Below are 53805 nucleotides of genomic sequence, written 5' to 3'. Positions count from 1 at the left end.
CGCCATCGGCGCCGAGCTCGTGGCCAAGGCCGAACCGGACGGCTACACGCTCGGCATGGCCACGGTCAGCACCCATGCGATCAACCCGTGGGTCTACAAGGACCTGGCGTATGATCCGGTGAAGGACTTCGCGCCGGTCTCCCTGTCCGCGACCCTGCCGAACCTGCTGGTGGTCAACCCGTCCTTCCCGGCGAAATCGGTGCCGGAGCTGATCGCGCTGCTGAAGGCCGAGCCGGACCGCTACAGCTACGCCTCCTCCGGCTTTGGCACCTCGATCCACCTCGCCGCCGCCGCCTTCGAACAGCAGATCGGCTCGCGCATGACCCATGTGCCCTACAAGGGCAGCGCCCAGGCGCTGGGCGACGTCGTCGCCGGCCATGTCGACATGATCTTCGACAACATCCCGACCGCGGTGGAGCAGGCCAAGGCCGGCACCGTCCGCCCCCTGGCGGTGACCGGGCTGCAACGGGCCAAGGTGCTGCCGGACGTGCCGACGGTGGCGGAGTTCATCCCGGGCTTCGACATCACCTCCTGGCAGGGCATCCTGGCGCCGGCCGGCACGCCGCCCGCCATCGTCGCGAAGTTGAGCGCCGAGGCGCAGCGGATCATGCGCCTGCCGGAGATCCGGGCGCGGGTCGAGGCCCTGGGCGCCCAGCCGATCGGCAGCACCGCCGAGGAGTTCGCGGCCTACATCAAGACCGAGACGGCGAAGTATAAGCCGATCGTCGAGGCTTCCGGCGCCACGGCGCAGTAACCGTCAGCGCTGTTCCGCCGCGATCCGCAGACCGAGCGCGACCAGCAGGGCGCCGGTGACGCCCTCGATGGCGCGGCGGATCCGCGGCCGGCGCAGCACGTCGCCGGCCTTGGCCACAGCGACGGCATAGGCGGCGAGCCAGGCGAAGGTCATCAGGCTGAACACCAGGCCGAGGGCGAGGAAGGCGGTGAAGGCCGGCTGGCCCGCCGGCACGAATTGCGGCAGCAGGCTGGCGAAGAACACCGCCATCTTCGGGTTGCCGAGATCGCTGACCAGCCCCTGGCGGAACGCCGCACCGCGGCCGAGGCGCCGGGCCGGCCGCGCTGCGGCTGCGGGATCGCCCGCCCTGTCCGCCCGCCACGCTGCGCGCAGGGCATGCAGGCCGAGCCAGACGAGGTAGGCGGCACCGGCATATTTCACCGCCAGGAACAGCGGCTCGGACGCCACCAGCAGGGCGACGATGCCGAGGCTGGTGGCGAAGGCCCAGATCGCCTGGCCGACCGAAACGCCGAGGGCGGTGAAGACACCGCCGGCGCGGCCGCCGAGGAGGGCGTTGCGCACCGTGACCGCGGTGTCGGGGCCGGGCGTGACGATGACCAGCGCCGACACCCCGAGAAACGCCAGGATCGAACTCGCCAGCATCGCCGTTCTCCCGTTCCGCCTGTCTCCAGGGAACGGTACCGGCGCGGCGTGCGGGGAGTCGAGTCGACCTCTCCCCTCACCGTCATTGCGAGGAGGCGAAGCCGACGAAGCAATCCATCGTCCCGCACGAACTGCCCGGTGGATTGCTTCGCTGCGCTCGCAATGACGGTAAAGGGAGGCGCGAAACCGCCTCACCGCCCGCCCGGGCGAACTCCAAAGCTGGCGAGGAAGCCCAGCGTGCCGAGCAGCGCGGCGATGCCGAACACCCAGCTGGCGGCGGGGATGATCGCCTCGGGGGTCAGCGCCACAGCCATGCCGGCCTCGTTGGCGATCAGCCCGGCCACCGCGGCGCCGATGGCGTAGCCGCCGGACTGCAGCGTCGGCAGCAGGGCGGAGGCGGCATCGCGCTCGCCTGGCCGCGCCGCCTCCATCACCGCTTGGCTGAGGAAGGCCCAGGAGATGCCGAAGCCGGCGCCGATCAGCACCTGGCACAGCATCAGCAGCCAGGGCCGGCCCGTCGCCACCGCCGCCATCACCCCGAGCAGGCCGAGGGCGAGCAGGAATGGCCCGAGCCGGATCAGCCGACGCTGCGCCTCCGGCCGGACGATGCCGGCGACCAGAACGGCCGAGCCGCTCCAGGACAGCGCCATCAGGGCGCTGACATAGCCGGCCATGGTCGGGCCATAGCCCCAGAGATGCTGGATGGTGATGTTGAGATAGACCGTGGTCGCGGCCTGGGCCACCGGCATCAGCAGCACCACCCAGAGCCCAGCGCCGACGGTCGACCGGAAGGTGAAGGCGTCGGACGGGAACAGCCGGTCGCGGCTGCGCCGGTCGGCCAGCACCACCGCGGCCAGCACCAGAAGCGCCGCGGCGACGCACAACGCCGCCTGCCAGCTCTGCGGCACGATGCCGGCGATCGAGACCAGCATGATGCCGAGGGCGCAGCCGAACAGGCGCCCGATCGGCACCCCGGCACCGGTCCGCGTGCCCGGGTCGGGCGGCACCACCACGGCGACCAGTGCGGCGAAGACCAGGATCGCCGGCACGTTGACCAGGAAGGCGGCGCGCCAGGACACTGTCTCGGTCAGAACGCCGGAGAGCAGCGGCCCGCCGAAGGCCGCGGCGGCCCAGACGATGGCCTCGGCCCCGAACACCTTGGGGATCAGGCGCGACGGGAACATCTCGGGGATCAGCGCGTAGCAGACCGCAGCGATCACCCCTTCCCCCGCGCCCTGGAACAGGCGGCCGACCAGCACCATCGGCATCGATGTGGCGAAGCCGCAGACCAGCGTGCCGGCCAGGAAGGCCAGCGCCGCCAGCAGCAGCGTCGGACGGGTGCCAAGCCGCTGCTTCAGCATCGCCGAGGCGGCGCCGCCGACGATGGCGGCAACGAGGAAGACGGTGAAGGCCCAGCTGATCAGCCCGACGCCGCCGAGCTCGACCACCGCAGTGGGCAGCGAGGTCGAAACCAGGAAGGCGTTGAGCGCGTAAAGCGCCACACCCAGACACAGGGTGGCGACCGTGGCGGCATAGCGCCGGGTCAGCAGCTCGCCCCACCGCCCGTCGATCGTTTCCTCCATGGCCCGCCCCCTTTTTGCAAGTCACTTCTTGCTATATCCGGTGAATTAGAAAAGCAATCGCTTTGAAAATAGACAGCAGCCCGCACCACTCCGAGCGGAAGACAGGATGGACCGGCGGGACGGTGGACGCCATCAGTCCGGGCCGTTCCCCGCGCCCTTGCACGGGTGAAGAGTCCGGAGCCGTGCCTCCGCCCGGTCGAGGCCGAGCGTGAGCAGCACGGCGATCTCGTCCTCGCGCAGCCCCTGCTCCACGGCGCGCCAGCGCAGCTCGCAGCGCCGCACCACCTCGTCGAGGTCGGCGTCGGACAGGATGTCCCGAATCGGTCGCATGGGCGGTTCCTCGGCAATCGAGACGGTGAGATAGGGCGCCGCCGTGGCGGCGCCCCGTCCGGCTCAGGCCTGCGAGACGATCCGCCCGATCTCGGCGATCACCGCGTTCCGCTGCTCGAACGACGCCGACGGCAGCTCGCAATAGGCGGTGACGATGACCGCCCCCCGTCCCGGCGGCCAGGCGATGGCGACATCGTTGGTGCTTTTCTCCTTGTTGCCGCCGGTTCCGGTCTTGTCGCCGACCAACCAGTCCGCCGGGAACCCGGCCCGCAGCCTGGTGTCACCCGTCTTGTTGGTGATCAGCCAGGCGGCCAGCTGGTCGCGCGAGCGCCTGGACAGCGCATCGCCGAAGAGGAGCTTGCGCAGCGTCTCCAGCACCGCCGCCGGCGTCGTGGTGTCGCGAGGGTCGCCCGGCCCGGCATAGGCGTTCAGCTCCGGCTCGATCCGATCCAGCCGGGAGATGTCGTCGCCGAGGGACCGCAGAAATGCGGTCAGCGCCGACGGCCCGCCGAAGCTGGCGAGCAGGAGGTTGCCGGCGGTGTTGTCGCTGTAGGTCACGGCCGCGTCGCACAGCTCCGCCATCGTGATTCCGGCTCCGCCGACGCGGTGTTCGATCACCGACGGCCCGGTGGCCACGAGATCCTTTCGCGAGAACACGACCCGCCGGTCGAGCTGCTCCTTCTTCTGGTCGACGCGGGCGAGGACGAAGGCCGCCGCCAGCGCCTTGAAGGTGCTGCACAGCAGGAAGCGCTCGTCGGCCCGATATGCAGTGCGCGCCCCGGTGGCGAGATCGAGGACGGCGACGCCCAGGCGGGCGCCCTGTGCGCGTTCGAGTTCGGCGAGCCGGGCCTCGGCGTCCCGGCCGGCCTGCGCCCGCGCCGTCGATGGGAGAGAGGCCAGCGCGGGGACCGCGAGCAGAGAACCGGCCAGCGCCAGCCGGCGCGATACCATGATCGTCAATGCTGTCTCCATGATTCGGGTGGCTGCCGGACGGGCCCTGTCCGGAACGGCGCCGGACTCGCCGGCCGCCGCTCGCCCTCTGAATAGGCGGACGCGATGCCCCTAGCCAAACGAGGAATACTCCGCTTAGACATGAGCCAAGGTTGGCCTCAGGCGGGTGAGCCGATGGATGTCTCGCAGATGCCGCTCAACGCCTTGCGGGCCTTCGAGGCATCCGCCCGACTCGGCAGCTTCACCCGCGCGGGCCTGGAGCTGCGGGTCACGCAGACCGCCATCAGCCATCAGGTCAAGGCGCTGGAGGAGACGCTGGGCGTGACCCTGTTCGAACGCCTGCCGCGGGGCCTCGCCCTGACCGACGAGGGACAGGCGCTGCTGCCGGTGCTGACCGATGCTTTCCGCCGCATGAGCGCCACCCTGAGCCAACTCGAGGAAGGCAATTTCCACGATATCCTGACCGTGGGCGTGGTCGCGACCTTCGCGACCGGCTGGCTGCTGCGGCGGCTGCAGAGCTTCAAGCAGCAGAATCCCTCGGTGGATCTGCGCATCAAGACGAACAACAACCGGGCCGAGTTTCTCGCCGACGGCTTGGACTACTTCATCCGGTTCGGCGACGGCGCCTGGCACGGCACCGATGCGCTGCGCCTGACGACCGCGCCGCTGTCGCCGGTCTGCGCGCCGGCGCTCCGCGAACGTCTTCGCGGCCCGGCGGACCTCGTCAACGAGCAGCTGCTGCGGTCCTACCGGGTCGACGAGTGGAGCATCTGGTTCCGGGCAGCCGGCATCGAGCCGCCGAAGCTCCGCGGCTGGATGTTCGATTCCTCGCTGACCCTGGTGGAGGCGGCGGCGCAGGGCGTCGGGGTGGCGCTGGTCCCGGTCGCCATGTTCGCCGACGAGATCGAGTCGGGACGGATCGTCCAGCCCTTCGACATCGCGGCGCCCGCGGGCAGCTACTGGCTGACGCGCCTGAAATCGCGCACGGAGACGGCGTCGATGCAGGCCTTCAGGCGCTGGATCCTGGCCGAGATCGAATCAGCATAGCCGGGCGATACGGCCCGGGGATTATGGGAGGGGCGCTTCGCGGCGCCCGCCCAGAGTTCCGAAACGGGCTCTCACTCCAACATGCCGAGGGCCTGCTTATAGAGGTCGAGCAGCTCCTCCTGCTCGCGGCGGTCGTCCTGCTCCATCTTCCGCAGGCGGATGATCTGGCGGATGATCTTGACGTCGAAGCCGGTGCCCTTGGCTTCGGCATAGACATCCTTGATGTCGCCCGCGATTCCCGCCTTCTCCTCCTCGAGCCGCTCGATGCGCTCGATGAACGACTTCAGGCGATCCGCGGCGATACCACCGACATCCGACATGGCTGGTCCTTCAAAGGGAATGGTCCGTTCAGGGCGCGGGACCATAAAGCGGCCACGCCGGGGCGGCAAGCGGGCTGTCCCAGCCCAGCGCGGCCGCGGGATTCCGGCTGGCGGCGACCGCTGTTTCCCGGTCTGATTCGGCCATTGTCCCCGTCGTCATGGCGAGCCCCGAAGGGGCGTGGCCATCCAGCGGCACCGGCCCCTGGATCGCCACGTCGCTTCGCTCCTCGCGATGACGGGTTGTGAAAAGCCGACGAAAGGCTCGCCGGCGTCAGTGTTTGTGCGAGGCCGCGAACCCCTTCTGCTGCTCGGCCGACGCCTCCTTCTGGTGCTTGGCCTTCCAGCTCTCGTACGGCTCGCCGTAGATGATCTCACGCGCCTCGGCGTCCGGCAGAGGGATGCCGCGCTGCTCCGCCGCCTCGCGGTACCAGCGCGACAGGCAGTTGCGGCAGAAGCCGGCCAGGTTCATCAGGTCGATGTTCTGCACGTCGGTGCGCTGGCGCAGATGCTCGACCAGGGTGCGGAAGGCGGCGGCCTCCAACTCGGTGCGGGTCTTGGCGTCAATCTCGGTCATAGTGGTGTCCACGGGTTCCGGAACTCAGGATGCGGCGGCACGGGGGTGCTGCGGTACTTCGCCCGACAGCCCCTCCTTGGTCTCCAGGATCAGCCGGTCGACGACGCGGCGGAGCGCCTCGGCCTCGTCGGCGCCCTGGGCCAGCGCCTCATAATATGTGGCGAGCTGGCGGTGGGCCGAGGTGCCGCGGGCCAGGATGTCGCGCGCCTGGATCACCTCGGCCTCGCAGCCCAGTGCCGCTGCATCCTCGGCGATCAGCACCAGCACCTCCTCCAGCAGCTCGGCATAGGGCACGAGCTTGCCCTTGCCCCAGTCGATCAGCCCCTCCTCGAAGCCGTAGCGCATCGCGCGCCAGCGGTTCTCCTCGATCAGCACGCTGCGGTAGCGGCGCCAGGCGATGTTCTGGGCCCGAAGCCGCCACAGCATGCGCAGCAGGCACTGGTAGAGGGCGGCGACGGTCAGCCCGTCCTCGACCCGGGTGCAGACATCGGTGACCCGCATCTCCAGCGTCGGGAAGCGGGCGGAGGGGCGGATGTCCCACCAGATCTTGCTGCCATCCTCGATCACCCCGGCCTGGACCAGCGCGGCCAGCGTCGCCTCGTACTCGCCATAGCTCTGGAACTCCTCCGGCATGCCGGTGCGCGGCAGCTCGGAGAACACGGCGAGGCGGTAGGATTTCAGCTTGGTGTCGGTGCCCTGCCAGAACGGCGAGGAGGTGCTGAGCGACAGCAGATGCGGCAGGAAGTACCGGACCTGCCGCATCAGGTCGATGCGCAGATTCGGGTCCTCGATCCCGGCATGGACATGGGTGCCGCAGATCAGCAGGCGCCGCACCGGCACGCCGAGGTCGCGCGCCAGCTGGTCGTAGCGGCTGCGGTCGGTGTGCTTCTGCGGCCGCCAGGTGCCGAAGGGATGGGTCGAGGCGGCGATCAGGGCCAGGCCGTGCCGCTCCACCTCCTCGATCACCGAGCGGCGCAGGCGGGTCAGCTCGGTCCGCGCCTCGGCGATGCTGCGGCAGACCGGGGTGCCGACCTCGACCTGGCAACGGAAGAACTCGCGGGCGACGGCGCCCTCGTGCCGGTTCTCCAGCGCCTCGACGAGGTCCGGCGGCGGGTCGGCCACCAGGTCGCGGCTGGCCGGGTCGACCAGCAGATACTCCTCCTCGATGCCGAGGGTGAGAGCGGGCTCTGTCATGCGACCGCCTGCAGCGGCTGGTACAGCGTTTGGTCGGCCAGGATCGGGGCGAAGATCCCGGCCATCCGGTCGGCCCAGGCCGCGGCATCCGCCTCGGCCGCGATCAGGTCCTGCCGCATCTCGATCAGCACATGCGGCAGGCCGCGCGGCTCGGCATGGTGATGGATGGTGTAGCCATGCTCGTTGCGGCCGGAATAGGGTTGGTTGTCGCCGACCGTGATCTCCGGGTCGCGGCGCAGCGCCTCCATCAGCGGCAGCGGGATGCGGCCGTCGTCGCGCCATAGCACCCCGACATGCCAGGGCCGGGCGAAGCCACGCATCACCGGCGTGAAGCTGTGCAGCGACAAGAGCGCCGGGGCCGGGCAGCGCGCCTCCATGCGGTCCAGCTGCTCGGCGATCGCTTCGTGATAGGGGTGGAAGAAAGTGTCAGCCCGGGCGGCCTCCTCTTCCCGCGTCAGCTTCGCGTTGCCGGGCACGATAACGCCGTCGCTGATGGCGCAGATCGAGGTCGGGTCGTCGAGCTGCCGGTTCGGATCGAGGATCAGGCGGGAGTAGCGGTGCAGCAGCAGCGGCGCATCCAGCCGCTCGGCCAGGCGGCGGGCGAAGGCGTCGATGCCGATGTCGTAGGCGACGTGGCGGTCGAGCACCCCCGGATCCACCCCGAGGGTGCCGAGGGATTTGGGGAAGGCCCGGCCGGCATGGTCGGCGACCAGCAGGGCGCAGGCCTTGCCGTCGGGGTTCACCAGCTCGAAGGGCGGCGGATCGTCGGGTCCGATGAGAGTCATTTGCCGGCAGCCTAGGGCCGGATCACACGAAATGGAATTGTGAACGATCCCGGTTCCCTGCCGAACCCAGCCTTTCCGACGCTGCCGTCTCGCCGGTCGCCTGGACATCGGGATGGCGTCTACTGATCCTTCTTATCGACCTTTGGCTTGCGGCCGGCGGCGCGGATGTTGACGAAGCGGATCAGGAGATCGAACCAGAACTGTGAGCCCCAGGAGACGGCGACGGCCGTCAAAGCCCATCCCAGGATGGCGGCGCTCCAGGCAGCCCCCCAATCCAACGAGCCCCTCGGCAAGGAGCCGCCGATCGAGAATCCAGGCTGGCTCCAGCCGAAGGGAATCGTCAGTCCCTCCAGCACCTGCAACGATGGATCGGGCAGTTTCTGCCCGGCAGCGATACTCTCGGCACGGGCGATGATCGCCTGCTGATCCGCCGGGGACAGGCGCATGAGCTCATAAGCGATCCTCGGCGTGTCGATATTCAGGGATACGGCCAGGATCATGCCCAAGGCCAGCATCATCCATTGCGCTCGGCGCTTGTACCAACCTGACGCCCGCTCCATGCAGTCGTCGAACCATTCTTCGACCGACCCCCGGAACGCCGCGATATCGCCGCCGGCCTGCTGCCAAAGGATGGTCAGCGCCGGGACGGTCTGCGCGGCGCGCATGACACCCTCGCCAGCGACGATATCCTGGACGGCGGCACCGAACAGCGTCGGCGGGATATAGGACGGACGTCCGGTGGGGGAAAGGCCACGGATCAGCGGATGGCTGTAGAGTCGGTCGACCAGCTTTGTCCGTTCGCGGTCGTCCAGCATGCTTGCCAGGACCGCCTCAAGCGATCTCGCCCGCAACGACAGCAGATTCGCGATCAATTCCTGGATGGCGGAGCAGATCACGCTCAGGATCAGGAAGACCAGGATCAGCCCGAGAAGCGTTGCGATCATGGCCGTCATCCGACACTGGGTTCGCCGAAGACCCACGGCGCGTTGCGGCTGAACCATCCTGGTCGGCGTTCGCTCAGGGCATAGCCGTTCTTCTCGCCGTCCCTGTCCCGGACCTTTCCTTGCCAGATCAGCCCCTTCTGTTTCGCCGCCAAACCGACGAGGGCGCCTGCCACAGCTGCGTCGGTAAGGCCCGTCGAAACCACCAGGCCGGCGATGGTGCGGTAATCGTATTTCGGTGCGGCCAATTCGGCATAGACCTGCCGTTCATCGTCCGTCAGCGACCACGGCATAACGATCTGGTCGCGCCTTACTAGGTCCGACAACACTGTCCAATGGATGAAATCCGCCAGTTGCGACGCCCCCTTCAAGCTCCACAGCGTCCGCAGTGCCAGACGGATATGCGGGGTCTTGATCTGCCGACGGATGACTCCCGGCACGAGCATCGATGCCCGTTCGGCGATCCGCCGTTCCAGGGTCGCCAGCCGGGTTTGGGGGATTTGCGGCCAAGGCGGCAGGCTGATGGGCTCGGCGGCGTCTCCCACCAGCGGGATGATGCAGTATTCCGGCCCGGCGGCGCCGAGGGACGAAAACGCCGGATTGCCAAGCGCGGTTGGGCTCCATGTCTGCATGATCGGATTCTGGGCACCGACGGTGAAGACGTCCCGCAGGAACTTCTGGCAGTTCCGCCGGCCAAGCTGGTAGTCGTGGTCACGGAAGGACTGGTCAGCGAAGCCGCCGAACCCGCCGAGCAGCCCGGTCGCGATGGCATAGCGCTCCACTTTGCCATCATCGCCGCGGCGGGGTGCGATCAACCAGCGGCTATAGACGGTCTCGTCCAGCGCCAACACCAGTTCCCGGAGCTTGAACCGGGCTTGATTCTTCAGAACCGGGAACAGCGACATCGCGACATTGCGCAGCGAGCCGTCGAGCGCTGCCGCCTCGGGGCCGAGGGCCGGCGGCTCGGGGAACGGGTCGATCATCACGACGGCCCGGACCGCCGTGTTCCCTGCGCGCGGATTCGCCGTCGCGTTGTTCGGAAGCAGCCCCTGATGGGCGTATTCAAAGGGTTCGTTGTCGATCAGGCCGCCATCGATCGTCAGGTATCTGAAGTGATAGCCCGGCCCGACATTCCAGGATGCAGGCCAGCTCGGCTTGATGCTCGCCCCCTGCACCCCCTGCAGCGCAGGCCATTGCCGTCCATTGTATGAATCAGCGTCGGAATCGATCTCACGCGAGGCCAGGCCGATCGGGAAAGCCGCGGACGCCAGCGCCGCCTCCGCATAGTCGCGCCAGCCGTTCGGCATGGCCGCGGCACCGGAGGGCAACGTCTTGATGCCGAGGGTGATCGCCGGGTCCGCGGCGCACCAGTTGTTCGGCGCTGTCCCTGCGCCCAACCCGTCCAGGATGTAGTGCAGGCGGTCGCCATGGGACAGCATGCCATGTCCCTGATTGGCCTGGCCCTTGAACGTGACGGTGTAGGGCACGCCGCGCATGTTGGACACCATCAGATACATGTGCAGCGGTGCCCCGATATAAGGCAGGTTGCCGACGGCCGGTGTCCCGGCCGGCAGTCGCAGGGCTCGATCCGCGATGTCGCGGAGGATGGCCGAGTTCAGGATCGATGAGATCGGCTGCGTCTGGTTCTGCAAGTCGCTGATCGACAGCAGGTCCGCGCCCCCGGTCGGCGAGGCGAGGTCGGGCATCACCACCCAGGCATCATGGAGCGCAGGCAGGGTGTAGGCGACCGGCCGCTGGCCCGGACCCGCGGGCGGGCGCAGACCGCCGGCCAGCGCGGCCATGCCCAGCGCGCCAGTGATCGCCCCGGCTGACGCCCCCGCGACGACCTTGATGCAGACGGAGTGATTCGGCACGTCGTCAGGCTGCGTCTTCTTCGCCTGCTCCCAGCGGTCCAGGGCCTGGAACAGGAAGTCGAGGACGCCTGCCGAGTAGGCTCCAGCTGATATCGCCCCTGCCAGGGCCAGACCGATCTCAAATATCGGCTTTGCGGCCTCCCCCTCAGCCATCGCAATTCTCCCCAAATGCAACAGGGGAGATCCGTCGGAAAGCTCCCCGGCCAATAGCAATAAACCAATAAAATTCCCAAATTCCCTGCAATATAACATCATTATTATACGCAATCCATACGGCATCAGGCGTAAGGACCGATCTGTCCGCGTCTCCCTTCCGAGCAATTGCGTCGCACCGCCCAACGTGGATGCACGCTGCGGTTTCGTCTGACATAGTGCTCGCCCTTCCCTGAGCGAGAGGCGTTCCGATGACCAGCCCAGACCTGTCCGCCCTGCCCGTCTTCCCGGATCTCGCCGGCAAGGCTGTTCTGATCACCGGATCCAGCACCGGCATCGGCGCCGCCGCGGCCCGTGCCTTCGGCCAGAACCGCGCCAAGGTGGCGGTCAACTACAATGCCAGCCGCGAGGCGGCCGAGGCCGTCGTCGCCGACATCAAGACCGCCGGCGGCGAGGCGATCCTGGCCCCCGGCGACGTGACCAAGCCCGAGACGGCGCAGCGCTTGGTCGAGCAGACCGTCGCCGCCTTCGGCCGGCTGGACGTGCTGGTCAACAACGCCGGCGCCCTGGTCAAGCGGGTGCCGATCGCGGAGTACAGCGACGACTTCGTCGACGCGGTGCTGGACCTCAATGTCCGCCACGTCGTCCGCTTCATGCGCGAGGGCGTCGCGCAGATGCGCCGGCAGGGCGGCGGCGGGTCGATCATCAATCTCAGCTCGATCGCCGCGCGGCACGGCGGCGGCACCGGCTCGGTGATCTATGCGGCGTCGAAGGGCTTCGTCGCCGTCGCCACCCGCGGCTGGGCCAAGGAGCTGGCGAAGGACAACATCCGGGTCAACGCCATCTCGCCCGGCGTCATCACCACCCCGTTCCACGAGCGCTTCTCGACGCCGGAGCAGCTGGCGGCGATGCAGGCGACGATCCCGATGAACCGCCTGGGCACCGCCGAGGAATGCGCCGCCGCCTTCCTCTATCTCGCCTCCGACGCCGCCAGCGGCTACGTCACCGGCCAGATGGTGGAGATCAACGGCGGGCAGTTCATGCCGTAGGCCCCGCCGCCGCGTCCGCCGCGCCGCCTTCGGGGATCGGTGCGCTCGCTTCCAGGGACGGCTTCTCGCCCGGGCCGTGGACTCGTCCGCGGCCTCGCGAGCATGGGGTCAGCACGCCTTCTCCAATACAAATCGTATGCGAGTGAATAGTAAGGCTGATACATTGGGCTAGTTTCACCTATATAACTACCGAACTATTTAATCGGATATGAATCGAGTATTTCCTGCAAACCCCACCGACCTTTCCCATCCCGCAGGAAAGACGCATGCCCGAAGACATCGACCGCCAGCGCCGCCTCTTCGGCAGCGCGCTGATGACCCTGGCCGCGGCCCCGTTCATCTCGATCGGGCCCGCGGCCGCGCAATCCGGCCCGACGGGCGCGGTTCCGGCAAAGCCCGGCGCTTCCTTCGGCCCGCTGAAACAGATCGACGCCGGCGACCTCAACGTCGGATACGTCGAGGCCGGTCCCACCGACGGCCCGCCGGTCCTGCTGCTGCACGGCTGGCCCTACGACATCCACAGCTTCGCCGAGGTCACGCCGCTGCTGGCGGCCGCCGGATATCGGGTGATCGTGCCATATCTGCGCGGCTACGGAACCACGCGCTTCCTGTCGGATGCGACGGTCCGCAACGGCGAGCCGGCCGCGCTGACCGCCGACGTCATCGCCCTGATGGACGCGCTGAAGATCCCGAAGGCGATCCTCGCCGGCTTCGACTGGGGCGCGCGCACCGCCTGCATCGTCGCGGCGCTGTGGCCGGAGCGCTGCCAGGCACTGGTCTCGGTCAGCGGCTATCTGATCAGCAGCGTCGCCGCCGGCCGGCGCCCGCTGCCGCCGAAGGCCGAGCTCCAGTGGTGGTACCAGTTCTACTTCGCCACCGAGCGTGGCCGCGAGGGCTACAGCCAGAACCGGCGCGACTTCTCGCGGCTCATCTGGGAGATCGCCTCGCCGCAATGGCGCTTCGACGACGCCACCTTCGACCGCAGCGCCGCGGCCTTCGACAACCCGGACCATGTCGACATCGTGGTCCACAACTACCGCTGGCGGCTGGGCCTGGCCGAAGGGGAGGCGCGCTACGACCTTGAGCGCCGGCTGGCCGAGGCGCCGGTGATCGGCGTGCCGACCATCACCCTGGAAGGCGACGCCAACGGCGCGCCGCATCTGGAGCCTGCCGCCTACCGCAGCAAGTTCTCGGGCCGGTACGAGCACCGGACGCTGACCGGCGGCATCGGCCACAACCTGCCTCAGGAGGCCCCGCAGGCCTTCGCCCAGGCGGTGATCGACGCGGACCGGTTCTGACCGGCCTTCACCCCTCCACCCCGCTACACAAAGGACATCCCATGGTCGAGCTCGCCGATCCGACCCACAAGGTCGTCGACAGGACGGTCGAGCTGGTGGTGCCGCGGCGGGGCGGCGGCGACCACTGACTCGAGGCCCCGCGTCACTTCCCTGCCTGGTCCGCCCAGTCGGCGGTGCGGCTCTCCCCGTTCAGGAAGGGCAGCACCGTCTCCACCAGCTGCGGCGCCAGGAAGATGTCGTAATGCGTCAGGCCGGGCAGGATGGCGAGGCGGTTCCGCGACATGTGCTCGCGCTGCCAGCCGGCGTCGCGCAGCCCGCCGCCGAGCAACTGGTAGAACTTCACCACATGCTCCGGCCGGTACATGTCGCTGTCGCCATAGACCAGCATCACCGGCATGGTCAGCTTCGGCACATCCGCCGACCAGTCGTAAGGCTTGCGCATCAGCGCGCCCATGGCTTCGAGCAGCCGCGGGAAGTCGCCCGGATTGGGCGCCACCGCGACGTACGACTTGTACATCGGCGTGTCCTTCATCATCTCGGCCATGCCGGCACCGACCGCGGCTTGCTGCGGCAGCATCTCCGGATAGAAGCCGTCCCGCGCATAGCCGGCCGAGACGAGGGCCAGGCGGCGCACCATCTCCGGATTCTGGACCGCGAGCTGGAACCCGACGCCGCCGCCCATCGAATAGCCCAGCACGTCGACCTTGTCGTATCCGAGCTGGCGCAGGATCGCCGCCATGTCGGCGCCCATCGCCATAAGATCGATTGGCCGGTCGCCCAGCGGTGTGCGGCCGTGGCCCTGCAGGTCGACGGCGATGACCTGCCGCGTCTCCGTCAGCCTCGGCAGCAGCGGCGCGAACATGTCGATCGAGCCGAGGCCGCCATGCAGAAGCAGCAGCGGCTCTCCCTGGCCGCGGACCTCGTAGTAGTAGCCGATGCCGCCGGCCTCGGCATGGCCGCTGCGAAGCGGCGCGGCCGACGCCTGCGCCTGGGCGGCGGCGGGCGCGGCGACGAGAGCCGCGGCCGCGAGAACACCGGAAAGGATCGTCTTCAGCATGTCGGGCTCCATCCCTGGGCCGGCGGCATGCAGCCGCCGTGATGCTATGGCCCAAGGACGCCGCCGCCAGGGCGGCCCCGACATCGCCCTCCAAAAAAGTCAGGGCGTCTCGTAGACGAAGATCCGCGATCGGTCGTCCTCCGGCATCGCGGTCAGGCGCAGGCCGGAGGCGGTGGCCTCGACCAGCACCGGGTTGCGGGTGATGGCGGTGCCGTCCTCAGTCCACAGCAGCACCGGCACCTGGAAGGTCGGCCGGCCGGCGGCGAGGTCGACGATCTCGATCCCGCCCAGGCCGAAGACCGGCGAATCCGGCGTGCGGCGGAACTCGGTGATGCCGGTGCAGATGGCGCGGCCGACCGGCAGATAGGCGCAGTCCTGATAGTCGAGATAGTGCTCGGGGTTCAGCGTGCGGGTCGGCGCGGCGGCCGTGTCGACCTTGCCCTCCGTGTCCAGGCGCCAGGTGTAGAAGCGGCGCGAGCCCCAGCTGACGCCGTGCAGCGTGTTGTGGTCGGTGTCGTGCACCAGCCCGCCGATATGGTCGTCGACGCGGCCGACCGCGACCGCCTCCAGCGTCTGCGGGTCGACCCGGTACAGGATCGACCGGCTGTTCGGCCGGTATTCCGCGACCGGCACCCACAGCCAGCGCCCGTCATAGTCGATGCCGCCCGGGTGGTAGATCGAGCCCTCGCCGAGCGTGATGTGGCCGATCTGCCGGCCCTGGTCGTCGAGCTTGAACAGATGGCCGACGCCCTGGCCGGTGTCGCGGTCATAACCGTCCTGCGGCTGGGCGTAGCGCTTGGTCGGCACGGTGATCTCGACCGAGGAGACGAAGAGCGCGTCGCCGACCCGGGCGAAGCCCTGCGGATGCTCGGTATCGAACGGCACCTTGATGGTCTCGACCAGCCGCCACTGGGTCGAGCGCGACAGCCCCTCGATGCGCCGGGCCAGATCGTCCGGCCCGGCCGAGGCGGCGGTGGCGGCGGTGACGGCGGCCAGGACGATCCCGGCGGCCAGGGCGGCGAAACGATGCATGGCGAATCCCCCGGATGCGGCGCGCGCATCCTGCCGCGGCGGCGTGACGGTTTGATGATAGCACCGGCCCGCGCGGCGCGCCGGTCTCCCCTGCGCGCCGATGCATGGTGCGGCGCCCGGCGCCGCAGATAAGCTCCCGGCCACCATGAGCGACGCCGTCCTGTCCCCCTCCCCCGCCCAGCGCCTGGCGCTGCCCGCCCTGATCCTGGGCGGGCTGGCGATCGGCAGCTCGCCGATCTTCGTGCGCCTGTCGGAGGTGGGGCCGATCGCGACGGCGGTCTGGCGCGTGGCCCTGGCCCTGCCGATCCTGCTGCTGTGGTACCGGGCGGAGCGGGCGCGGGGCCACGCGGCGCGGCCGCGGAACCTGGCCGACTGCCTCACCCTGGCCCTGCCCGGCCTGTTCATCGCCGCCGACCTCGTGGCCTGGCACTGGGCGCTGGCCATCACCTCGGTCGCCAACGCTACGCTGCTGGCCAATCTGGCGCCGATCTTCGTCACCCTCGGCGCCTTCGTCCTGTTCCGCACCCCGATCCGGCCGATTTTCGCCGCCGGCCTGGCCGTGGCGGTCGCCGGCGTGATCGTTTTGAAGGGCGGCGGCTTCGGCGACGGCAGGCTGGCCGGCGACGCCCTGGCCGCGCTCGCCGCCGTGTTCTACGGCGGCTACATCCTGTCGGTCGGCCGGCTGCGCGACCGCTTCTCCGTCGCCACGGTGATGCTGTGGACCAGCGCCGTCGCCGCCGCAGCGACGCTGCCGCTGGCGCTGCTGATGGAGCCGTCGTTCCTGCCGCCGACCCTTTACGGCTGGGCCGTGCTGCTCGGCCTGTCCTGGGTCTCGCAGGTCGCCGGCCAGAGCCTGATCACCTATGCGCTGGCGTGGTTGCCTCCGGCCTTCTCCTCCCTCACCCTGCTGATCCAGCCGGTGGCCGCGGCGGCGCTGGCCTGGATCGTCCTGGCCGAGCCGCTGGGCCCGGCCCAGGGCCTGGGCGGCGCCCTGGTGCTGGCCGGCATCCTGCTGGCCCGGAGAGCCTGATCGCATGGCCGAGACCCGCCTCACCCTCAGCCTGCTGCCGGAGACGCTGGCCGTGGCCCGGCTGCCGGCCGCGGCGCCGCTGCCCGGCTGGGTCGATTGGTCCGACCCCTTCGTCACCGTCAGCCGCACCCGCGACGAGCTGTCGGTGGTGTGCCCGGAGGCCCGGGTGCCCGCGGACGTGCAGGCCGAGCGCGGCTGGCGCGGCGTCAAGGTCGAGGGGCCGCTGGACTTCGCCTTGACCGGCATCCTGGCCCGACTCGCGGCGCCGCTGGCCGAAGCCGGCATCAGCATCTTCGCGATCTCGACCTATGACACTGACTACCTGCTGGTGCGCGCTGGCGACCTGGAGGCCGCGACCGCGGTGCTGCGGCGGCAAAACGAGCTGCGTGTCTGATCCGCAACACCGGCTCCGGAGCTGGGCATTTCCGCCCGGATCGGGGCCACAGCGAAATATTAAGTCCACGTAACATCGGAAGCTCCGCGCACATTCGACGTTGGCGAAGGGCCGCGGATGTGATTTCTTGCCGCCCGTCGGCGCGATCGGATCGGGGGACGGGCCCATCATGCCCGGCCTTGCCACGCCGACACGAGACCCGGGAGTTCAGCCATGCCCAAGAAGCGCCCGTCGTTCCGCCGCACGCGCCAGACCAAGATCGTCGCCACGCTGGGCCCCGCCAGCAGTTCGGCCGAGGCGATCCGCGGGCTGTTCCAGGCCGGCGTCGACGTCTTCCGGCTGAACTTCAGCCACGGCAAGCAGGAGGACCACGCCGCGCGCCTCGCCCTGATCCGCGAGGTGGAGCGGGAGTTCGATCACCCGATCGCGGTGATGGCCGACCTGCAGGGGCCGAAGCTGCGCCTCGGCACCTTCGCCGAGGGCCCGGTGCGGCTGACCGAAGGCCAGAGCTTCCGCCTGTCGCTCAAGGAGCGCCCGGGCGACGCTGCCGGCGTGACCCTGCCGCATCCCGAGATCTTCGCCGCGATCGAGCCCGGGCAGATCCTGCTGCTCGACGACGGCAAGGTGCGCCTCAAGGTGGTCGACTGCGGCCCGGACTTCGCCGACACCGTGGTCGAGGCGGGCTCGCGCCTGTCCGACCGTAAGGGCGTCAACGTGCCGAATGCGGTGCTGCCGCTGTCGCCGCTGACCGACAAGGACCGCGACGACCTGCGCTTCGCCCTCGACATCGACGTCGACTGGGTGGCGCTGTCCTTCGTGCAGCGGCCGGAGGATATCGCCGAGGCGCGCCGGCTGATCGCCGGCCGGGCGCAGGTGATCGTGAAGCTGGAGAAGCCGGCGGCGATCCAGCATCTGGACGAGCTGGTCGAGCTGACCGACGCGGTGATGGTCGCCCGCGGCGATCTCGGCGTCGAGATGCCGGCCGAGGACGTGCCGTCGCTGCAGAAGCGGATCATCCGCGCCTCGCGCCAGGCCGGTAAGCCGGTGATCGTGGCGACGCAGATGCTGGAGAGCATGATCGCGTCCCCGACCCCGACCCGGGCCGAGGCCTCCGACGTCGCCACCGCCGTGTTCGACGGCGCCGATGCGGTGATGCTGTCGGCCGAGACCGCCTCGGGCGAATACCCGGTCGAGGCGGTGACGATGATGGACCGCATCGCCAAGCGAGTGGAGAAGGACCCGATCTACCGCACCATCCTCGACGCGGTGCACTACGACCCGGAGAACACCACGGCCGACGCCATCACCGCCGCGGCACGGCAGGTGGCGCACACCATCGGCGCGGTGGCGATCGCGACCTACACCACCTCGGGCTCGACCACGCTGCGCGCGGCGCGCGAACGGCCGGAGGTGCCGATCCTGTGCCTGACCTCGAACCTGCAGACCGCCCGCCGCATGGGGCTGTGCTGGGGCGTGCACGCGGTGCACACCGAGGATGTCAACAACTTCACCGAGATGGTCGGCAAGGCCTGCCGCCTGGCCCGGCATGACGGCATCGGCGCCCCCGGCCAGCGCCTGGTGGTGACGGCCGGCGTGCCGTTCGGAACCCCGGGCAACACCAATGTGCTGCGTATCGCCTGGATCGAGGACTGATCGCCCGTTGCTGACCGACTCGCCCCTCGCCGCCAACCAGGTCTTCTACGCCGCCCTGGCGCGGGGCGATGCGGCCGCCATGGCAGCATTGTGGTCGCGCCGTCAGCCGATCGCCTGCATCCATCCCGGCTGGCCGGTGCTGGCGGGGCGCGAGGCGGTGATGAAGAGCTGGGAGACGATCCTGCGCGACCCGCCGCGGATCACGGCCGAGGCGGTGCGGGTGCTGGATTACGGCGACACCGCCGTGGTGCTGTGCATCGAGAAGATCGGCGACAACCGGCTGGCGGCCACCAACCTGTTCCACCGCGAGCCCGAAGGCTGGCGTCTGGTGCACCACCAGGCCGGCCCGACGCGCGAGATCACCGCCGCCCCGCCCAGGCCGGCCGGCACGATTCACTGACGGTCTCGTTCAGCGACCCGAAATATTGCCCCGTCATGGCGAGCCCCGAAGGGGCGTGGCCATCCAGTGGTCCTGGCCCCTGGATCGCCCCCTCTGAACTTAAGGGGGCGCTGCGCGCCTCGCGATGACGAGGATCAAGGCCGCTGCTCTTAACCGCTCCCCGGCTCCGGTCCGGTGTACCGGAGGATCCACAGCCCCTGGTTCTTGTCGGTGATGTAGATGAAGCCGCGCCGGTCGACGAGGACATCCTCGGTCTGCACCACCAGCTTGCCCTCCGGCATCGGCCCGTAGCGCCGCGCCGGCTCCGGCGGGATGAAGAAGCCGACCTCGCGCGGCAGCCGGGTGTTCGAGACGTCGTAGATCCGAAGCCCGGCGTTGAAATGGGCGAGGTAGAACAGGTCGCCCTGCTTTTGCACGTCCGGGTGGTGCTGGTGGTGGTTCATGTTGTGCGGCCCACGCCAGCCGCCCCGCGTGGTGAAATCGTCATAAGGCGCCTCCGCCGGCGGGATCGGCTCCGGGAACAGGGACAGCAGGAACGGCTCGCCCGAATTGGAGATGTCGAGGATCGAGGCGTGGTGCGCCGGCCCGCGCTCATAGGTGACGTTCTCGGAATTGGCGAAGGCGATGCCCCGTTCGGGGATTGGCAGCACACCGTGCACGCCGAAGCGGGAATGGAAGGGCGGGCTGAAGGACAGGCCGCCGATCTGCCGCGGCCGGGACACGTCGCTGATGTCGAGGATCACCACGCCGGCCGCGCCGTAGGGCAGATACGCGGTGTCGCCGACGACGGTGGGCGGCCCGTGCAGCGACACGTCCTCGCCCGATCCGGCGCAGAACACGCCGCAGCGGCAATGGCCGCCGGCATGCGGCCCGGTCTCGGCGGCGACGCGGGTCGGGGCCGCCTCCCCGCCCGCCTCATGCTGGCCCGGCACCCACCACCGCCCGGCCTCGCACGGGCGGGCGGGGTCGGAGATGTCGACGATCAGGTAGATGTTGCCGCGATAGCCCGGCATGCCGGCGGCGACATGCATGTAGGACCCGCCGGCATAGAGGTTGCGGTGGGTGCCGGTGCCGCCGGTGCGGTACTGGCCGAGCCGGCGCGGCGCCAGCGGGTCGGCGATATCCCAGATCACGACGCCTTCGTCGAAGGGCGCGTCCGGATCGCCGCCGAAATTGGCGAAGGGCTTCTCCAGCGCCGTGATCATGATGTCGCCGTGCAGGTCGACCTGCAGCGTCCAGGTATTCGCGCCCGGATGCTCGACGAAGCGCGCCACCCTGGGCTGGGCCGGGTCGGTGACGTCGACGATGCTCCAGCCCCGGTGCCAGAAATGGCCGCTGTGGAGATACCAGCGACCCGCCACCTCGCGGATCGCCATCTTGAAGGCGGGCCGGTGGTCGAGGTCGGAGTAGCCGACGATCTCGACATTATGGGCATAGGCGCCGTTGGCGAGGGCCGTTCCGGCGATGCGGGGCTGGGCCCGGCCGGGATCCGGTGCCGCCAGGGCCGCGCCGGCCGCCAGCCCGCCCAGCATCCGCCGTCGCGTCAGTCGTTCATCCGTCATGATCGGGTCCTCACACATCCGCGAGCGGCAGGCCGGGCAGCAGCTTGTCGAGCGTGATCGGGAAATCACGCACCCGCACGCCGGTGGCGTTGTGCACGGCGTTGGCCACCGCCGCCCCGGCGCCGCAGACGCCGAGCTCGCCGATGCCCTTGGAGCCGAGCGGGTTCGCGCGTTCGTCCGGCTGCTCCAGGAACACGACCTCGAGCTCCGGCACGTCGGCATGGACCGGGACGTGGTATTCCGCGAGATCGCGGTTGACGAAGCGGCCGTGCCGCGGGTCGAGATGCGTCTCCTCCATCAGCGCCGCGCCGAGGCCCCAGGTCATGCCGCCGATGACCTGCGACCGCGCGGTCTTGGCGTTGAGCAGGCGGCCGGCGTCGATCACCGCCAGCATGCGGCGCAGCCGGACCTCGCCGGTGTCGATATCGACCGCGACCTCGGCGAATTGCGCGCCGAAGGAGTGCTGGGAGAACGCCTTGTAGTCCGGGTTCGCGGTCATCGGGGTGGACGCACCCTCGGCTTCGAGCCCGTCCCGGGCGATGCGGGCGAGGAGATCCGCCGACGGCGTGCCGTCGCCGGTTCCCGCGGCCTCCGCAATCTTCGCCCGCAAGGCCAGGCAGGCCTGATGGACGGCGGAGCCGGCGCTGGCCGCGCCCCAGGAGCCGCCGGAGCCGGCGGTGCGCGGGAACCGGCTGTCGCCGAGCTCCACCGTCACCGCCGAGAGCGGCACGCCCAGCCGCTCGGCCGCGATCTGGGCCAGGATCGTGTAGGTGCCGGTGCCGATGTCGGTCATGTCCAGCCGCGCCGTCACCCGGGCGCGGGCGTCGATCGCCACCCGGGCGGTCGCGGCGCCGATGTAGTTGGGGCGGATCGCCGCCGCCACGCCCATGCCGATCAGCTTGCGGCCGTCGCGGACCTGCCCCGGCGCGGCGCTGCGGCGCTCCCAGCCGAAGCGGCGCGCCCCCTCGCGCAGGCAGCCGACCAGGTTGCGGCTGGCGAAGGGCACGCCGCGCTCGGGATCCTGGGCGGGCTCGTTGCGGATGCGCAGCTCGATCGGGTCGATCCCGAGCCGCTCCGCCAGCTCGTCCATCGCGCATTCGAAGGCCAGCAGCCCCGGCGCCTCGCCGGGCGAGCGCATCCACTCCCCGCGGCGGAGGTCGACCGGCACCAGCCGGTGCCGGGTCAGCCGGTTCGGGGCGGCGTAGAGCGACCGGGTGACGACCGCCGTCTGCTCGCAGAACTCCTCGATCCGGGCGGTGGCCGAGCAGACGTCGTGGCCGAGCGCGGTCAGCCGCCCATCCCGGTCCGCGCCCAGGCGGACCAGATGCATCATCTCCGCCCGATGCCCGGCATTGCCGAACATCTGCTGTCGGGTCAGGGCGATCTTGACCGGTCGCCGCAGAATCCGCGCGGCCAGGGCGGCCAGCACCGTGTCGGCATGCGCGATCAGCTTCGCGCCGAAGCCGCCGCCGGTGAAGGGGCTGACGATCCGGACGTTCTCCGGCGGGATGCCAAGCGTGTTGGCGATGCCGGCGCGGAAATTCGCCAGGGTCTGGGCCCCGGTCCAGATCGTCACCGCCTCCCCGGACCACACCGCCAGCGTGGCGTGCGGCTCCATCGGGTTGTGGTGCTCGTAAGGCGTCCGGTACAGGGCCTCGACCTTCACCGGAGCGGCGGCGAAAGCGCCCTCGAAATCGCCGACGGCGCTGTCGGTCTGCATCCCGGCATTGGTGCGCTGCGGCGCATAGGCCTCGGCCAAGCGGTGGGCGATCTCATAGGCGCCGGGTTCCTCCTCGATGCGGACCCGGATCAGGCCGGCGGCGGCGCGGGCGGCCTCGAAGCTCTCGGCCACCACCAGCGCCACCGGCTGGTCGTGATAGTGCACCCGGTTGTCCGCCAGCATGGGCCGGGCGCGGGTGAACACCTCCGGCACGGTCGGGGTCACCGGCGGGCCGAAATCGGCCTGGGGCGGGGCGTTGCGATGCGTCATCACATGCAGCACGCCCGGCGCCCGCTCCGCCTCCGCCGTGTCGATCGCGACGATCCGGCCCTTGGCGATGGTCGCGCCCAGGATGACCCCGTAGGCCGGCCGGTCGCTCGGCATGTGCTCATAGGCATAGGTCGCCCGCCCGGTGACCTTGAGGGGACCGTCGATCCGGTCGACCGGCTTCCCGATCACGGCGCCGTTCGCCGCAGCATCCTTCGCCATGCGTCCCTCACGCCCGCTCGACAGCCGCGGCCAAAGTGTGCCGCAGCGTCCGTTGGGCCAGTTGGATCTTGAACTCGTTGCCGGGGCGGCCCTGCGCGTCGGCCAGGGCGGCCGCCGAGGCATCCCGGTAGCTGCGCTCTGCCGCGGCGGCGCCGGCCAGAAGCCGTTCCGCCTCCCCGGCGCGCCAGGGCTTCGGCGCCACCCCGCCGAGGGCGATGCGGGCGTCGCGGATGCGGCCGCCCGCGGCGTCGACGATGGCGGCGACCGAGACCAGGGCGAAGGCGTAGGAGGCGCGGTCCCGCACCTTGCGGTAGATCTGCCGGCCCGCCGGCGGCGGGGGCAGGACCACGGCCGTGATCATCTCGCCGGGGCCGAGCGCGGTCTCGACATCCGGGGTGGTCGCGGGCGGCCGGTGCAGCTCGCCGACCGGGATGCTGCGCGTCCCGCCGTCCGGGCGCACGGTCTCGATCCGGGCGTCGAGCGCGGCGAGGGCCACGGCCATGTCGGAGGGATGGACGGCGATGCAGTCCTCGCCGGCCCCGAGCACCGCGTGCATGCGGTTGAAGCCGCCCAGCGCGGCGCAGCCGGAGCCGGGGCTGCGCTTGTTGCAGGGCACGGAGAGATCCTGGAAATACGGACAGCGGGTGCGCTGCAGCAGGTTGCCGCCGGTCGAGGCCTTGTTGCGGATCTGGCCGGAAGCCCCGGCCAGCAGCGCCTGCGCCAGCACCGGATAGCGCTGCCGCACCGTCCGGTCGGCGCCGAGGTCGCCGTTCCGCACCTGCGCCCCGATCCGCAGGCCCCCTTCCGGCGTCGGCTCGATCCGGTCAAGCGGCAGCCGGCTGATGTCGACGAGATGGGTCGGCCGCTCGACCCCGAGCTTCATCAGGTCGAGCAGGTTGGTGCCGCCGGCGATGAAGCGGGCGCCCGGTCGGGCGGCGACGGCAGCCGCCGCCTCTCGCTCATCTGTCGCGCGCTCATAGGTGAAGGGCTGCATCTCAGGCCTCCGCCACGTCGCGGATCGCTGCGACGATGTTGGGGTAGGCGGCGCAGCGGCAGATGTTGCCGCTCATCCGCTCGCGGATCTCGGCGTCGGTCAAGGGACCGGATGCAGCGACATCGGCGCTGGCGTGGCTGGGCCAGCCGGCCTCGGCCTCGCGCAGCATGCCGATGGCGGAGCAGATCTGCCCCGGCGTGCAGTAGCCGCACTGGAACGCGTCGCGGGCGACGAAGGCCGCCTGGATCGGGTGCAGCGAGTCGCCTTGGGCCAGCCCTTCTATGGTGGTGATCTCGTCGCCCTCATGCATCACCGCGAGGGTCAGGCAGGCGTTGATCCGCCGGCCGTTCACCAGCACCGTGCAGGCGCCGCACTGGCCGTGGTCGCAGCCCTTCTTCGACCCGGTGAGGCCGAGGGTGTTGCGCAGCGCGTCGAGCAGCGTCGTCCGCGTGTCCAGCTCGACCGCCCGCTCCTGCCCGTTGATCGAGAGTCGCACCGCCATGGTCCGGATCGGAGCGGGCTCCGGCGACTGCGCCGCGACGGGCGCGGCGGCGAAGATCAGGCTGGTTGCGGCGCCGGCCTCCAGCACGGAGCGGCGCGTCGGTCCGGTATTGCCATCGAGTTCGGCCATGAGCATCCCCGGTTGCGGGGCGAGACGGCCGAAGCCGATCCTCGCCGACGCCCCGGAAGTGGGGGTGCCGGCGTCGGGCTGCTGTCAGGAAACCGGCCGGACTGTCAGGATTCGGGAAGAATCCGCATCCTGTAGGCCCGAGGCGTGACGCCCCGAAGGCGCCGGAAGGTGGCGGTGAAATGGCTCTGGCTCGAGAAGCCGAGGCGCACGGCGACGGTCCCGAGCGGAACGGCCGTGTCGCGCAGCAGCGCCTCGGCCCGGCGGATGCGCTCCTCCAGCACGAAGGCATAAGGTGCCGTGCCGGTCGCGGCCTTGAAGCGGCGGGCGAAGCTGTCCGCCCCCATGCCGGCGGCCGCGGCCATGCCGGCCAGCGAGATGTCCTCGGCGATGTGGGCGTCGACATAATCCCGGACCCGCGCCAGGACGCGGCGGCCGAGCGGCCCGTGCCGCGGGGTCGGTGGCGGTGTCCGGTCCAGCGCCGCGAGGCGGAGGCCCATGAGGGCCACGAGATGTTCGACATAGGCCGCGTCGGGCCGGCAGCCGAGCGCGATCTCCGCCTGCAGCGATCCCATCAGCGTGGCGATCACCGCATCGCTGCGGTTCACCAGGATCGGCAGGGCGGCCAGGCGCTCCGCGCCATCCCAGACGGGATCGATCCACAAGGCGGAATAGCGGAGATCGGCGTCGCGATAGACGCCGGCCCGCTCGGCCCCGGCCGGGACGAAGGTGAAGACGCCCGGCCGGTCGGAGCCGTCGAAGAGAAGCCTGCCATCGGCCTGGACGCGGGTGCCGGCGGTCCGGCCCGCATCGGTCAGGACCAGCAGGTGCCGGGGCGCGGTCCAGCGCATCTCGACTTCGCGGCAGACCCAGCGCCGGTGGTCGAACAGCACCCGGGAGTCAAGCCACGCGGCCCGGTGCAGCTGGACCGTGGCATCCTCGCAGGCCCGGATCTGCCCGTCGCCGAAGATGGGGCGGATCGACATGGGGCTCGACCTCCGGTTGCGGCACGAACTTTTCCGATGTGGGGACGCCAGCATCCGATTGAACCCGGTCGCGTCGGATCGCCGCGTGGAACGGCCGGGGCGTCCTCTCCCGGCAGCGGGCGGACGTCCAAGTCCCGAGGTCGCCTCAGTGAACGAAACGGCCCAGCAGCCGCTCGCTTCCCCACCATAGGGTGGCGTTGCCGATCAGCGTGACGCCGGCAAGGATGGACCAGCCCCATGGGCCGATCGGCAACCCGCCTGTCCCATAGGCCGCGACCAGCCCGGCCATCACCAGGAAGAACGGGCCGGTGAATCGGCAATGGGTGCGGCCGCATCGGCGCGCATTGGCGACGCAGGCGCCTCCCATCCAGACGAGCATTGCGACCCAGACGACCGCGCGCGGCGCGGGATCCGCCAGGAGCCAGGCGGCCAGCATGCCGCCGACGGGAAGGCCCCAGAGCGCGGCCAGGCTGAGCCAATCGCCGGCCCAGTCCCCGGCGCGCCGATCGGGGCAGTTGCCGCATCCTTCAGCCATCTCCGGCCCCGCAGCAGGACACGCCTCCGGCCCGCGCGGCCTGGACCGGCGGGCAGGACGTGGTGCCGTAGGAGCAGAACACGCAGCAATCCCCCGGCTTCGGCCGAAGCAGGGCGCCGCAGCCTTTGCAGTCATAGAAGAACTGGCAGGCGTCGGTTGGCATGGTCTCGTCGGCCCTGTGGCCGCAGAGCGGGCAGGTGATGGTGGAGGTGAGCCGGATCATGTCGGCCGTACCAGGCTGAGCAGCGGGAGTTCGAGGTGGTTCCAGCCGATCGCCACAGCGACGATGAGAGAGGCGAGGACCAGGACGCTCGGAGGGATCCACGATCGGCGGGTCACGGCGCAGGCGGAGTCGGTCTTGCAGCGGCGCCAGCGGACCCACCAGACCAGCCAGCCCGCGGCGACACCGGTGGCGCTCGCCGCGAGCAGAGGCAGGCGCCAGGGGACAAGCGCCTCCAGCACGGAGAACGCCGCCGTCCCGGCGCCGAGCCAAACCAGGGTCAAGGGGAGGATGCAGCACGAGGACGCCGCGATCGCCCCGAGTCCCGCGGCGGCGCCGAGAGTCGCCAGGACGCCGGCATCCTTGCGTGTCGCCACGGCGTGAGGACTCGCGCTGACGTGAGCAGCAGAGGATTTGTGGTTGCCCATGATCGATTTCCTCGCGAGACAGGCGCATCCTGAACCCCGTAGCTGATACGGACTCAAGCGAGATCGCGATGGCATCGACGAAGGGGCTGACGGTCGGAGCGTTGGCAGTTGCGGCGGGGATCCATCTGGAGACCGTGCGCTACTACGAGCGCATCGGCCTGATGCCGCCGCCGGCCCGGACCGCAAGCGGGTATCGGATTTACGGCGCCGAGCACGTGCGCCGGCTGTCGTTCATCCGAAGGGCGCGGGAGCTCGGCTTCGGCACCGGGGAGGTCAAGGCGCTCCTGTCCCTGGCCGAGCCGGCGCAGGCCTCCTGCGCACAAGTCAGGGCCCTCACCCTGGCCCATCTCGACGCGGTCCGCGCCAAGATCTCGGACCTCCGCCGGCTCGAAGCCATCCTGTCGAACACTGTGGAGAAATGCTCAGGGGACGTGACGCCGTCCTGCCCGGTCCTCGACATGCTGACCCAGGACGGCTAGGTCGGCTCTCCGGCCTGAATCTTCTTCAACTGTTCGAGTTGAGCCCGGGCCGTGGCCATCTGGGGGTCGATCGCCAGCACCCGCTCATAGGCTTCGATCGCGCCCTTGATGTCGCCGAGCGCGATCCGGCACAGGCCGAGGCCCGACAGCGCGCCGAAATGGCGCGGCTCGCGCGCCAGCACCTGGTCGATATCGGCGATCGAGCCGCGGATATCGCCGCGCAGATAGCGCACCGTGGCCCGCCGGTTCCAGCCTTCGGCGTAGGTCGGGTCGCGCTCGATCACCGCGGCGAAGGCGGCCTCGGCCACCGCGTAGTCCTGCGCCTGCATCGCTGTACGGCCGCGCTCCATCAGCGCCGGGACTTCGCTGTCGGCGCCGTCATAGGTGAACCAGAGGCGCCAGATCTCGACCTGCAGCGCCGGCTCTTCCTCCGGCGTCGCCGTCTGCAGCCGGGCGAATAGCGCATCCAGCCGCGCAGCCTTGTCCTGCGCCGTGGCCGGGACGATCCAGGCGAACAGGGCAGCCGACAGCAGCAGGGCGAGGATGCGGCGCATGGATTGGATGTCGGCGCGCCCGGGCTGTCCGGCAAGAGGCGGACCGGATCAGAGCCCGTTTGAGAATGCGCTGGCGTGAGTCGGCTGGTGGCGGTTTCGAGAACCGGAGCGCAGCGGACATGAAGTCCGTGAGCACCGGAAGCGCAGAAACCGCCATCAGACGGCCGCGCCAGTAGCATTATCAAACGGGCTCTCAGAGCGGATAGCCGGCGAGGTACTTGCGCATCAGCGCCGCCTGGCTCTGGGCCGGGGCGTAGTGCGGGTCGAGCGCCAGCACCCGTTCGAAGGCGTCGAGCGCGGCCTGGTGGTTGCCCTGCATGGTCCGGCACAGGCCTAGGCCGAACAGCGCCCCGAAATGCCGCGGCTGCAGCGCGAGGGTGCGCTCGATGTCCCGGATCGCGCCGTCGCAGTCGCCGCGCAGGAACCGCGCCACCGCCCGGCGGTCCCAGCCCTCGGCGAACTCCGGCGCCCGCTCGACCACGCCGGTGAAGGCGGCCTCCGCCACCGCATAGTCGCGCTGCAGCAGGGCGGCATTGCCGCGCCGCAGCAGGTCCGGCACCAGCGGATCGGCACCCTCATAGGTCAGCCACAGGGTCCAGATCTCACGCTCCAGCCGCCGCGCCTCCGCAGCGTCGGCGGCGGTCCGGAGCTGGTCGAGGAGAGCATCGGTGCGAGTCGGCGTGTCCGCCGCCGAGAGGGTCCCGCACGGCGTCGCGAGAATGGCCGCGATCAGGGCCAGGATGCGCAACGCCTTCATAATCAGAAGATTGGGGCCTGCTTCTGCAAAGACAACATGAAAAGCTGCAATAAAAGAGAGACGATTGCGCATACGGCACGACTGGTTTGAATCAGCGCATTATTCGACAACGCGGCCCGAACCGCTATGGTGATCCGAGGCATCGCATGCGGCCCGGCGCGCGGCGTTCCGTCGCGGCACCAAGCTTGAGCGCAGAGGAACAAACCGGCCCTTCCTACCTTCCCCGGCATGACGACACAGCGGAGATCGACATGGCGTCACTGACAGGGCATCCGGACGCAGTCCCCACCCCGGCCGCCGACGGCGCGGAAGGCCTCGCCACCGGCAAGCAGCCGAAGGTGCCCACCGAGGGACGGTTCAAGGGCCCGGCCGCACGGATCGAGGACTACGCCATCATCGGCAACTGCCGCACGGCCGCGCTGGTCGGGCGCGACGGGTCGATCGACTGGCTGTGCCTGCCGCGCTTCGATTCCGAATCCTGCTTCGCCCGGCTGCTCGGCGACGTCGAGAACGGTCATTGGCAGATCGCGCCGGACGATCACCTCACCGCCCGGACCCGCCGCCGCTACCGCGGCAACACGCTGGTGCTGGAGACCGAGTTCGAGACCGACACCGGCACGGTGGCGGTGATCGACTTCATGCCGCTGCCGCACCGCGAGGACGAGATCTCGATCATCCGGCTGGTCGAGGGCCGCGAGGGATCCGTGCCGATGCGGCTGGAGGCGGCGTTCCGCTTCGACTACGGCCGGATCGTGCCTTGGGTGCGGCACCGGCCGGACGGCATCGTCGCCATCGCCGGGCCGAACGGGCTGCGCTTCCGGTCGCCGGTGGCGCTGCACGGCGAAGCGATGAAGACGGTCGGCGACTTCACCGTCGAGGCCGGAGACCGCCTGCCCTTCATCCTGACCTGGTATCCGTCGCACCTGCCGGAGCCGGGGGTGATCGACCCGTTCCGCTCCCTGATCGACACCGAGACCTGGTGGAAGGGCTGGGCGCATCACTGCACTTATGACGGCCCCTATCGCGACGCGGTGCTGCGTTCCGCCCTCACCCTCAAGGCCCTGACCTACGCCCCGACCGGCGGCATCGTCGCCGCGGCCACCACCTCTCTGCCCGAGGAGCTGGGCGGCGAGCGCAACTGGGACTACCGCTACTGCTGGATCCGGGACGCGACCCTGACCCTCTACGCCCTGCTCGGCGCCGGCTTCACCGAGGAGGCGGCGGCCTGGCGCGACTGGCTGCGCCGGGCCGCAGCGGGACGGCCGGAGCAGCTGCAGATCATGTACGGGCTGGCCGGCGAGCGCCGGCTGACCGAGCTGGAGATCCCCTGGCTGGCCGGCTATGAGGGCAGCAAGCCGGTCAGGGTCGGCAACGGCGCCCATGCCCAGCTGCAGCTCGATGTCTATGGCGAGCTCCTGGATGCGATCCATGTCGCCCGCAAGAAGCACCTGACCCACCCGCACGACGCCTGGCGGGTGCAGCGGGTGCTGCTCGGCTATCTCGAGAAGATGTGGGACAAGCCGGATGAAGGGCTGTGGGAGATCCGCGGCCCGCGGCGGCATTTCGTGCACAGCAAGGTGATGGCCTGGGTCGCCTTCGACCGCTCGATCAAGGCGGTCGAGCAGTTCGGGCTGGAGGGGCCGATCCGGGCCTGGCGCGCGCTGCGCGACCGCATCCATGCCGAGGTCTGCGCCAAGGGCTTCTCCGAACATCGCAACAGCTTTGTCCAGTCCTACGGGTCGGAGCTGCTGGACGCGGCGCTGCTGCAGATCCCCATGGTGGGTTTCCTGCCGCCCGACGATCCGCGGGTGATCGGCACGGTCAGGGCGATCGAGCGCGAGCTGACCGTGGACGGGCTGGTCCGGCGCTACGAGACCGAATCCGGGGTCGACGGCCTGGCCGGCGAGGAAGGCACCTTCCTGGTCTGCAGCTTCTGGCTGGCCGATGCGCTGGCCATGATCGGCGCCGCCGACCGGGCGACCGCCCTTTACGAAAGGCTGCTCGGCCTGGCCAACGATGTCGGACTCCTGGCCGAGGAATACGACCCGATCGCGCGGCGCCAGCTCGGCAACTTCCCCCAGGCCTTCAGCCATATCGGGGTGATCAACACCGCGCTGAATCTGGCCGAGTTCCGCGGCCCGTCCGAGGATCGCAGTCATGACGGGCATAACGCCCTTGCGGTCGAAGCGCGGTGAAACCGGCGGAACTCTGCGCCAGCCCGCATTTCTCACACTCCCTATGCCCTGCGCCGACGTCCCAGGCCGGCAGGGCAGGAGCCGCGCGCCGCGCGATGCGGCACATCGGGCAAGCGCGGCGACGCACCCTGCCGGCCTGGGACGTCGGCCCGAAGGGTCGCCTTGCGGCGGCCGCCTGCGGGGGCGGGCCGCTCGACCGTAGTGCCGCTACGCTCTTCGCGTCCCGCCCCCGCATCCGTCTCGCCGCAAGGCGACGCAGGGTATAGGGAGTGTGGGAAATGCGGGCTAAGCTGCGGCATCGCGTTTGAAAGACTCCGTGATGAGCGCCTTGTTGGACGAGACCGAGACCACCGCCGAGCTGATGCGCCGCCTGGGCGCTGCCGCGCGCAGCGCCGCCGCCGCGCTGGCCCTGGCGCCGCGACCGCAGAAGGATGCGGCGCTGACGGCGGCGGCGGCGGCGATCCGCGACGACCGGGCGCTGATCCTGGCGGCCAATGCCGAGGACATGGATCTCGCCCGGCAGAACGGCGTCGCCGGATCCTTCCTCGACCGGCTGGCGCTGGACGAGAAGCGGATCGAGGCGATCGCCCAGGGGCTGGAGGCGGTGGCCGCCCTGCCCGATCCGATCGGCGGCGTGCTGGCCGACTGGACCCAGCCGAACGGGCTGCGCATCCAGCGGGTGCGGGTGCCGCTCGGCGTCATCGGCGTGATCTTCGAGAGCCGGCCCAACGTCACCGCCGACGCCGCCGCGCTGTGCCTGAAATCCGGCAATGCCTGCATCCTGCGCTGCGGTTCGGAGAGCTTCGCCAGCTCCACCGCCATCGCCGCCGCGGTCGGCCACGGGCTGAAGAAGGCCGGCCTGCCGCGCAGCGCGGTGCAGCTGGTGCCGACCCGCGACCGCGCCGCGGTCGGCGAGCTTCTCGGTCTGACCGAATTCGTCGACGTGGTGATCCCGCGCGGCGGCAAGTCGCTGACCGCCCGGGTGGCGTCGGACAGCCGCATTCCGGTGCTGTGGCACCTGAACGGCATCTGCCACACCTATGTGCACGAGGCCGCCGACCCGGAGATGGCGCGGCGTGTCGTCTACAATGCCAAGATGCGCCGCACCGGCGTCTGCGGCGCGACCGAGACGCTGCTGATCGACCGCAGCGTCGCCGGGTCGATGCTGCGGCCGATCCTGGACGATCTGATCGAGGCCGGTTGCGAGATCCGCGGCGACACCGTGGTCCAGGCGATCGACCCGCGGGTGGTCGCCGCCTCCGACGACGACTGGGACACCGAGTATCTCGACGCCATCCTGTCGGTGAAGACGGTCGACGGGCTGGACGCCGCGGTCGAGCACATCAACCTGCACGGCAGCCACCACACCGACAGCATCGTCACCCATGACGAGGCGGCGGCCGAGGCGTTCCTGGCCCGGGTCGACAGCGCCATCGTGCTGGTCAACGCCTCGACCCAGTTCGCCGATGGCGGCGAGTTCGGCATGGGCGCCGAGATCGGCATCGCCACCGGCCGGCTGCACGCCCGCGGCCCGGTCGGCACCGAGCAGCTGACGAGCTACAAGTACCTCGTCCGCGGCACCGGCCAGACGCGACCCTGAGAGCCGGCGGGACCGTTCTCGATTGCAGCATCCGACCACTTTCATGGCCCTGCCATCCACTCTCCCCCTCCCCTTGCGGGAGGGGGTAGGGGAAGGGGTATGTCGCCGCATGAGCCGGCGGGCGGTCGCCTTCAGGCATTCACAGGTTTCGAGCCATCTGCTCGGGCTTCGACAGCCCCCTCCCCCTACCCCCTCCCGCGAGGGGAGGGGGAGGATGGATAATGCAGCCGCAGTTCATTCCACGGGCAGGCTCCCGCCATGCTGACCCCGCCCAATCCCCGGCACGGCCGGATCTGGGACGGCTGCCGCGTCGGGCTGCTCGGCGGGTCGTTCAACCCGGCCCATGCCGGGCATCGGCACATCAGCCTGGAGGCGATGAAGCGGCTGGGCCTGGACGCCGTGTGGTGGCTGGTGTCGCCGCAGAACCCGCTGAAGCCGACCGACGGCATGGCGCCCTTTGCCGACCGGATCGACTCCGCCCATCGGGCCGCCCGCCATCCGCGCATCGTCGTCACCGGGATCGAGGCCGAGCTCGGCACCCGCTTCACCGCCGACACGCTGAAGGCGCTGACCGCCCGGTTCCCGCGGACCGAGTTCGTCTGGCTGATGGGCGCCGACAATCTGGCGCAGATCCGCCATTGGCAGCGCTGGACGAAAATCTTCGAGACCATGCCGGTTGCCGTCTACGACCGTCCTTCCTATTCTCTAAGGGCGTTGTCGGGATTGGCGGCGCAGCGGTTCGCGCGGGCGCGGATCGACCAGGACCACACCCGGGCGCTGGCCGGAACGGCCGCACCGGCCTGGGTGTTTTTCCTGGCGAAGCGTCACCCGGCCTCGGCCACGGCGCTGAGGGCCGCGCGGCAGCTTCGCACCAACCCTGCCGGCGCCGCGGCTCAGCCGCGTCGTGTCCACCGCACAACCTTGAGGTGAACGCCATACGACCGAACACCGTGACGCCCCAGGCCGAAGCCGGGCGTCTTCCGCCGGGCCTCGCCGCCAGCCTCGCCCGGCCGCTGCTCGAGACCACTTTGACGTCGCTCGACGACGACAAGGCCGAAGATGTGGTCGTGATCGACCTCACCGGCCGTTCCTCCATCGCCGACAGCCTGGTCATCGCTTCCGGCCGCTCCTCGCGCCAGGTCGCTGCCATGGCCGAGCATCTGCTGGAAAAGCTGAAGCCGCTGGCCCCCGGACCGCTTCAGGTGGAAGGCCAGGCGCGGGGCGACTGGGTGCTGATCGACGCCGGCGACGTGGTGATCCATCTGTTCCGGCCCGAGGTGCGTGATTTCTACGCGCTCGAGAAGATGTGGGCCGACGACGCCGAGCGGGTGACCCGCATCGCCGGCACGGCCTGAGCCCGCACGGACGGCCCCGCCATGCGGCTGACCATCGCCGCGGTCGGCCGCGCCCGGCCGGGGCCGTTGCGCGACCTGTTCGACGACTATGCCGGCCGGTCCGCCTGGCCGCTGACCCTGCGCGAGGTCGAGGCCCGCAAGGGCCTGTCCGGACCCGCCCTGAAGCGTGAGGAAGCCGCGCTCCTCCTGGCCGCGGTGCCGGCCGGGGCCGCCGTGGTGGCGCTGGACGAGCGCGGCCGCGACCTCGACAGCGAGGGCTTCGCCCGTCTTCTCGGCCGCTGGCGCGACGAGGGCCGCGGCGACCTTGCGTTCCTGATCGGCGGCGCCGACGGCCATGACGATGCGGTGCGCGACCGCGCCGACCTGCTGCTATGCTTCGGCCGCCTCACCTGGCCGCACATGCTGGCCCGGGCAATGCTGGCGGAGCAGATCTATCGCGCCCAGACCATTCTGAGCGGGCACCCGTATCACCGGGCGTGAGGGCGCCGCCCTCACGTGGTCGTCGCCGGCCTACCCCATCGCCGCGAAGTTGCGGTAGGCGCCGATCAGTTCCTCGACCGGGCCGGAGCGGCAGCCTCGCTGCCGGGCCAGGCTGGCCGCGTCCTGTTCGTTCGCCGCGCGGCGGGCGCCGAGTTCCTGCCAGACCGCGGACTGGCTCGCGGGCGCGCCGGGGGCGTTGGCGAGCTGCCCCGCCGCCTCGGCTTCCGCCTGCGACAGCACGGCCGCGAAGCGCTGCTCCTGCAGCGGATCGAGCCGCACCCGGCAGGACCGGGCGGCGGTCTCGGCCCGGACCATGGCGTCGTAGCGCTGCAGCGCGTCGCCGGCATGGCCCGGCTGCGGCGAGACCGGCGCCGGCTCCGGAGTGTAATAGGGCTGCTGCGGCACGCAGGCCCCGAGGGCGAGTGCCGCGACGGCCGCAGCCGATCCGAAGCGCCTGATGCGCATCGCTTTCTCCGTCATCGTTTCAGGTCGGGTCAGCCCTGACCGGCGGACAAACGATCGGCGAGGGCGATCAGATCCATGATCTGTGCATCGCCGCAGCCGCGCTCTGCGACCGCGTCGCGCACCACCCGCTCCTGCAGGGTGCGGCGGGCGGCGATGTCGCCCAGCACCTCCGGGTCGCTGGCAGTCGTGTCCTCCCGCTTCGCCAGCGCCTCGGTCGCCTGGCGCTGGGCCTCGACCATGAGGTCGGCGAGCCGGGCCTCCCGCCCCTCCGCCAGCGGCGCGCCGCAGACATAGCGCGCCGCGTTGGCGCGCAGCACCGCCTGCCAGCGGTCGACCGGGTCGGCCGTGTCGTGGGCGGCGCCAGCCACCGGGCCACCGCCGCAGCCGGCGAGCAACGGGCCGGCCAGGAGCAGGATCGCCAGCAGCCATCGGCCGCTCCCCGGTGCGGTTCGGTCGCGCATGTCAGGTGGACGAACGATCGGCGAGGCCGATCAGATCCATGATCTGCGGATCGCGGCAGCCGCGTTTTGCAACCACATCACGCACCGCCTTCTCCTGCTCGGCCCGGCGGCGGTCGATATCGGCCAGCACCCCCGGATCGCTCGTCGGCGCGTTCGCGCGCTTGGCCAGCGCCGCGACGGCCAGGAGCCGGGCGTCGCTCATGGCGTAGGCGAAGCGGACCTGCCGCTGCGCATCGCGCGGGGCGGCGCCGCAGACATAGCGGGCGACATTGGCGCGCACCAGCTGCTGCCAGTGATCGACCGGATCGGCCGCGTCTGCGGCCGCGCTGGCCATCAACCCGCCGTATCCGGCAAGGACCAACGCCGCCACCGGCCATCGGCCGCGGACGGGCGCCGTTCTATCGCCCATGTCAGTGCCCCCTTGTGTTGGCAGCATCAACCGATACATGAAGGGCGGCTTCCGAGAAAGGACACGTGATGAGCGCAGCAGCCACGACCCCGCCCCGTCCTGTCGTCCTGTGCGTCCTCGACGGCTGGGGCTGGCGCGAGGATGAGGCGGACAACGCCGTGCGCCTGGCCCGCACGCCGAATTTCGACCGGCTGTGGGCGGAGGAGCCGCACGCCTTCCTCGAGGCCAGTGGCGAGGCGGTCGGCCTGCCGGCCGGCCAGATCGGCAATTCCGAGGTCGGGCACATGAATCTCGGCGCCGGCCGGGTGGTGTTCCAGGACCTGCAGATGATCTTCAACGCCATCGCCGACGGCTCGCTGGCCAAGGCCGAGGCGCTGCGGAAGCACATCGCGGCGCTCAAGGCCTCCGGCGGCACCTGCCATCTCATGGGCCTCCTGTCCCCCGGCGGCGTCCACGCCCATCAGGACCACATGGTGGCGCTGGCCCGGATCGTCGCGGGCGCCGGCGTGCCGGTCGCGATCCACGCCTTCACCGACGGCCGCGACACCCCGCCGCAGGCCGGCGCCGACTATCTCCGCCGCTTCCTCAAGGACATCGAGGGTCTGCCGGACACCCGCATCGCCACGGTCGACGGCCGCTACTATGCCATGGACCGCGACAAGCGCTGGGAACGGGTGGAGAAGGCCTATCGCGCCGTCGCTGGGGCCAAGGGCGAGACGGCATCCGATGCCGTCGCGGCGGTCGAGGCCGCCTACCGGGCGGAGACCGGCGACGAGTTCATCCTGCCGACCGTGATCGGCGACTATGCCGGCATGAAGGACGGCGACGGCGTGCTGTGCGCCAATTTCCGGGCCGACCGGGTGCGCGAGATCCTGCAGGCGCTGCTGGACCCGGCCTTCGACGGCTTCGCCCGCACCCCGATCCGCTTCGCCGATGCCTGCGGCATGGTCGAGTATTCCGAGCTGCTGAACGGGCTGATGTCGGCGGTCTTCCCGCCGAAATCGATCGACAGGGGCCTGGGCGAGGTGGTGGCCGCGGCCGGCAAGACGCAGCTGCGCACCGCCGAGACCGAGAAGTACCCGCACGTCACCTTCTTCTTCAACGGCGGCGAGGAGCGGCAGTTTCCCGGTGAGGACCGGATCCTGGTGCCCTCCCCCAAGGTCGCGACCTACGATCTGAAGCCGGAGATGTCGGCGCCGGAGGTGTGCGAGAAGCTGGTGGCGGCGATCGATTCCGGCAAATACGACCTGGTCGTGGTCAATTTCGCCAATCCGGACATGGTCGGCCACAGCGGCGTGCTGGCGGCGGCGATCAAGGCCTGCGAGACGGTCGACACCTGCCTCGGCAAGGTCGAGGCGGCGGTGCGGCGCCAGGGCGGCGCCATGATCGTCACCGCCGACCATGGCAATGCCGAGCTGATGCGCGACCCGCAAACCGGCGGCCCGCACACCGCCCACACGCTGAACAAGGTGCCGGTGATCCTGGTCAACGCGCCCGAATCCGAGACAGGGGGGCCGCGCCGCGGCCTGCATGACGGCAAGCTGGCCGATGTGGCGCCGACCCTGCTGTCGCTGATGGGCCTGCCGCAGCCGGAGCAGATGACCGGGCGCAGCCTGATCGGCGCCCCGGAAACGGCGCCGATGTGACCTACCGCCGCATTTATGAGCCTCTGGTAACTTGATCCCGCCGAAAGCCGGCAGATATCATCGATTGGCGTCCACCCTGGCCGGCCGTCCCCTGATTGCGGAGACGGCCGGCCGGCCGATTGACTCGAGCGCTTGGCGGCCCGGCCGCCAGCGAGGGCAAGCATGAAGAAGCATCTGAACGCCGTCGCGATCGGGGCCCTGGTGGGCCTGGCCTTCGTCGGCGGGCATACCCTGACCTTCCAGGGCTGGGCGCAGGACAAGGCGCCCGAGAGGGCCGCGACCAGCGACGACGCCACCGACACCTACAAGCAGCTCGATCTGTTCGGCGAGGTGTTCGAGCGGGTGCGCGCGGAATATGTCGAGCAGGTCAGCGACAAGCAGCTGATCGAGGCCGCCATCAACGGCATGCTGACCTCGCTGGACCCGCACTCCAACTTCCTGAACACCGACGAGTTCCAGGACATGCAGTCCCAGACCCGCGGCAGCTTCGGCGGCCTCGGGATCGAGGTGACGATGGAGAACGGGGTGGTGAAGGTGGTGTCGCCGATCGACGACACGCCCGCCGCCCGGGCCGGGGTCCAGGCCGGCGACCTGATCATCGCCATCGACGGCAAGCCGATCGTCAACATGAGCCTCAGCGAGGCGGTGGACAAGATGCGCGGCCCGGTGGGCAGCAACATCACCATCACCATCCGCCGCGGCGAGGGCGAGCCCTTCGACGTGACACTGGCGCGCGCCACCATCCCGGTGGAATCGGTGCGCTGGCGGACCGAGGGCGACATCGGCTACATCCGCATCACCAGCTTCACCGAGCGCACCGAGGACGGGCTGAAGCGCGGCGTCGCGGACATCAAGAAGAAGCTCGGCGACAAGCTGCAGGGCTATGTCCTCGACCTGCGCAACGACCCGGGCGGGCTCCTGGACCAGGCGATCGCCGTCGCCGACGCCTTCCTCGACAAGGGCGAGATCGTCTCGACCCGGTCGCGCAAGGCCGACCAGGCGCAGCGCTACAACGCCACCCCGGGCGACCTGGCCGAAGGGCTGCCGGTGGTGGTGCTGATCAATGGCGGCTCCGCCTCGGCGTCCGAGATCGTGGCCGGCGCGCTGCAGGACCATCACCGCGCGGTGCTGATGGGGACGCAGAGCTTCGGCAAGGGCTCGGTGCAGACCATCATCCCGCTGCCGGGCCACGGCGCGATGCGGCTGACCACGGCGCGCTACTACACCCCGTCCGGCAAGTCGATCCAGCAGCTCGGCATCACCCCCGACATCGAGGTGCAGCAGGCCCGGATCGAGGAGATCGCGCAGATGCGCGGCTATCGCGAGGCCGACCTGAAGGGCGCGCTGAACAACGACAACAGGGAGAGCGTGCCGGGCCAGGGCGGCGCCGACCAGAAGGCCCCGACGCCGCCGCCGGGCAGTGGCGCCGATGTCGACAAGCCGGCAACCCCGGGCCAGGACAAGGCGGTGTCGCCGCCCTCCGACGGCGCCGCCGACGCCAACAAGCCGGCGGATGTCGACTACCAGCTGTCGCGGGCGCTCGACCTGCTGCGCGGCCTGGCGCTGTTCCAGAAGGGGCAGGCGGGCTGACGCCCGCCGCCACGGCGATGCCGGCGAAGCCAAAGGACGACCTGCCCTATCGGCCCTGCGTCGGCATCATGCTGCTCGACCGCGACGGCCGCGTCTTCGTGGGGCGCCGCCGCGACACCCCGGACGGGTGGCAGATGCCGCAGGGCGGCATCGACCCCGGCGAGACGGTGCGAGAGGCCGCGCTGCGCGAGCTGAAGGAGGAGATCGGCACCGACCGGGCCGAGTTTCTCGCCGAGGCGCCGGAGACGGTGCGCTACGACCTGCCCGACCACCTGGTCGGCAAGGTCTGGGGCGGACGCTACCGCGGCCAGGAGCAGCGCTGGGTGGCGCTGCGCTTCCTGGGCGAGGACAGCGACATCGACCTCGGGACCGAGCATCCGGAGTTCAACGCCTGGCGCTGGTCGGAGCCGGACCAGGTGCTGGCGGAGATCGTGCCGTTCAAGCGCGACGTCTACGCCGCGGTGCTGGCCGCCTTCGCCCCGCTGCTGAGACGTTCGTGACGATCCTCGCCCTACACCACGTCAACCTGACCTTCCCGGCCGAGCTGGAGGCCGAGACGGTGCGCTTCTATGCCGAGACGCTGGGGCTGGAGCGGCTGCCGAAGCCGCAGGGCCGGCGCAGCCAGGGCGCCTGGCTGCGGGTCGGCGCCGCGGAGATCCACCTGTCGCCGGACGCGCCGGGCCGTGAGGAGCAGATGGCGGCGGACCGCCATCTCTGCCTGACCGTGGCGGATCTGGATGCGGCCGCGGCCCGGCTGCGCGCCGCCGGGGCGCCGATCGAGGACGATCCGCGGCCGCCGACAGGCTATCGCCGCCTGTTCACCCGCGACCCGGCCGGCAACCGGCTGGAGCTGAGCGAACCGCCGACCGCCACCCATACCAACGCTCCGAAATAATAACCCGTCATGGCGAGCCCCGAAGGGGCGTGGCCATCCAGCGGTCCCGCCCCCTGGGTCGCCGCGGCGCTTCGCGCCTCGCGATGACGGGAACTGGGCTGGAGAGTCATTCGCAAGAGCCGCCGGTATCGCTCTCACAGAAAGCTGTACGGGTCGATATCGACCTGCACCCGGACGGTCCCGGGCACCTGCACCCGCGCCACCCACTCCGCCACCAGCGGCTGCACTGTGACCCGACGATCCGCCTTCAGCAGCAGGCGGCGGCGGTGGCGGCCGCGCAGCATCGCCAGCGGCGCGTCGGCCGGGCCCAGCACCAGCAGCCCGTCGCCCTGCGGCGCCGCCCGGCCGAGATCCTGCGCCACCCGGTCGACCGCGCCGCGGTCGGGGCCGGAGACGATCAGCGCCACCAGCTTGCCGTAGGGCGGCAGGCCGCGCGACCGCCGCGCCTCCGCCTCGGAGGCCAGAAAGCCGTCGCGGTCGTCGGCGACCAGGGTCTGCATCACCGGATGGTCGGGCATGAAGCTCTGCAGCAGCACCCGCCCCGGCCTCTCGCCGCGCCCGGCCCGGCCGCCGACCTGGTGCAGCAGCTGCCAGGTCCGCTCCGCCGCGCGCAGGTCGCCGCCGGCGAGGCCGAGATCGGCATCGACCACCCCGACCAGGGTCAGCCCCGGGAAATGGTGGCCCTTGGCCAGGATCTGGGTGCCGATCAAAAGGTTGACCGCGCCGTTCTCGAGGTCCGCGGTCAGGTCGGCGATCGCCTGGGGGCCGCAGAAGGTGTCGGAGGCGACGATCTGCCAGCGCGCCTCCGGCAGGGTGGCGTCGACCTCCTCGGCGATTCGCTCCACCCCCGGGCCGCAGGCGGCGAAGCTGCCCTCGGCGCCGCAGGACGGGCAGGCCTTGGGCAGCGGCGCGCGGTGGCCGCAATGGTGGCATTCCAGGCGCCCGGCCAGGCGGTGCTCGACCAGCCAGGCGGTGCAGTGCGGGCATTCCAGCCGGTGGCCGCAGCTGCGGCACAGGGTCAGGGGGGCGTAGCCGCGGCGGTTCAGGAACAGCATCGCCTGCTCTCCCGCCCGCAGCGTCTCCACCACCGCCTCGCGCAGGGTCGGCGACAGGAAGCGGCCGCGCGGCGGCGATTCGCGGCGCATGTCGATCGCGCTCACCGTCGGCAGCCGTGCCGATCCGTGCCGGTCCGGCAGGTGCAGCGCCGCGTAGCGCCCGGCCTCGACATTGGCCAGCGTCTCGAGCGACGGCGTGGCCGAGACCAGCACCACCGGGAAGCCGCCGAGATGGCCGCGCAGCACCGCCATGTCGCGGGCCTGGTAGACGACGCCGTCCTCCTGCTTGAAGGCGCTCTCATGCTCCTCGTCGACCACGATCAGGCCGAGATCGGGATAGGGCAGGAACAGGGCCGAGCGGGCGCCGACCACCACCCGCGCCTCGCCGAAGGCCACGGCCCGCCAGTTGCGCCGGCGCTGGGTCGAGCTCAGCTCGGAATGCCACTCCGCCGGCCGGGCGCCGAAGCGGGCGGCGAAGCGGTCGAGCCAATGCGCCGACAGCGCGATCTCCGGCAGCAGCACCAGCACCTGGCGCCCGGCCGCCAGCGCTGCGGCCACCGCCTCGAAATACACCTCGGTCTTGCCCGAGCCGGTGACGCCGTCGAGCAGCGTGGTCGAATAGCCGCCGTCGGCGACCGCGTCGATCAGCCTGTCCGCCGCCTCGCGCTGGGTCTCGCCCAGCACCGCCCGCGGCCTGGAGAGATCCGGCTGCGGGATCGGGTCGAAACCGGGCAGCAGCACCACCTCCAGGAGGCCGGCTTCGGCCATTCCCTTGATCACCGCCGTGCCGCAGCCGGCCTCGCGCGCCAGCTCGGCCGGCAGCCGCGGCGGCCCGTCCTCCAGCACCGCCAGCACCCGCCGCCGGGCGGCGCTCAGCTTCGCGCCCTCCGGCGGCGCCTCCGCCCGGCGATAGGCCACGACCGGCTTCGGCGGCTCCAGCGCCCCGGTCGAGGACAGGGTCATGCGCAGCACGGCGCCGGGGGGCGACAGGGTGTAGCGGGCGACCCGGTCGACGAAGCTGCGCGCCACCTCCGGCAGGGGCGGCAGGTCGAACCGGTGCAGCACCGGCTTCAGCTTCGACCGCGCGACCTGGCCGGTGCCCGGCCCCCAGACCACGCCGACTCGCCTGAGGCGGCCGAGAGGCACCTCGACATAGCTGCCGGGCGCAAGATCCATGCCCTCCGGCACCGCATAGTCGTAAGCTTCTGCCAATGGCAGCGGCAGCAGCACCCGCACCGTGGCGATCTCGCCACTCTCGTCTCCGATCGGCGTCGCTGCTGTGGCCTCGGACTCCGCCATCGGCTAGACTTGCCCTCCGGCGCCGAGACCGACGCCGCGCATCGGCCCGAAGCGATTCCCGGCCATTGGAACGAGGCCCATGAAGTTCTTCATCGATACCGCCGACATCACCGAAATCCGCGACCTCGCCGCCACTGGTCTGGTCGATGGCGTGACCACGAATCCCTCGCTCGTCGCCAAGTCCGGGGCGCGCTTCCTCGATCTGATTCCCCAGATCTGCGAGGTGGTCCCGGGCCCGGTCTCGGCCGAGGTCGCCGCCACCGACTTCGAGACCATGCTGGCCGAAGGCCGCAAGCTGGCAAAGATCGCGAAGAACATCGCGGTCAAGGTGCCGCTGACGCCGGCCGGCCTCAAGGTCTGCCGCACCTTGGCGGACGCCGGCACCATGGTCAACGTCACGCTGTGCTTCTCGGCCGGCCAGGCGATCCTGGCAGCCAAGGCCGGCGCGTCCTTCATCTCGCCCTTCGTCGGCCGGCTCGACGACATCGGCGAGAACGGCATGCAGCTGATCGCCGACATCGTCGAGATCTACCGCCAGTATCCGGCGATCAAGACCGAGGTGCTGGTGGCCTCGATCCGCGGTCCGCAGCACGTCATCCAGGCCGCCAAGCTGGGCGCCCATGTCGGCACCATGCCGCCGGCGGCGCTGCGCGCGCTGTTCAACCACCCGCTGACCGACAAGGGCCTGACGGCCTTCGTGGCCGACTGGCAGAAGACCGGCCAGAGCATCCTCGACGAGCACGAACTCTCGGCCCTGAAGCAGCAGAAGTCGGCGGCGTGAGGGCGGCCCGTTGGCACAGGAAGTGAAGCGCCCGGACGCCCCCGCGATCACCGCGGCGGACGTCTCGGCCTGGCTGCTGGCCCATCCGGACTTCCTGGTCCAGCATCCGGACCTGCTGGGCCGGCTGGCCCTGCCGCCGCGCGACCGCGGCGAGGGGGTGATCGACCTGCAGGGCTATCAGACCGAAAGGCTGCGCGGCCAGGTCGATCGGCTGAAGGAGCAGCAGCGCGCCTTCATCAGCGCCAGCCGCGCCAACCACAACACCCAGAACCGGGTGCATGCCGCGATCCTGTTCCTGCTCGACGCCGAGAGCTTCGAGCAGCTGATCCACACGGTGTCGACCGACCTCGCCGTGCTGCTCGACCTCGACGTGGTGACGCTGCTGGTCGAGGCGGCGGATGGCGAGGAATCGCCGCCGCACAGCGCCGAGGTCCGCATCGTCGGGCCGGGCGAGGTCGGCCGCCGCCTGGGCGGGCAGGAGCTGCAGCTCGAATCGGACATCACCGGCGACGAGGCACTGTTCGGTGCCGGGGCCGGGCTGGTGCGCAGCCAGGCGCTGGTCCGCCTCAACGTCTCGCCCGAGACGCCGCCCTGCCTGCTGGCCCTCGGCAGCCGCGACCCGGAGATGTTCCATCCCGGCATGCGGACCGAGCTGGTCGGCTTCCTCGGCCGGGTGCTGGAGCGCTGCATCCGCTCCTGGCTGACCATCCCCGGCCAAGACGGCTAGGACCGGGCCGATGGGCAGGCCGGCGTTTGGAAGCTCCCGCCCCTCCCCCCTCACCCTCCCGCCGCCTTCGGCGTCGGGCCCCTCCCTCTCCCCGAGGAGAGGGGAAGAAGGGCCGTGCTGGTTCACCTCTCCCCCGGGGAGAGGTCGAAATCGCGCAGCGATTTCGGGTGAGGGGGCGGCACCGGCCGCGCCGCCTTCATGACCTCGGAATCCGACACCGCGATGGCCGGCTGGCCGGCGGCGGCGGATCTGCGTGACGCTGCCGGCCGCTGGCGGGTCTGGCTGGAGGACGAGAAGCGGGTGTCGCCGCACACGCTGCGCGCCTATCTCAGCGATGTCGGTCGCTTCGTCGGCTTCCTGGCCGAGCATCTCGGCCGGCCGCCCAGCCTGAACGACCTGGCGGCCGCCGCCCTCGCTGACCTGCGCGCCTACCAGTCGCGCCGGGCCGCGGACGGGGCCGGCGCCGCCACCCGGGCGCGCGGTTTGTCCGGCGTTCGCAACTTCCTGACCCATCTCGACCGCGCCGGGGTGCTGCACAACGCCGCCATCGGCTCTCTCCGCAACCCCAAGCTGCCGAAGCGCCTGCCCCGGCCGCTGGCGGTCAGCGACGCGCTCAATGCCGTCGACACCGTCGAGGGCCTGAGCGACGAGGCCTGGATTGGCCTGCGCGACCGCGCTCTCCTGTTCCTGCTCTATGGCTGCGGCCTGCGCCTGGGTGAGGCGCTGGGGCTGATCCGGCGCGAGGCGCCGAAGGGCGACACGCTGGTGGTCACCGGCAAGGGCCGCAAGCAGCGCATGGTGCCGGTGCTGCCGGCGGTGCGCGAGGCGGTCGAGGCCTATATCGCCGCCTGCCCATACCCTCTCGCCGCCGACGGGCCGCTGTTCCTGGGCGCCCGCGGCGGCCCGCTGAACCCCGGCGTGGCCGAGCGGCAGATGCGCCAGCTGCGCGCCGTGCTGGGCCTGCCCGATTCGGCGACGCCGCACGCCCTCCGGCACAGCTTCGCCACCCATCTCCTGGTCGGCGGCGGCGACCTGCGCACGATCCAGGAGCTGCTGGGCCACGCCGCCCTGTCGACCACGCAGCGCTATACCGACATCGACACCGACCGGCTGATGGCGGTCTACGCCGACGCCCATCCGCGGGCGCGGCGCAGCCGGGGCTGACCCCTCCCCTCCCTTCCCGTCATTGCGAGGAGGCGAAGCCGACGAAGCAATCCATCGGTTCGCGCGAACTGCACCATGGATTGCTTCGCTGCGCTCGCAATGACGTCGGGAATTCACCCCTCTCAGGCCGGCGGCAACCCGTTCTCAAAACAATAGTAGAGAGTGGGAAAGCTGCGGCGCAGCGCCACCGCGTCGGGCCGCACCGATTCCGGCGTCTCGCCGCGCACCAGGACCCGGGCGATCAGCTCGGCGATCGCCTCCATCTCGCGCTCGCGCATGCCGTAGCGGGTGACCTCGATCGTCCCCATGCGCAGCCCGCCGGGATAGTCCCAGTCCTCCTTGCGGTCCGCCGGCAGCAGGTTCTTGTTCACGATCAGGTTGGCACGCTCCAGCGTCTGCGCCGCCGCCAGGCCGCGGCCGAAGTTCCGGGCATCGGCGATCGCCTGATGCGTGGTGGTGAAGCCCTTGTGCGCGCCCAGCATCGGCACGCCGCGCTCCTGCAGCGCCTGCGCCAGCGCCCGGGCATTGGCGACGATCTGCGCCTGCAGCGCCGCGCCGAAGGCGATCGCCTCCGCCGTCGCCAGGGCCAGCGCCGCCACCCGGTTGACCTGATGCGTCGCCGCCCAGACCGGGAAGACGGCGGTGGTCACCGCCTCGGTGATCGTCGGATCGTCCCACAAGAGGATGCCGGATTGCGGGCCGGCGAAGGTCTTGCCGGCCGAGCCGGTGACGATGTCCGCGCCCTCCTTCAGCGGATCCTGGAACTGGCCGCCGCCGATCAGGCCCAGCTGGTGCGCCGCGTCGAAGAAGAAGCGGCCGCCCCACTCCGCGATCACCTCGCGCATCGCCGCCACCGGCTGCGGGAACAGCGTCATCGACAGGCCGAGCGCGACCAGCTTCGGCCGGGCCAGCGGCGCCGCCCGCCGGAACAGGTCGATGTCGACCACCAGCTCCTCGGGATCCATCGGAATGTCGACAATGGTGCGGCCCATGGCGCCGGCCGGCCCGTCGGCCCGGTTCGAGGAATGGCCGCCGACCGGCTGCGCCGCGGTCATCACCACGTCGCCCGGCGCGGTCAGCGCGGTGTAGGCCACGGCGTTGCCGATCATCGAGGCGCAGAGCCGATGGTCGGCGTAGTTGCAGCGGAAATGCCGCTTCAGCAGCTCGACGCACAGCGCCTCGACCTCGTCGATGTGGCGGGTGCCGGCGAACCAGCGGTTGACCCGGCCAATATGGCCCTCCGCCGCGCGGGTGCCGATCTCGGCCGCCAGCAGCGCGCGCACGCCCGGGCTGGTCGGCGCCTCGGGCGCCAAGAGGTTGATGCACTCCTCGCCGCGCCAGGCCGCGTTGCGCCCGACCGCGGCCTTGACCGCCTCGCCCATCGCCGCGGCATCGGCGCAGGCGTCGAGCACGGCGCGCGCCGCCGCCAGCGCCTCCCGGTCATGCACCTCGATGCGATTCGACAGATCCGGTGAGTCCATGTCCGCCTCCTGTTCGACGTTCATCGAGGCTAGGACGAAATCGGCGGAAACGGATTTCGATTTGCAGGACCGGAATTTCCGTCGTGGAATGTGCGGGCGCTGCTTCGAGGAAATCCATGAAAAGTCCCGACCGCAACCACCCTGCCCCGGTCCAGCTCGACGCCATCGACCGCCGCATCCTCGACGCGCTGCAGGAGGACAACCAGATCACCAACCTGGCGTTGGCCGAACGGGTCGGCCTGTCGCCGCCGGCCTGCCTGAAGCGGGTGCGGCGGCTGCGCCAGGAGCGGGTGGTGGTGCGCGACGTGGCGCTGGTCGATCCCGAGAAGGTCGGCCAGACCATCGTCGCCTTCGTCGGGGTCGAGCTGGACCGCCAGCGCGAGGACGTGCTGGCCGCCTTCGAGCGCAAGATCGCGGCCGAGCCGGAGGTGCAGCAATGCTACTTCGTGTCCGGCGAGATCGACTACCTGCTGGTCGTCACCTGCCGCGACATGGAGGCCTACAACCTGTTCTGCCGGCGCGTGCTGGCGAACGAGCACAACATCAAACGCTTCCGCACCAGCTTCAACCTGTCGCGGGTGAAGTACGAGACCAAGGTGCCGATCGGGGCGTGACGACTCATACCGCCGAGCCTTGGCCCGACTCTTCCCACGGCGCCGCTTGCGAGACCCATTTTCGGAATTCCAAACATCGTCATTGCGAGCGAAGCGAAGCAATCCAGGGGCCAGTACGTGCGGCCCCTGGATTGCTTCGTCGGCTTCGCCTCCTCGCAATGACGGTGAGGGGCGTCGAATCGCTGGTATCAGCCGCGCGCCGGCCCGTAGAGCCGCAGGAAAAGATCCGCCGCGGCATCCGCCCGCGGCCGCAGGGCATTGTCGTCCGGCGTCGACGCGGCCCCGACCAGCACCTGGATCTGCAGGTCGCGCAGCAGCAGGCCGAGAAAGACCGACGGTGGCGCGGGCCCGCTACTTCCAGCCGTGGGATGCCTGGAACTGGGCGCGCACGATCGCCGCCGGCGCGGCCGCGCTGTGCCTGGCCCTGATCTGGTTCGAGGACGGCCGGAAGGCGGCCTGACTCTCACCAGACGGAGGCTGGTACGTTCATGGTCGAAAGAGCCGCAGGGCTCCGCCCGTCTGCGAAGGGCGGTTTCCGGTCCGTCCAGTTGCGGTGACAAGTGATGCAAGCGGACATTCGGTCACCGCTCAATGTGAGCGCTGTCGCTTCAGTGGGCATGCGCATTGTGGCGCGATACCTTTTCGCGGTTCCCGCATGTTCGCATGCTGCACCAGCGGCGTTTTCCTCCGCGAGAAGTATCGACGAAGAGCCAGCCGCAGCGAGGGCAGGAGCGGAGCCTTTCGTCAGGCAGGGTGAAGAAGGCTTCGACCGACAGCATGGCCAGGAAGGCGGTGACAGCCTCGGGGTCTTGCCACTGGACGAAGTTGAGTTCCAGCCTTGTCTTGCACAATTCGAGCGGTCCGGCTGAGAGCCCATTCGCGGCGCGCAGGAACAGCAGGCCAAGCGCCTCCGCTGGAGGCGACCTGCCGGCGGCGCGCGCCTCGAAAATGGAGTACGATGCCTCCCTGATCTCCCGGACCCGCTCTACGAACCCGGCGTCAGCGACACCGGCAATCGCTTGCGCCTGACTGTCGTTGGCAAGGCCCGATGCGCGGAGCCAGCTTCCGACGTCTCTAGCCGATTTCAGAAGCTCGTTATCCTGCGCGGGAATTCGCCTGTCGAAAACGGCATTTGCAAGGTCGAGCGCGGCATGCCCGCCGATGAAATGCCCGGGCAGCCACACTGTATCCACATCGTCCGGCATGGAACTTAACCGCTAAAGTGACGTTATGCGGTTAGATACTGCTAACCGCTATCGCATGGATATCCGGTTTTGACGCATCGGGGCAGCGCGAAGAGCGGCGGTTGTAAAACCAGGCGCGCCATTCGCGAGTCGAGCCGGCAGATCAAAGGAGACATCTATGCTGAACGTTCACAAGACCAGACATCGTATGATCAAGGTCGATGGGGTGAACCTGTTCTATCGCGAGGCGGGGCGGCATGAGGCGTGTGGCGTGCTGCTTCTGCACGGTCAACCCAGTTCATCGTACAGCTTCCGCGACGTTATAGGTCCCTTGGCCGAGGTGACACGCGTTGTTGCGCCCGATCTGCCCGGCTTCGGCTTCACCCAAGCCCCGGACGACTACCCGTATACGTTTGAGGCCATGGCACGGACGATCGACGCGTTGACGCACGAGATCGGGTTGGAGCGGTTTTTCCTGTACGTCCACGATTTCGGAGCGCCTGTCGCCTACGCTCTGGCGCTGGCAAGTCCCGACCGTGTGATGGGTCTCATCATCCAGAACGGCAATGCCCATGAGGAGGGCCTTGGCCCAGATTGGGACGGGAACAAGGCCTATTGGGCCGATCCCACTCCCGAAAACCGCGCAAAACTTCCCGAATGGCTGAACTTCAATGGAGTGCGGCATACCTATGTCGGCGACATCCCTGATCGGCTCAAGCCGCTTTTCGCGCCTGATGGCTGGCACCTCGACTGGGAGCGGATGAGCCGGCCGGGACTTGTAGAGATACAGTTCCGCATCTTCGCCGACTACGGGTCCTACGTCGCCCGGTTCCCCGACATCGCGGCCTATCACCGCGATCATCAACCGCCTGCGCTCCTGCTCTGGGGTCGGCACGACCCATACTTTGAGATCGATGAGGTGCTCGCCTACGCCCGCGAACTCGATCGGCTGGACATGCATATCTACGACGCGGCGCATCTCCTGCTCGAGACGCACCATCAGGAGTGCGCGGCGCTGATGCGCGACTTCATCCTGAATGTGCAATCAAGCGTAGCGGACGGCTCCTGAGGCCAAGGATCCAAGACGCGGGTCGAGCGCTACCGACATTTGGAAGCTCGATAATTGATAGTGCTGAATGTCCGCTTGACAGAAAGCGCCGGCAATTCGCCTACGGCGGATAAGGGCCGAAACCAGTCAGCGGCCACCCGCGGCTGACCCGCTTCGACCCACGTGGCATCGGCTGCCGGGAGGGTCGGTAGCCGGTTTGAGCCCACAGCGCGCCGGAATAGAGAACTTGCGCAACTAGCCGATCCGGTAATAGGTTTATTGCGCAGGAGACAGCAGATGCTTCAATCGAATTTCGCAGTCGTAGGCGAAAGGTGCATGGCCCGGTAGCGGAAGCCATATCCGTTCGCCATGCGCCCCCGGACCATCGTTCGGGGGCTTTTTTGTGTTCAGAGGATTCGGAACCCGATGCGCAAGGCAAGCGCTCCCCCGGCCCTGGCGACACTGATCCTGATGACCGCCACCTCGACGGTGACGCTGAATATGATCGTGCCGTCGCTGGCCAACATCGCGCGGGATCTCGAGGCCGACTACGCCCTGGTCAGCCTTGCCCTCGGCGGGTATCTCGCCGTCACGGCCGCGGTCCAGCTCGGGGCGGGTCCGCTGTCCGACCGGATCGGCCGGCGTCCGGTGCTGCTCGCGGCGCTTGCGGTCTTCACTCTCGCGTCGCTCGGCTGTGCGACGGCCGGGACCGTGTGGATGCTGCTGGCGTTCCGGATGCTGCAGGCGGCCGTGGTGTCGGGCTATGTCCTGTCCCTCGCGATCGTCCGCGACACGGCCGAGGAGGCCGAGGCCGCGCGGCTCTTGGGCCGCATCGGCATGGCGATGGCGCTGGCCCCGATGCTGGGACCGATGCTGGGCAGCGTTCTGGACGCCGCCTTCGGTTGGCGCATGGTCTTCCTGCTCTATGCCGCGGCCGGGGCGGGGCTTTTGGGCCTGGCATGGGCGGATCTGGGCGAGACCAACCGGCCCTCGGCCGGCGAAGGACATGACGGCAGGCGCCTGACCGCGCTGCTGCGTGAGCCGGTGTTCTGGTGCTATGCGCTGTGTACGGCCTTCTCGACCGGCGCCTTCTACGTCTTCCTGGCCGGGGCGCCCCTTGTCGCCACCGCCGTGTTCGGGATCGGCACGGCGGAGCTGGGGGTGTTCGTGGGCAGCATCACCGCGGGCTTCTTGGCCGGCAGCTGGCTGGCCAGCCGGCTTGCCGGCCGGCACCCGCCGGCCACGGTCATGCTGATGGGCCGGGTGCTGGCCTGCCTGGGCCTTCTCCTCGGCCTCGCGGTCATCGCCATGGGCCATCTGACGCCGGCCCTCTATTTCGGGTGCACCATCTTCGTCGGGCTGGGCAACGGCATGACGATGCCGAACAGCAATGCCGGGGCGATGTCGGTGCGCCCTCGGCTGGCAGGAAGCGCGGCGGGCATCACCGGCGCAGTGACCGTCCTGGGCGGCGCGCTGATGACGACGCTGACGGGCCTCGCCCTGTCCGGCGAGCCGTCGCCTGCGCTCTTGCTGGGGCTGATGCTGCTGGTCTCCTTCATCGGCCTGCTGGCCGCCGCCGCAGCCATCCGGCTGAAGAAGGTTGTGCTCGGCGTTCCGCCGGCATAGCCGGCGAAGCAATCCGTGCCTTCGTCCGGGGTAAACACAATGTTCATTGCTTAACTCCGCGCACCTCGTTCATGATATGTTCCATGAACAAGCCGCACTCCGTCCCCACCCCGCAGCCTGCCGCGCCGGGCCTCGACCCGGCCGAGGCCGAGCAGGCGGTGCGCCTGCTCGACCGGCTGGCCGAGATGGCGATGGAGCAGGCGGAGGCGATGCATCAGGCCACCATGGCCGCCGTCAAGGCCGACGACGCCGCCAAGGCCAAGGAGTTCGGGCTGGCCTTCGAGCGCGCCGGCCGCGGTGTCAGCCGCATGCTGGCGCTCAAGCTTCATCTCGCCCGCAAGCGGCAGGAGATGGCGGAGAAGGCCGCCGTCCACGCCCGCGACAGCGCCGCGGCGAAGGAGACGCGCCGCCACCGGGTGGCCCGCGCCGTCGCCTGCTCGGTCGCCGCCAACCGGGACCTCCCGGCCGAGACCTGCGAGGCGCAGATCGCCGCCATGTGGAAGCGGCTGGTCGACGACCCGGCGATCGACGTCGACCTCTCCCTGGCCGAGCACTCGCTGGAGGCGATCGTCTTCCATCTCTGCCGCGACCTACGCATCCGTCCCGACCCGGCCTGGCTGGACCCGGAGTATTCCGGCGCCGACTGGTTCGGACGGCGGAAGAAGGCGGAGGGCGAAAAGCCCCCTGTGCCCTGGTGGCCCGAGGACGGACCGGATGCCGGCCGCTACTGGCATCTCGACGAGAGCGACAAGATCCCGGTCCAGGGCTGGTACGACATCGAGACCGGCGAACGGCTCGACCGCGCACCTTGGCTGCTCAAGCCCGGCGGCGGCTGAACGCGGCCGGCCGCCGGGACTGCCCCACCATGAGAACCCAATTGTTTTGCCTCTCCCGCTTGCGGGAGAGGTCGGAGGCGCTTGCGCCTCCGGGTGAGGGGATTTTGTCGAGGCCGGGCCCGCCCTCACCCGGTCTCGCTGCGCGAGCCCGACCTCTCCCGCCAAGCGGGAGAGGCAACGCAACAAGCCGACCTGGGTTCGGCGGCGTCACCGCGTCGGGACGGGCACGTCCTTCGAATAGTCGTAGAAGCCGCGCTTGGTCTTGCGGCCGAGCCAGCCGGCCTCGACGTATTTCACCAGCAGCGGGCAGGGCCGGTACTTGCTGTCGGCCAGGCCGTCATACAGCACGTTCATGATCGACAGGCAGGTGTCGAGGCCGATGAAATCGGCCAGCTCCAGCGGGCCCATCGGGTGGTTGGCGCCGAGCTTCATCGAGGTGTCGATCGCCTCGACCGACCCCACCCCCTCATACAGGGTGTAGACCGCCTCGTTGATCATCGGCAGCAGGATGCGGTTGACGATGAAGGCCGGGAAATCCTCTGACACCGCCGGCGTCTTGCCCAGCTTCAGCGCCAGGTCGCGGATCGCCTCATAGGTCGCGTCGTCGGTGGCGATGCCGCGGATGATCTCCACCAGCTTCATCACCGGCACGGGATTCATGAAATGCATGCCGATGAAGCGCTCGGGCCGGTCGGTCGTGGCCGCGAGCCGGGTGATCGAGATCGAGCTGGTGTTGGTCGCCACCATCGCCCGCTCGTTCAGATGCGGCACCAGCTGCTTGAAGATCTCACGCTTGATCGGCTCGCTCTCGGTCGCCGCTTCGATCACCAGGTCGCAATCCGTGAAGAGCTGGTAGTCGGAGGCGGCGTGGATACGGGCCAGGATCGGCGTCTTCTCCTCGGCGGTCAGCTTGCCCCGGCCGATCAGCCGGTCGATATGGCCCTCGATCGACTCGTGCGCCCGCTCCAGCGCCTTCGGATCGACGTCCATGAGCCGGATGGTGAAGCCGCTCTGCGCGCCGACCTGGGCAATGCCGCTGCCCATCTGCCCTGCGCCGATGACGCCGATCGTCTGGATCATGCCTGGGTTCCGCTCCGAACGTCCCTGTCCCGTCGGCCGCCCGCATTGGTGCGGTGCAGCAAAGAGGTCGAACGATAGTGATGTCCGACAGAGCTTGTCAACGCGACTGCCGCCCGCGCAAGCATCTTGCCCAAGCGCTGGGCAGATCGGCTCAGCGATCGGCTCATCGATGCGCTCCGGGGACCCACAGCACATCCCTCTTGCCGTCATCGTTCAGATGGCGGGCCAGGACGAAGAGGTGGTCGGACAGGCGGTTGGCGTATTTCAGCGCCTCCGGATTGACCGGCTCCGCCGCCATCAGGGCGGAGATCAGCCGCTCCGCCCGCCGCACCACGGTGCGGGCCTGGTGGAGCTGGGCCGAGGCGGCGCTGCCGCCCGGCAGCACGAAGCTGTTCAGCGGCGCGAGGGCGGCGTTCATGGCGTCGATCTCGCGCTCCAGCCGCTCCACCTGCGCCGCCGTGACCCGCAGCGGCGGGTGCTTCGGCGCCGGCTCCTCCGGCGTCGCCAGGTCGGCGCCGAGATCGAACAGGTCGTTCTGGATCCGGCCGAGCATGGCGTCCGCTTCGCCCGCTGCATGCAGCCGGGCGAGGCCGATCACGGCGTTGGCCTCGTCAATCGTGCCGAAGGCCTCGACCCGCAGATCGTGCTTGGCCACCCGCCGGCCGCCGACCAGCGACGTCTGCCCGGCGTCGCCGCCGCGGGTGTAGATCCGGGTCAGCGTGACCATCCGCGCCCGCCCCGTCAGGCCGTCCACAGGGCCAGGATGAAGAACAGGATGGCCAGCGCCTGGAAGCCGATGCGGGCCTGCATCAGCTTGTTGCCCCATTTCCGGTTGAACGGTCCGTTCTGCGCCATGCCGAACACGCCGGTGGCGAGCGAGGCGACCACCCCGATCATGCAGATCACGGCGAGGATAAGGAAGACGATGCTCATGCAGAGACTATAGGCCGCCTGAGGGGCACCGGACAGGGCGATTGCGCGGAACCGTCACACACCCATGCGTCAGCCCGGCCGGCGGCGCGGCACTGGCACGTTCAAGGCGCCCGGCGGCGGCGGCCGGGTCGCAGGCGGGGCGACGCCCCGGTCCGGCTGCGCCGCGGCGACCTCCGGCCGCGACCGCGGCGGCGGCACGGTGAAGGGCACCGGGGCGCCGGGGCCGGGCGATGCCGCGGCGGGGCCGGCGTCCACCCGGGGCACCAGGGCCTCCACCGTCGGCGCCGTGATGATCGATGCGGGGGGCACGTTGATCAGCGATTCCGGCTGCTGCGGCGCCGGGGGCGCGGCAGCCACCTGCGGCACCGGGGCGGCCGTCGAAGCCGGTGGCGTGCCCGACGCCGGAGATGCGGCGGCGGCCGGCGGGGCCGCGGGCGTGGCCGGCGCTGCTGCGGCGGCGACCGGCTG

At 70.2% G+C, this 53805-nt stretch carries 57 protein-coding genes and 1 pseudogene (1 of these 58 only partly in view); 26 read left to right on the top strand and 32 right to left on the bottom strand.

Annotated features, from left to right (window positions below; all coding sequences use genetic code 11):
* Positions 1-754, top strand: the 3' portion of a protein-coding gene (locus tag KXR53_RS18240; protein WP_437376669.1) for a Bug family tripartite tricarboxylate transporter substrate binding protein. It extends 242 nt beyond the left edge of the window; the window shows 754 of its 996 coding nt (coding positions 243-996); its start codon lies beyond the left edge, outside the window; it ends in the stop codon at positions 752-754.
* A gap of 3 nt (positions 755-757) precedes the next feature.
* On the opposite strand, the gene KXR53_RS18235 is transcribed toward KXR53_RS18240, so the two are convergent.
* From KXR53_RS18235 to bla, 4 genes are all read right to left on the bottom strand, one after another.
* Complete coding sequence (locus KXR53_RS18235; RefSeq protein ID WP_437376668.1) at positions 758-1396, bottom strand: LysE family translocator; 639 nt, start codon at positions 1394-1396, stop codon at positions 758-760.
* Between the two features lie 191 nt (positions 1397-1587).
* Positions 1588-2979, bottom strand: a complete 1392-nt coding sequence (locus KXR53_RS18230; protein ID WP_437376667.1) for an MFS transporter — start codon at positions 2977-2979, stop codon at positions 1588-1590.
* Between the two features lie 132 nt (positions 2980-3111).
* Complete coding sequence (locus tag KXR53_RS18225; RefSeq protein ID WP_437376666.1) at positions 3112-3309, bottom strand: hypothetical protein; 198 nt, start codon at positions 3307-3309, stop codon at positions 3112-3114.
* Between the two features lie 63 nt (positions 3310-3372).
* Complete coding sequence (gene bla / locus KXR53_RS18220) at positions 3373-4260, bottom strand: class A beta-lactamase (RefSeq protein WP_437376792.1); 888 nt, start codon at positions 4258-4260, stop codon at positions 3373-3375.
* A 174-nt stretch (positions 4261-4434) separates the two neighbouring features.
* Between bla and KXR53_RS18215 the strand changes: the two genes are divergently transcribed.
* Complete coding sequence (locus tag KXR53_RS18215) at positions 4435-5307, top strand: LysR family transcriptional regulator (protein WP_437376665.1); 873 nt, start codon at positions 4435-4437, stop codon at positions 5305-5307.
* 71 nt (positions 5308-5378) lie between these two features.
* On the opposite strand, the gene KXR53_RS18210 is transcribed toward KXR53_RS18215, so the two are convergent.
* The 6 genes from KXR53_RS18210 to KXR53_RS18185 form a co-directional block, all read right to left on the bottom strand.
* A complete protein-coding gene (locus KXR53_RS18210; protein WP_026870748.1) occupies positions 5379-5627 on the bottom strand; it encodes a DUF2312 domain-containing protein in 249 nt (82 codons plus the stop codon).
* 271 nt (positions 5628-5898) lie between these two features.
* Positions 5899-6201 carry a DUF1244 domain-containing protein gene (locus KXR53_RS18205; protein WP_437376664.1) on the bottom strand — a complete coding sequence of 101 codons (303 nt, stop codon included), beginning with the start codon at positions 6199-6201 and terminating at the stop codon, positions 5899-5901.
* 24 nt (positions 6202-6225) lie between these two features.
* A complete protein-coding gene (locus KXR53_RS18200) occupies positions 6226-7395 on the bottom strand; it encodes a carboxylate-amine ligase (protein WP_437376662.1) in 1170 nt (389 codons plus the stop codon).
* Positions 7392-8180 (bottom strand): N-formylglutamate amidohydrolase, encoded by a 789-nt coding sequence (locus KXR53_RS18195; RefSeq protein ID WP_437376661.1) that lies wholly within the window; start codon positions 8178-8180, stop codon positions 7392-7394. Before KXR53_RS18195 ends, KXR53_RS18200 begins: the two co-directional genes overlap by 4 nt.
* Before the next feature lie 119 nt (positions 8181-8299).
* Positions 8300-9124, bottom strand: coding sequence for a hypothetical protein (locus KXR53_RS18190; RefSeq protein WP_437376660.1), 825 nt, complete (start codon positions 9122-9124; stop codon positions 8300-8302).
* A gap of 5 nt (positions 9125-9129) precedes the next feature.
* Positions 9130-11148 (bottom strand): patatin-like phospholipase family protein, encoded by a 2019-nt coding sequence (locus KXR53_RS18185; protein ID WP_437376659.1) that lies wholly within the window; start codon positions 11146-11148, stop codon positions 9130-9132.
* A gap of 251 nt (positions 11149-11399) precedes the next feature.
* Between KXR53_RS18185 and KXR53_RS18180 the strand changes: the two genes are divergently transcribed.
* Together KXR53_RS18180 and KXR53_RS18175 are read left to right on the top strand one after the other, a co-directional pair.
* On the top strand, positions 11400-12197 hold the full coding sequence (locus KXR53_RS18180; RefSeq protein ID WP_437376658.1) for an SDR family NAD(P)-dependent oxidoreductase: 798 nt from the start codon (positions 11400-11402) through the stop codon (positions 12195-12197).
* Between the two features lie 266 nt (positions 12198-12463).
* Entirely contained in the window at positions 12464-13495 is a 1032-nt protein-coding gene (locus KXR53_RS18175; protein WP_437376657.1) for an alpha/beta fold hydrolase, read from the top strand.
* 142 nt (positions 13496-13637) lie between these two features.
* On the opposite strand, the gene KXR53_RS18170 is transcribed toward KXR53_RS18175, so the two are convergent.
* Both KXR53_RS18170 and KXR53_RS18165 read right to left on the bottom strand, forming a co-directional pair.
* Complete coding sequence (locus tag KXR53_RS18170; protein ID WP_437376656.1) at positions 13638-14552, bottom strand: alpha/beta fold hydrolase; 915 nt, start codon at positions 14550-14552, stop codon at positions 13638-13640.
* Positions 14553-14651: 99 nt separating this feature from the next.
* Positions 14652-15584, bottom strand: a complete 933-nt coding sequence (locus tag KXR53_RS18165) for a DUF6454 family protein (RefSeq protein ID WP_437376655.1) — start codon at positions 15582-15584, stop codon at positions 14652-14654.
* 145 nt (positions 15585-15729) lie between these two features.
* Between KXR53_RS18165 and KXR53_RS18160 the strand changes: the two genes are divergently transcribed.
* The 4 genes from KXR53_RS18160 to KXR53_RS18145 all read left to right on the top strand — a co-directional run bounded on the left by KXR53_RS18160 (position 15730) and on the right by KXR53_RS18145 (position 19061).
* Positions 15730-16614, top strand: coding sequence for a DMT family transporter (locus tag KXR53_RS18160; RefSeq protein WP_437376653.1), 885 nt, complete (start codon positions 15730-15732; stop codon positions 16612-16614).
* Between the two features lie 4 nt (positions 16615-16618).
* The gene (locus KXR53_RS18155; RefSeq protein ID WP_437376652.1) at positions 16619-17008 is read left to right on the top strand and encodes an ACT domain-containing protein; all 390 of its coding nucleotides are present in this window, start codon (positions 16619-16621) and stop codon (positions 17006-17008) included.
* A gap of 213 nt (positions 17009-17221) precedes the next feature.
* Positions 17222-18661 (top strand): pyruvate kinase, encoded by a 1440-nt coding sequence (gene pyk / locus KXR53_RS18150; RefSeq protein WP_437376651.1) that lies wholly within the window; start codon positions 17222-17224, stop codon positions 18659-18661.
* Positions 18662-18668: 7 nt separating this feature from the next.
* Complete coding sequence (locus KXR53_RS18145) at positions 18669-19061, top strand: nuclear transport factor 2 family protein (protein ID WP_437376650.1); 393 nt, start codon at positions 18669-18671, stop codon at positions 19059-19061.
* A 149-nt stretch (positions 19062-19210) separates the two neighbouring features.
* On the opposite strand, the gene KXR53_RS18140 is transcribed toward KXR53_RS18145, so the two are convergent.
* The 8 genes from KXR53_RS18140 to KXR53_RS18105 all read right to left on the bottom strand — a co-directional run bounded on the left by KXR53_RS18140 (position 19211) and on the right by KXR53_RS18105 (position 26572).
* Complete coding sequence (locus tag KXR53_RS18140; RefSeq protein WP_437376649.1) at positions 19211-20623, bottom strand: LVIVD repeat-containing protein; 1413 nt, start codon at positions 20621-20623, stop codon at positions 19211-19213.
* 10 nt (positions 20624-20633) lie between these two features.
* Positions 20634-22832: a xanthine dehydrogenase family protein molybdopterin-binding subunit gene (locus tag KXR53_RS18135; protein ID WP_437376648.1), complete on the bottom strand. Its 2199-nt coding sequence runs from the start codon at positions 22830-22832 to the stop codon at positions 20634-20636.
* A gap of 7 nt (positions 22833-22839) precedes the next feature.
* On the bottom strand, positions 22840-23826 hold the full coding sequence (locus KXR53_RS18130; RefSeq protein WP_437376647.1) for an FAD binding domain-containing protein: 987 nt from the start codon (positions 23824-23826) through the stop codon (positions 22840-22842).
* 1 nt (position 23827) lies between these two features.
* A complete protein-coding gene (locus tag KXR53_RS18125; RefSeq protein ID WP_437376791.1) occupies positions 23828-24328 on the bottom strand; it encodes a 2Fe-2S iron-sulfur cluster-binding protein in 501 nt (166 codons plus the stop codon).
* A gap of 233 nt (positions 24329-24561) precedes the next feature.
* Positions 24562-25440: a helix-turn-helix transcriptional regulator gene (locus tag KXR53_RS18120; protein WP_437376646.1), complete on the bottom strand. Its 879-nt coding sequence runs from the start codon at positions 25438-25440 to the stop codon at positions 24562-24564.
* Between the two features lie 145 nt (positions 25441-25585).
* Entirely contained in the window at positions 25586-25975 is a 390-nt protein-coding gene (locus KXR53_RS18115; RefSeq protein WP_437376645.1) for a hypothetical protein, read from the bottom strand.
* The gene (locus KXR53_RS18110) at positions 25968-26198 is read right to left on the bottom strand and encodes a GDCCVxC domain-containing (seleno)protein (RefSeq protein WP_437376644.1); all 231 of its coding nucleotides are present in this window, start codon (positions 26196-26198) and stop codon (positions 25968-25970) included. The genes KXR53_RS18115 and KXR53_RS18110 overlap by 8 nt, the downstream gene beginning before the upstream one ends.
* Positions 26195-26572 carry a hypothetical protein gene (locus KXR53_RS18105; RefSeq protein WP_437376643.1) on the bottom strand — a complete coding sequence of 126 codons (378 nt, stop codon included), beginning with the start codon at positions 26570-26572 and terminating at the stop codon, positions 26195-26197. The genes KXR53_RS18110 and KXR53_RS18105 overlap by 4 nt, the downstream gene beginning before the upstream one ends.
* 119 nt (positions 26573-26691) lie before the next feature.
* Here KXR53_RS18105 and KXR53_RS18100 point away from each other — a divergent pair, with 119 nt between their 5' ends.
* Positions 26692-27102, top strand: coding sequence for a MerR family transcriptional regulator (locus KXR53_RS18100; RefSeq protein WP_437376642.1), 411 nt, complete (start codon positions 26692-26694; stop codon positions 27100-27102).
* On the opposite strand, the gene KXR53_RS18095 is transcribed toward KXR53_RS18100, so the two are convergent.
* Together KXR53_RS18095 and KXR53_RS18090 are read right to left on the bottom strand one after the other, a co-directional pair.
* Positions 27099-27656: a tetratricopeptide repeat protein gene (locus KXR53_RS18095; protein ID WP_437376641.1), complete on the bottom strand. Its 558-nt coding sequence runs from the start codon at positions 27654-27656 to the stop codon at positions 27099-27101. The two genes, KXR53_RS18100 and KXR53_RS18095, sit on opposite strands and share 4 nt — an antisense overlap.
* A 193-nt stretch (positions 27657-27849) precedes the next feature.
* Entirely contained in the window at positions 27850-28413 is a 564-nt protein-coding gene (locus KXR53_RS18090) for a tetratricopeptide repeat protein (RefSeq protein WP_437376640.1), read from the bottom strand.
* 251 nt (positions 28414-28664) lie between these two features.
* On the opposite strand from KXR53_RS18090, the gene KXR53_RS18085 reads away from it, so the two are divergent.
* From KXR53_RS18085 to rlmH, 5 genes are all read left to right on the top strand, one after another.
* Positions 28665-30608 carry a glycoside hydrolase family 15 protein gene (locus tag KXR53_RS18085; RefSeq protein WP_437376639.1) on the top strand — a complete coding sequence of 648 codons (1944 nt, stop codon included), beginning with the start codon at positions 28665-28667 and terminating at the stop codon, positions 30606-30608.
* 319 nt (positions 30609-30927) lie between these two features.
* Positions 30928-32208, top strand: a complete 1281-nt coding sequence (locus tag KXR53_RS18080) for a glutamate-5-semialdehyde dehydrogenase (RefSeq protein WP_437376638.1) — start codon at positions 30928-30930, stop codon at positions 32206-32208.
* A 258-nt stretch (positions 32209-32466) separates the two neighbouring features.
* A complete protein-coding gene (locus KXR53_RS18075; RefSeq protein ID WP_437376637.1) occupies positions 32467-33138 on the top strand; it encodes a nicotinate-nucleotide adenylyltransferase in 672 nt (223 codons plus the stop codon).
* Positions 33139-33158: 20 nt separating this feature from the next.
* Positions 33159-33563, top strand: coding sequence for a ribosome silencing factor (gene rsfS, locus KXR53_RS18070; RefSeq protein ID WP_437376636.1), 405 nt, complete (start codon positions 33159-33161; stop codon positions 33561-33563).
* A gap of 21 nt (positions 33564-33584) precedes the next feature.
* Positions 33585-34043: a 23S rRNA (pseudouridine(1915)-N(3))-methyltransferase RlmH gene (rlmH, locus tag KXR53_RS18065; protein WP_437376635.1), complete on the top strand. Its 459-nt coding sequence runs from the start codon at positions 33585-33587 to the stop codon at positions 34041-34043.
* Between the two features lie 30 nt (positions 34044-34073).
* Here rlmH and KXR53_RS18060 read toward each other — a convergent pair whose 3' ends face one another.
* From KXR53_RS18060 to KXR53_RS18050, 3 genes are read right to left on the bottom strand one after another with little or no spacing between them, the layout of a single operon-like run.
* Positions 34074-34508, bottom strand: a complete 435-nt coding sequence (locus KXR53_RS18060) for a hypothetical protein (protein ID WP_437376634.1) — start codon at positions 34506-34508, stop codon at positions 34074-34076.
* A gap of 29 nt (positions 34509-34537) precedes the next feature.
* Positions 34538-34969: a hypothetical protein gene (locus KXR53_RS18055; RefSeq protein WP_437376633.1), complete on the bottom strand. Its 432-nt coding sequence runs from the start codon at positions 34967-34969 to the stop codon at positions 34538-34540.
* A gap of 1 nt (position 34970) precedes the next feature.
* Entirely contained in the window at positions 34971-35303 is a 333-nt protein-coding gene (locus KXR53_RS18050; RefSeq protein WP_437376632.1) for a hypothetical protein, read from the bottom strand.
* Positions 35304-35446: 143 nt separating this feature from the next.
* Between KXR53_RS18050 and gpmI the strand changes: the two genes are divergently transcribed.
* The 4 genes from gpmI (at position 35447) to KXR53_RS18030 (ending at position 39509) form a co-directional block, all read left to right on the top strand.
* Positions 35447-37024: a 2,3-bisphosphoglycerate-independent phosphoglycerate mutase gene (gene gpmI, locus KXR53_RS18045; protein WP_437376631.1), complete on the top strand. Its 1578-nt coding sequence runs from the start codon at positions 35447-35449 to the stop codon at positions 37022-37024.
* Between the two features lie 162 nt (positions 37025-37186).
* Complete coding sequence (locus tag KXR53_RS18040; protein WP_437376630.1) at positions 37187-38614, top strand: S41 family peptidase; 1428 nt, start codon at positions 37187-37189, stop codon at positions 38612-38614.
* Positions 38615-38631: 17 nt separating this feature from the next.
* Complete coding sequence (locus KXR53_RS18035; protein WP_437376629.1) at positions 38632-39114, top strand: RNA pyrophosphohydrolase; 483 nt, start codon at positions 38632-38634, stop codon at positions 39112-39114.
* Entirely contained in the window at positions 39111-39509 is a 399-nt protein-coding gene (locus tag KXR53_RS18030) for a VOC family protein (RefSeq protein WP_437376628.1), read from the top strand. Before KXR53_RS18035 ends, KXR53_RS18030 begins: the two co-directional genes overlap by 4 nt.
* Before the next feature lie 134 nt (positions 39510-39643).
* Here KXR53_RS18030 and KXR53_RS18025 read toward each other — a convergent pair whose 3' ends face one another.
* Complete coding sequence (locus tag KXR53_RS18025; protein WP_437376627.1) at positions 39644-41863, bottom strand: primosomal protein N'; 2220 nt, start codon at positions 41861-41863, stop codon at positions 39644-39646.
* A 79-nt stretch (positions 41864-41942) separates the two neighbouring features.
* Between KXR53_RS18025 and fsa the strand changes: the two genes are divergently transcribed.
* The 3 genes from fsa to KXR53_RS18010 all read left to right on the top strand — a co-directional run bounded on the left by fsa (position 41943) and on the right by KXR53_RS18010 (position 44535).
* Positions 41943-42644, top strand: a complete 702-nt coding sequence (gene fsa, locus KXR53_RS18020) for a fructose-6-phosphate aldolase (protein ID WP_437376626.1) — start codon at positions 41943-41945, stop codon at positions 42642-42644.
* A gap of 10 nt (positions 42645-42654) precedes the next feature.
* On the top strand, positions 42655-43371 hold the full coding sequence (locus tag KXR53_RS18015; RefSeq protein WP_437376625.1) for a DUF484 family protein: 717 nt from the start codon (positions 42655-42657) through the stop codon (positions 43369-43371).
* Positions 43372-43569: 198 nt separating this feature from the next.
* Positions 43570-44535, top strand: a complete 966-nt coding sequence (locus KXR53_RS18010) for a tyrosine recombinase XerC (protein WP_437376624.1) — start codon at positions 43570-43572, stop codon at positions 44533-44535.
* 122 nt (positions 44536-44657) lie between these two features.
* Here KXR53_RS18010 and glyA read toward each other — a convergent pair whose 3' ends face one another.
* Positions 44658-46016, bottom strand: coding sequence for a serine hydroxymethyltransferase (glyA, locus tag KXR53_RS18005; protein WP_437376623.1), 1359 nt, complete (start codon positions 46014-46016; stop codon positions 44658-44660).
* A gap of 116 nt (positions 46017-46132) precedes the next feature.
* On the opposite strand from glyA, the gene KXR53_RS18000 reads away from it, so the two are divergent.
* Together KXR53_RS18000 and KXR53_RS17995 are read left to right on the top strand one after the other, a co-directional pair.
* Positions 46133-46630, top strand: coding sequence for an Lrp/AsnC family transcriptional regulator (locus tag KXR53_RS18000; protein ID WP_437376622.1), 498 nt, complete (start codon positions 46133-46135; stop codon positions 46628-46630).
* A 337-nt stretch (positions 46631-46967) separates the two neighbouring features.
* Positions 46968-47090, top strand: a complete 123-nt coding sequence (locus tag KXR53_RS17995) for a hypothetical protein (protein WP_437376621.1) — start codon at positions 46968-46970, stop codon at positions 47088-47090.
* Between the two features lie 148 nt (positions 47091-47238).
* On the opposite strand, the gene KXR53_RS17990 is transcribed toward KXR53_RS17995, so the two are convergent.
* Positions 47239-47835: a CGNR zinc finger domain-containing protein gene (locus KXR53_RS17990; protein WP_437376620.1), complete on the bottom strand. Its 597-nt coding sequence runs from the start codon at positions 47833-47835 to the stop codon at positions 47239-47241.
* Positions 47836-47992: 157 nt separating this feature from the next.
* On the opposite strand from KXR53_RS17990, the gene KXR53_RS17985 reads away from it, so the two are divergent.
* From KXR53_RS17985 to KXR53_RS17975, 3 genes are all read left to right on the top strand, one after another.
* The gene (locus tag KXR53_RS17985; protein ID WP_437376619.1) at positions 47993-48883 is read left to right on the top strand and encodes an alpha/beta fold hydrolase; all 891 of its coding nucleotides are present in this window, start codon (positions 47993-47995) and stop codon (positions 48881-48883) included.
* Positions 48884-49288: 405 nt separating this feature from the next.
* Complete coding sequence (locus KXR53_RS17980) at positions 49289-50488, top strand: Bcr/CflA family efflux MFS transporter (RefSeq protein ID WP_437376618.1); 1200 nt, start codon at positions 49289-49291, stop codon at positions 50486-50488.
* A gap of 83 nt (positions 50489-50571) precedes the next feature.
* Positions 50572-51324 carry a hypothetical protein gene (locus KXR53_RS17975; RefSeq protein WP_437376617.1) on the top strand — a complete coding sequence of 251 codons (753 nt, stop codon included), beginning with the start codon at positions 50572-50574 and terminating at the stop codon, positions 51322-51324.
* A gap of 207 nt (positions 51325-51531) precedes the next feature.
* Here KXR53_RS17975 and KXR53_RS17970 read toward each other — a convergent pair whose 3' ends face one another.
* The 4 genes and pseudogenes from KXR53_RS17970 to KXR53_RS17955 form a co-directional block, all read right to left on the bottom strand.
* Positions 51532-52404 (bottom strand): 3-hydroxybutyryl-CoA dehydrogenase, encoded by an 873-nt coding sequence (locus tag KXR53_RS17970; protein ID WP_437376616.1) that lies wholly within the window; start codon positions 52402-52404, stop codon positions 51532-51534.
* A gap of 163 nt (positions 52405-52567) precedes the next feature.
* On the bottom strand, positions 52568-53131 hold the full coding sequence (locus tag KXR53_RS17965) for a cob(I)yrinic acid a,c-diamide adenosyltransferase (protein WP_437376615.1): 564 nt from the start codon (positions 53129-53131) through the stop codon (positions 52568-52570).
* Between the two features lie 14 nt (positions 53132-53145).
* The gene (locus tag KXR53_RS17960) at positions 53146-53337 is read right to left on the bottom strand and encodes a twin transmembrane helix small protein (protein ID WP_026872016.1); all 192 of its coding nucleotides are present in this window, start codon (positions 53335-53337) and stop codon (positions 53146-53148) included.
* A 69-nt stretch (positions 53338-53406) separates the two neighbouring features.
* Positions 53407-53805, bottom strand: a pseudogene (locus KXR53_RS17955) (hypothetical protein); the annotation flags it as partial.

The sequence above is a fragment of the Inquilinus limosus genome (assembly GCF_051487185.1).
In the GTDB taxonomy this organism is placed as follows: Bacteria; Pseudomonadota; Alphaproteobacteria; order DSM-16000; family Inquilinaceae; genus Inquilinus; species Inquilinus limosus_F.
Note: the sequence above shows the minus strand (reverse complement) of the source record. Positions and strands in the feature narration are given on the sequence as shown.

What these genes read in the sequence shown, in the direction of transcription:
- KXR53_RS18190 (WP_437376660.1), bottom strand. Translation starts at nt 9,124, where the DNA reads ATGATCGCAACGCTTCTCGGGCTGATCCTGGTCTTCCTGATCCTGAGC.
- KXR53_RS18180 (WP_437376658.1), top strand. Translation starts at nt 11,400, where the DNA reads ATGACCAGCCCAGACCTGTCCGCCCTGCCCGTCTTCCCGGATCTCGCC.
- KXR53_RS18215 (WP_437376665.1), top strand. Translation starts at nt 4,435, where the DNA reads ATGGATGTCTCGCAGATGCCGCTCAACGCCTTGCGGGCCTTCGAGGCA.
- pyk (WP_437376651.1), top strand. Translation starts at nt 17,222, where the DNA reads ATGCCCAAGAAGCGCCCGTCGTTCCGCCGCACGCGCCAGACCAAGATC.
- KXR53_RS18060 (WP_437376634.1), bottom strand. Translation starts at nt 34,508, where the DNA reads ATGCGCATCAGGCGCTTCGGATCGGCTGCGGCCGTCGCGGCACTCGCC.
- KXR53_RS18170 (WP_437376656.1), bottom strand. Translation starts at nt 14,552, where the DNA reads ATGCTGAAGACGATCCTTTCCGGTGTTCTCGCGGCCGCGGCTCTCGTC.
- KXR53_RS18210 (WP_026870748.1), bottom strand. Translation starts at nt 5,627, where the DNA reads ATGTCGGATGTCGGTGGTATCGCCGCGGATCGCCTGAAGTCGTTCATC.
- KXR53_RS18225 (WP_437376666.1), bottom strand. Translation starts at nt 3,309, where the DNA reads ATGCGACCGATTCGGGACATCCTGTCCGACGCCGACCTCGACGAGGTG.
- KXR53_RS18120 (WP_437376646.1), bottom strand. Translation starts at nt 25,440, where the DNA reads ATGTCGATCCGCCCCATCTTCGGCGACGGGCAGATCCGGGCCTGCGAG.
- KXR53_RS18140 (WP_437376649.1), bottom strand. Translation starts at nt 20,623, where the DNA reads ATGACGGATGAACGACTGACGCGACGGCGGATGCTGGGCGGGCTGGCG.
- KXR53_RS18230 (WP_437376667.1), bottom strand. Translation starts at nt 2,979, where the DNA reads ATGGAGGAAACGATCGACGGGCGGTGGGGCGAGCTGCTGACCCGGCGC.
- KXR53_RS18110 (WP_437376644.1), bottom strand. Translation starts at nt 26,198, where the DNA reads ATGATCCGGCTCACCTCCACCATCACCTGCCCGCTCTGCGGCCACAGG.
- KXR53_RS18135 (WP_437376648.1), bottom strand. Translation starts at nt 22,832, where the DNA reads ATGGCGAAGGATGCTGCGGCGAACGGCGCCGTGATCGGGAAGCCGGTC.
- KXR53_RS17985 (WP_437376619.1), top strand. Translation starts at nt 47,993, where the DNA reads ATGCTGAACGTTCACAAGACCAGACATCGTATGATCAAGGTCGATGGG.
- KXR53_RS18155 (WP_437376652.1), top strand. Translation starts at nt 16,619, where the DNA reads ATGGCCGAGACCCGCCTCACCCTCAGCCTGCTGCCGGAGACGCTGGCC.
- KXR53_RS18130 (WP_437376647.1), bottom strand. Translation starts at nt 23,826, where the DNA reads ATGCAGCCCTTCACCTATGAGCGCGCGACAGATGAGCGAGAGGCGGCG.
- KXR53_RS18085 (WP_437376639.1), top strand. Translation starts at nt 28,665, where the DNA reads ATGGCGTCACTGACAGGGCATCCGGACGCAGTCCCCACCCCGGCCGCC.
- KXR53_RS18080 (WP_437376638.1), top strand. Translation starts at nt 30,928, where the DNA reads ATGAGCGCCTTGTTGGACGAGACCGAGACCACCGCCGAGCTGATGCGC.
- KXR53_RS17975 (WP_437376617.1), top strand. Translation starts at nt 50,572, where the DNA reads ATGAACAAGCCGCACTCCGTCCCCACCCCGCAGCCTGCCGCGCCGGGC.
- KXR53_RS18205 (WP_437376664.1), bottom strand. Translation starts at nt 6,201, where the DNA reads ATGACCGAGATTGACGCCAAGACCCGCACCGAGTTGGAGGCCGCCGCC.
- KXR53_RS18125 (WP_437376791.1), bottom strand. Translation starts at nt 24,328, where the DNA reads ATGGCGGTGCGACTCTCGATCAACGGGCAGGAGCGGGCGGTCGAGCTG.
- KXR53_RS18160 (WP_437376653.1), top strand. Translation starts at nt 15,730, where the DNA reads ATGAGCGACGCCGTCCTGTCCCCCTCCCCCGCCCAGCGCCTGGCGCTG.
- KXR53_RS17960 (WP_026872016.1), bottom strand. Translation starts at nt 53,337, where the DNA reads ATGAGCATCGTCTTCCTTATCCTCGCCGTGATCTGCATGATCGGGGTG.
- KXR53_RS17990 (WP_437376620.1), bottom strand. Translation starts at nt 47,835, where the DNA reads ATGCCGGACGATGTGGATACAGTGTGGCTGCCCGGGCATTTCATCGGC.
- KXR53_RS18175 (WP_437376657.1), top strand. Translation starts at nt 12,464, where the DNA reads ATGCCCGAAGACATCGACCGCCAGCGCCGCCTCTTCGGCAGCGCGCTG.
- KXR53_RS18090 (WP_437376640.1), bottom strand. Translation starts at nt 28,413, where the DNA reads ATGAAGGCGTTGCGCATCCTGGCCCTGATCGCGGCCATTCTCGCGACG.
- KXR53_RS18010 (WP_437376624.1), top strand. Translation starts at nt 43,570, where the DNA reads ATGACCTCGGAATCCGACACCGCGATGGCCGGCTGGCCGGCGGCGGCG.
- KXR53_RS18235 (WP_437376668.1), bottom strand. Translation starts at nt 1,396, where the DNA reads ATGCTGGCGAGTTCGATCCTGGCGTTTCTCGGGGTGTCGGCGCTGGTC.
- KXR53_RS17980 (WP_437376618.1), top strand. Translation starts at nt 49,289, where the DNA reads ATGCGCAAGGCAAGCGCTCCCCCGGCCCTGGCGACACTGATCCTGATG.
- KXR53_RS17965 (WP_437376615.1), bottom strand. Translation starts at nt 53,131, where the DNA reads ATGGTCACGCTGACCCGGATCTACACCCGCGGCGGCGACGCCGGGCAG.
- KXR53_RS18050 (WP_437376632.1), bottom strand. Translation starts at nt 35,303, where the DNA reads ATGGCCAGCGCGGCCGCAGACGCGGCCGATCCGGTCGATCACTGGCAG.
- KXR53_RS18055 (WP_437376633.1), bottom strand. Translation starts at nt 34,969, where the DNA reads ATGCGCGACCGAACCGCACCGGGGAGCGGCCGATGGCTGCTGGCGATC.
- KXR53_RS18025 (WP_437376627.1), bottom strand. Translation starts at nt 41,863, where the DNA reads ATGGCGGAGTCCGAGGCCACAGCAGCGACGCCGATCGGAGACGAGAGT.
- fsa (WP_437376626.1), top strand. Translation starts at nt 41,943, where the DNA reads ATGAAGTTCTTCATCGATACCGCCGACATCACCGAAATCCGCGACCTC.
- KXR53_RS17970 (WP_437376616.1), bottom strand. Translation starts at nt 52,404, where the DNA reads ATGATCCAGACGATCGGCGTCATCGGCGCAGGGCAGATGGGCAGCGGC.
- KXR53_RS18100 (WP_437376642.1), top strand. Translation starts at nt 26,692, where the DNA reads ATGGCATCGACGAAGGGGCTGACGGTCGGAGCGTTGGCAGTTGCGGCG.
- KXR53_RS18200 (WP_437376662.1), bottom strand. Translation starts at nt 7,395, where the DNA reads ATGACAGAGCCCGCTCTCACCCTCGGCATCGAGGAGGAGTATCTGCTG.
- KXR53_RS18035 (WP_437376629.1), top strand. Translation starts at nt 38,632, where the DNA reads ATGCCGGCGAAGCCAAAGGACGACCTGCCCTATCGGCCCTGCGTCGGC.
- KXR53_RS18040 (WP_437376630.1), top strand. Translation starts at nt 37,187, where the DNA reads ATGAAGAAGCATCTGAACGCCGTCGCGATCGGGGCCCTGGTGGGCCTG.
- bla (WP_437376792.1), bottom strand. Translation starts at nt 4,260, where the DNA reads ATGGTATCGCGCCGGCTGGCGCTGGCCGGTTCTCTGCTCGCGGTCCCC.
- KXR53_RS18115 (WP_437376645.1), bottom strand. Translation starts at nt 25,975, where the DNA reads ATGGCTGAAGGATGCGGCAACTGCCCCGATCGGCGCGCCGGGGACTGG.
- KXR53_RS18185 (WP_437376659.1), bottom strand. Translation starts at nt 11,148, where the DNA reads ATGGCTGAGGGGGAGGCCGCAAAGCCGATATTTGAGATCGGTCTGGCC.
- KXR53_RS18075 (WP_437376637.1), top strand. Translation starts at nt 32,467, where the DNA reads ATGCTGACCCCGCCCAATCCCCGGCACGGCCGGATCTGGGACGGCTGC.
- glyA (WP_437376623.1), bottom strand. Translation starts at nt 46,016, where the DNA reads ATGGACTCACCGGATCTGTCGAATCGCATCGAGGTGCATGACCGGGAG.
- KXR53_RS18195 (WP_437376661.1), bottom strand. Translation starts at nt 8,180, where the DNA reads ATGACTCTCATCGGACCCGACGATCCGCCGCCCTTCGAGCTGGTGAAC.
- gpmI (WP_437376631.1), top strand. Translation starts at nt 35,447, where the DNA reads ATGAGCGCAGCAGCCACGACCCCGCCCCGTCCTGTCGTCCTGTGCGTC.
- rlmH (WP_437376635.1), top strand. Translation starts at nt 33,585, where the DNA reads ATGCGGCTGACCATCGCCGCGGTCGGCCGCGCCCGGCCGGGGCCGTTG.
- KXR53_RS18165 (WP_437376655.1), bottom strand. Translation starts at nt 15,584, where the DNA reads ATGCATCGTTTCGCCGCCCTGGCCGCCGGGATCGTCCTGGCCGCCGTC.
- KXR53_RS18095 (WP_437376641.1), bottom strand. Translation starts at nt 27,656, where the DNA reads ATGCGCCGCATCCTCGCCCTGCTGCTGTCGGCTGCCCTGTTCGCCTGG.
- KXR53_RS18000 (WP_437376622.1), top strand. Translation starts at nt 46,133, where the DNA reads ATGAAAAGTCCCGACCGCAACCACCCTGCCCCGGTCCAGCTCGACGCC.